General features: G+C 41.6%; 32 protein-coding genes and 6 pseudogenes. 17 read left to right on the forward strand and 21 right to left on the reverse strand.

Translation table 11 applies throughout. The annotated features are described in order from the left end of the window. Positions 1-374: 374 nt before the first annotated feature. Positions 375-572 carry a hypothetical protein gene (locus tag VE944_RS10670; RefSeq protein ID WP_324976372.1) on the forward strand — a complete coding sequence of 66 codons (198 nt, stop codon included), beginning with the start codon at positions 375-377 and terminating at the stop codon, positions 570-572. A gap of 578 nt (positions 573-1,150) precedes the next feature. Here VE944_RS10670 and VE944_RS10675 read toward each other — a convergent pair. Then, entirely contained in the window at positions 1,151-1,651 is a 501-nt protein-coding gene (locus tag VE944_RS10675; RefSeq protein ID WP_324976374.1) for an acyl-CoA thioesterase, read from the reverse strand. 121 nt (positions 1,652-1,772) lie between these two features. Between VE944_RS10675 and VE944_RS10680 the strand changes: the two genes are divergently transcribed. Together VE944_RS10680 and VE944_RS10685 are read left to right on the forward strand one after the other, a co-directional pair. Beyond that, positions 1,773-1,970, forward strand: coding sequence for a hypothetical protein (locus VE944_RS10680; RefSeq protein WP_324976377.1), 198 nt, complete (start codon positions 1,773-1,775; stop codon positions 1,968-1,970). Continuing rightward, a pseudogene (locus VE944_RS10685) lies at positions 1,916-2,360 on the forward strand (CHAT domain-containing protein); the annotation flags it as partial. The gene VE944_RS10680 and the pseudogene VE944_RS10685, both read left to right, overlap by 55 nt. 353 nt (positions 2,361-2,713) lie before the next feature. On the opposite strand, the gene VE944_RS10690 reads toward VE944_RS10685, so the two are convergent. Then, complete coding sequence (locus tag VE944_RS10690) at positions 2,714-3,058, reverse strand: DUF1815 family protein (protein WP_100898754.1); 345 nt, start codon at positions 3,056-3,058, stop codon at positions 2,714-2,716. A gap of 794 nt (positions 3,059-3,852) precedes the next feature. Here VE944_RS10690 and VE944_RS10695 point away from each other — a divergent pair. Beyond that, complete coding sequence (locus VE944_RS10695) at positions 3,853-4,125, forward strand: hypothetical protein (protein ID WP_324976383.1); 273 nt, start codon at positions 3,853-3,855, stop codon at positions 4,123-4,125. An 88-nt stretch (positions 4,126-4,213) separates the two neighbouring features. Here the strand turns inward: VE944_RS10695 and VE944_RS10700 are convergent, their stop codons facing one another. The 6 genes from VE944_RS10700 to VE944_RS10725 form a co-directional block, all read right to left on the reverse strand. Further along, a complete protein-coding gene (locus VE944_RS10700; RefSeq protein WP_324976386.1) occupies positions 4,214-4,765 on the reverse strand; it encodes a hypothetical protein in 552 nt (183 codons plus the stop codon). Between the two features lie 521 nt (positions 4,766-5,286). After that, positions 5,287-11,034: a hybrid sensor histidine kinase/response regulator gene (locus VE944_RS10705; RefSeq protein WP_324976391.1), complete on the reverse strand. Its 5,748-nt coding sequence runs from the start codon at positions 11,032-11,034 to the stop codon at positions 5,287-5,289. A 98-nt stretch (positions 11,035-11,132) separates the two neighbouring features. Then, on the reverse strand, positions 11,133-14,063 hold the full coding sequence (locus VE944_RS10710) for a methyl-accepting chemotaxis protein (RefSeq protein WP_324976394.1): 2,931 nt from the start codon (positions 14,061-14,063) through the stop codon (positions 11,133-11,135). Positions 14,064-14,077: 14 nt separating this feature from the next. After that, positions 14,078-14,608 (reverse strand): chemotaxis protein CheW, encoded by a 531-nt coding sequence (locus VE944_RS10715; protein WP_324976397.1) that lies wholly within the window; start codon positions 14,606-14,608, stop codon positions 14,078-14,080. A 13-nt stretch (positions 14,609-14,621) separates the two neighbouring features. Beyond that, positions 14,622-14,987 carry a response regulator transcription factor gene (locus VE944_RS10720; RefSeq protein ID WP_012412195.1) on the reverse strand — a complete coding sequence of 122 codons (366 nt, stop codon included), beginning with the start codon at positions 14,985-14,987 and terminating at the stop codon, positions 14,622-14,624. 320 nt (positions 14,988-15,307) lie between these two features. Beyond that, positions 15,308-16,486, reverse strand: a complete 1,179-nt coding sequence (locus VE944_RS10725; RefSeq protein ID WP_324976406.1) for a response regulator — start codon at positions 16,484-16,486, stop codon at positions 15,308-15,310. 361 nt (positions 16,487-16,847) lie between these two features. Between VE944_RS10725 and hmpF the strand changes: the two genes are divergently transcribed. After that, the gene (gene hmpF / locus VE944_RS10730; protein WP_324976409.1) at positions 16,848-18,605 is read left to right on the forward strand and encodes a pilus motility taxis protein HmpF; all 1,758 of its coding nucleotides are present in this window, start codon (positions 16,848-16,850) and stop codon (positions 18,603-18,605) included. Positions 18,606-18,740: 135 nt separating this feature from the next. Here the strand turns inward: hmpF and VE944_RS10735 are convergent, their stop codons facing one another. The 7 genes and pseudogenes from VE944_RS10735 to VE944_RS10765 form a co-directional block, all read right to left on the reverse strand. Continuing rightward, positions 18,741-19,349, reverse strand: a complete 609-nt coding sequence (locus VE944_RS10735; RefSeq protein ID WP_324976414.1) for an LGFP repeat-containing protein — start codon at positions 19,347-19,349, stop codon at positions 18,741-18,743. Positions 19,350-19,846: 497 nt separating this feature from the next. Continuing rightward, positions 19,847-20,248 (reverse strand): helix-turn-helix domain-containing protein, encoded by a 402-nt coding sequence (locus tag VE944_RS10740; RefSeq protein ID WP_324976417.1) that lies wholly within the window; start codon positions 20,246-20,248, stop codon positions 19,847-19,849. Continuing rightward, positions 20,232-20,531: pseudogene (locus tag VE944_RS10745) on the reverse strand (type II toxin-antitoxin system HigB family toxin). Before VE944_RS10745 ends, VE944_RS10740 begins: the two are co-directional and overlap by 17 nt. A gap of 30 nt (positions 20,532-20,561) precedes the next feature. Beyond that, complete coding sequence (gene tilS / locus VE944_RS10750) at positions 20,562-21,584, reverse strand: tRNA lysidine(34) synthetase TilS (protein WP_324976419.1); 1,023 nt, start codon at positions 21,582-21,584, stop codon at positions 20,562-20,564. 12 nt (positions 21,585-21,596) lie between these two features. Next, positions 21,597-21,815 (reverse strand): annotated as a pseudogene (locus VE944_RS10755) (Uma2 family endonuclease); the annotation flags it as partial. A 2-nt stretch (positions 21,816-21,817) separates the two neighbouring features. Further along, positions 21,818-22,036, reverse strand: a pseudogene (locus VE944_RS10760) (transposase); the annotation flags it as partial. Positions 22,037-22,055: 19 nt separating this feature from the next. Further along, complete coding sequence (locus VE944_RS10765; protein WP_324976422.1) at positions 22,056-22,334, reverse strand: Uma2 family endonuclease; 279 nt, start codon at positions 22,332-22,334, stop codon at positions 22,056-22,058. Positions 22,335-22,592: 258 nt separating this feature from the next. Here VE944_RS10765 and VE944_RS10770 point away from each other — a divergent pair, with 258 nt between their 5' ends. Continuing rightward, complete coding sequence (locus VE944_RS10770; protein ID WP_324976424.1) at positions 22,593-22,943, forward strand: hypothetical protein; 351 nt, start codon at positions 22,593-22,595, stop codon at positions 22,941-22,943. Between the two features lie 39 nt (positions 22,944-22,982). Further along, positions 22,983-23,521: pseudogene (locus VE944_RS10775) on the forward strand (hypothetical protein). 265 nt (positions 23,522-23,786) lie between these two features. Here the strand turns inward: VE944_RS10775 and lepA are convergent. Continuing rightward, complete coding sequence (gene lepA / locus VE944_RS10780; RefSeq protein ID WP_324976428.1) at positions 23,787-25,598, reverse strand: translation elongation factor 4; 1,812 nt, start codon at positions 25,596-25,598, stop codon at positions 23,787-23,789. Between the two features lie 533 nt (positions 25,599-26,131). Between lepA and VE944_RS10785 the strand changes: the two genes are divergently transcribed. The 8 genes from VE944_RS10785 (at position 26,132) to VE944_RS10820 (ending at position 36,669) form a co-directional block, all read left to right on the forward strand. Beyond that, the gene (locus tag VE944_RS10785; RefSeq protein WP_324976431.1) at positions 26,132-26,368 is read left to right on the forward strand and encodes a hypothetical protein; all 237 of its coding nucleotides are present in this window, start codon (positions 26,132-26,134) and stop codon (positions 26,366-26,368) included. Positions 26,369-26,539: 171 nt separating this feature from the next. Continuing rightward, complete coding sequence (locus VE944_RS10790) at positions 26,540-28,303, forward strand: sensor histidine kinase (protein ID WP_324976434.1); 1,764 nt, start codon at positions 26,540-26,542, stop codon at positions 28,301-28,303. A 546-nt stretch (positions 28,304-28,849) separates the two neighbouring features. After that, a complete protein-coding gene (locus tag VE944_RS10795; protein ID WP_324976437.1) occupies positions 28,850-29,080 on the forward strand; it encodes a NifU family protein in 231 nt (76 codons plus the stop codon). 79 nt (positions 29,081-29,159) lie between these two features. After that, positions 29,160-31,394, forward strand: coding sequence for a glycoside hydrolase family 57 protein (locus VE944_RS10800; RefSeq protein ID WP_324976440.1), 2,235 nt, complete (start codon positions 29,160-29,162; stop codon positions 31,392-31,394). A gap of 518 nt (positions 31,395-31,912) precedes the next feature. Further along, positions 31,913-32,965: a serine/threonine-protein kinase gene (locus tag VE944_RS10805; RefSeq protein WP_324976443.1), complete on the forward strand. Its 1,053-nt coding sequence runs from the start codon at positions 31,913-31,915 to the stop codon at positions 32,963-32,965. A 425-nt stretch (positions 32,966-33,390) separates the two neighbouring features. Further along, the gene (locus VE944_RS10810; protein ID WP_324976445.1) at positions 33,391-35,448 is read left to right on the forward strand and encodes a serine/threonine-protein kinase; all 2,058 of its coding nucleotides are present in this window, start codon (positions 33,391-33,393) and stop codon (positions 35,446-35,448) included. A gap of 457 nt (positions 35,449-35,905) precedes the next feature. Next, positions 35,906-36,205 (forward strand): WGxxGxxG family protein, encoded by a 300-nt coding sequence (locus tag VE944_RS10815; protein WP_324976447.1) that lies wholly within the window; start codon positions 35,906-35,908, stop codon positions 36,203-36,205. Between the two features lie 269 nt (positions 36,206-36,474). Continuing rightward, positions 36,475-36,669: a hypothetical protein gene (locus tag VE944_RS10820; protein WP_324976450.1), complete on the forward strand. Its 195-nt coding sequence runs from the start codon at positions 36,475-36,477 to the stop codon at positions 36,667-36,669. A gap of 4 nt (positions 36,670-36,673) precedes the next feature. Here the strand turns inward: VE944_RS10820 and VE944_RS10825 are convergent, their stop codons facing one another. The 4 genes and pseudogenes from VE944_RS10825 to VE944_RS10840 form a co-directional block, all read right to left on the reverse strand. Continuing rightward, positions 36,674-39,313 (reverse strand): chloride channel protein, encoded by a 2,640-nt coding sequence (locus VE944_RS10825; RefSeq protein WP_324976453.1) that lies wholly within the window; start codon positions 39,311-39,313, stop codon positions 36,674-36,676. Between the two features lie 156 nt (positions 39,314-39,469). Next, a pseudogene (locus tag VE944_RS10830) lies at positions 39,470-40,092 on the reverse strand (hypothetical protein). Positions 40,093-40,279: 187 nt separating this feature from the next. Then, positions 40,280-41,593 carry a TldD/PmbA family protein gene (locus tag VE944_RS10835; protein ID WP_324976456.1) on the reverse strand — a complete coding sequence of 438 codons (1,314 nt, stop codon included), beginning with the start codon at positions 41,591-41,593 and terminating at the stop codon, positions 40,280-40,282. Positions 41,594-41,917: 324 nt separating this feature from the next. Further along, positions 41,918-42,778, reverse strand: coding sequence for a Tab2/Atab2 family RNA-binding protein (locus tag VE944_RS10840; protein WP_324976458.1), 861 nt, complete (start codon positions 42,776-42,778; stop codon positions 41,918-41,920). 279 nt (positions 42,779-43,057) lie between these two features. Between VE944_RS10840 and VE944_RS10845 the strand changes: the two genes are divergently transcribed. Together VE944_RS10845 and VE944_RS10850 are read left to right on the forward strand one after the other, a co-directional pair. Continuing rightward, positions 43,058-43,390, forward strand: a complete 333-nt coding sequence (locus tag VE944_RS10845; protein WP_324976460.1) for a DUF433 domain-containing protein — start codon at positions 43,058-43,060, stop codon at positions 43,388-43,390. Then, positions 43,387-43,746 carry a DUF5615 family PIN-like protein gene (locus VE944_RS10850; protein WP_324976463.1) on the forward strand — a complete coding sequence of 120 codons (360 nt, stop codon included), beginning with the start codon at positions 43,387-43,389 and terminating at the stop codon, positions 43,744-43,746. The genes VE944_RS10845 and VE944_RS10850 overlap by 4 nt, the downstream gene beginning before the upstream one ends. Before the next feature lie 142 nt (positions 43,747-43,888). On the opposite strand, the gene VE944_RS10855 is transcribed toward VE944_RS10850, so the two are convergent. Continuing rightward, on the reverse strand, positions 43,889-44,039 hold a 151-nt coding region (locus tag VE944_RS10855; protein ID WP_324976466.1), incomplete at its 5' end, for an HAD-IA family hydrolase.

Genomic DNA, 44,039 nt, shown 5'->3' on the forward strand with positions numbered 1-44,039 from the left:
TTTCCAACTTTGGTATAAACTTTGTTACCATACATTCTACTCTGGGCCTTTTTATTCTTACAAATCAAATAGGATTACTATATATCCTTTCAAAAATATAACTTCTGTACTTTGTAAGTATTGATACTAAAACTTCAATAAAAGATATTTTTAGGAATTCTGCCAAATTGCCAAATAAATTACCTCTTATCTGAATCATTGTCTCATTTTCAGGTACTATAACATTAGTACAATTAAAAAAAGTTAGCTTTAGTATCTATTCCAAATTAGGTTTAATAGCTATAGTACTAATAATTTTTACTTCAGATAAAAACTTCCCCTTTCTGAATAAACGCCTTCTCAGATAAGGGCTATTCTTAAGGAATTTTTACATTATGATTGCTACGTTAATTGTAGCTTGGATTATCTTCATAATATTGTGGAAGTTGTTGAAAGCAACCTTGAGTAGTGCATTAACTATTGCCGCGATCCTGATTTTATTAAATATTAGTTTTGGCATTACCCCACAAGATATTTGGCATCACATAATGCAGTTTACGCAAACTTTATCACAGCTTCAAAACGGCAAGTAAAAAATTGAAGAAGAATTCAGAAGTCAGAATTCAGGAATCAGAATCAAGACGCTTTCTACGACACAATAAAAGCGAACGCTATCAGTCGGGGATTCAGACCCGCGACTGAATTGTTGCACAACTAAATCTTTTCTTTCAGAGACGCAGTTACGTTCGATTTAGTGTGGATATTTAACCCTTGATTCAGAGGTTGTTTGAAAAGTATTTCACTGTGACTTTAGATACTTTTAGATCCCCCCTAACCCACGCCAGTCGCTCCACTTGGGGAGACCCCAAGACCGCGCTGGCTCCCCTAAAAAAGGGGGGAACCGGAGTCAAAGTCCCCCTTTTTAAGGGGGATTTAGGAGGATCTAAAACTTTTGATACCAACAAGAGGACTTTTCAAACATCCTCTCAGACGCTCCTACGGACGCTCGTTCCTCTCTACGAGACGCTACGCGAACGCTATGCGCCAGTCGCCCAAAATTCATTTTGTTAGCGGATAGCTAAGGTTTAGCCCATTTTGGCTCCTGACTCCTGAATTCTGTTTTGATAAAATTTTCAACATTGAAGCAAATCGTGTCTGCAACTTTTGTTAATCAATTTTTATTTAATGCTGAAATTTTAGCAAATGCATCCTTAACACTCGGCGGTAGCTGACGCATAATTTTACCTCTTTCGCTATCTAAAGCTACTAAAGTCACCTTGGCAGTAACGTACAATTGCTGCCCATCAGTTGAGACAATGGCATAATCCCAATTGATTCGCACACCAGTCACCTCAGCCATGCGCGTTTTTACTAACACTGCCATACCCAATTTAATTGAGCTGTGATAGCGCACCGACAGTTCTACTACTGGTAAATCGCAACCTATAGCGGCTAAATCAGCAAATTCAATCCCTATAGATCGTAAGCATTCAATCCGTGCTTCTTCCATCCAAGCTATATAGGAACCGTGCCAGACAACACCTGCATAGTCAGTGTGGTGAGGTTGCACTCTGACAGGATATTCAAACCAATTTTCAAATTCCGGACTTGATGAATTGTCAAGGGCGCTGGTTGGTGGTAGTTTTGGTTGGCTAGGTTTTTCTTCTGACATCTTCAAATTCCTCAGCACCTATAAATAAATTTTCCAAATTATTGAATAGCATAAAAATTAATTGCACTGCCGGACTTATTGATTTAATATTTACCTTCCCGAGTATAGGGAGTGTTTTGTTATGCAGCCTAATCTCCGGTATGTGGGCGTTGTTACTTTGACTCTACTTAGTTTACTAGGTTTTGGGATGGCATACCCAGACAAGAATCAGGTAAGCACAAATGCAAAGTTAAGGTACGACTCTGGAGAAAAAGCTCGCTTGAATCCATCAGCGCTGAAAACCTCTATCAAACAATTGGTGCTTTCCGCCAAGCTTTAATCAATCCCAGTCGAAATATCAAAGCACCTGCACACCAATTGTATGACTGGCTAATTAAACCAATAAAAAAAGACCTAAAGCTATCAGGTAAACAAACTCTGATTTACGCTCCAGATGACCAGTTACGCTATATTCCTTTAACTGCTTTATATGATGGCAAACAATGGCTAGTGCAGCGCTTGGCTGTCAATCATATTACATCTGCCAGCCTGACTAACTTAACTTTTAGACGATGCCTTTAGCCCCAAAGCTACTGTACCCCAAATGGATGATTATACAATTGTCCATTTAGCTACTCATGCAGCCTTTGTCGTCGGTAAACCAGAAGATTCGTTTATTTTATTCGGGAATGGCGATCGCGTTAACTTTACAAATGTCGGCACTTGGTCAGCGAGAAAATTCATTAAAAATTCATAATTCATAATTGATAATTCATAATTGCGTTATACAAATAGATTTAGTTCCAATCACAATGGGGTTGATTGCTTGATAATTGCAAGTTCTTTTAACCTGGCTTTTAATTATGAATTATCAATTAGTAATTACTAATTATCCTGTGCGTTTTACTAATCTTCCAGCTAAAGGCTCAGAATCCGGCTCGTGACGTTTTGGCAGATACAAAAAAATATGCGATGGGCCAGCCGCCAATCACTTAATGGTAATGGAGAACAGGTAAGAGCGATCGCTAATTAAGCCACCATTACCAATAATCAATTTCTAATTTGCCATCGACCTTTGGAACCTTAATACTTCTTGGCAAGAGTTTTAGAGCCTGTATCGGTTTGCATAGATTGCTTGACAAGATCAGCCAGATCGTCTAACTGGCTAATCGCCTCTGCACCTTCTAGCTTCATTAATTCGCGGTCATCCCGCATTTCCGTCCAAGTAATCCCGTAATCGGACACCAAAAACCGAATCAGGTGGTTATCACCCAGGCTAACCATAAACGATGCACTATTCATTTGATCGCCACAGGTGTAGCAGGATGCAGGATATCCGCGCCGTTCTAATACAACCGCCAAGGCTTGCAGGTTCATTACCAAGTCTTGGACGAATTGTCGATGTTGATGTGCTAGTCTCAGAAACACTTTTGTCCTCCAGACACCACAGTAATTTGAGTTTCTTTTATATTTTCTTTAGATTTTCTCATCCACTGGTATTGTAGACTATTCAATACAATTAGCAGACAGATGATATTGAGTCGTTAATTGACTACCTTGTTTAGGGTAGTAGATTAAGTTTTTGAGCGCCGTATCAAACTATTCAGTTTGCAAATTAAAAATCTCGGACAGAATTTCTAAATTTAACTATATCTTTATACACTTCTGTCAGGGTAGATTCTTACAAGAAGCGATCCGCTTTAAGAGTAACTTAAATCTAGCACTAGTCAACTACAGAAAAGCTACATATTCCGCTTTTATTGGCAACGTGCAGCCTAAATGAGTGTTATTAGAGGTTATAACGTAGTTTTACATCGTTATAGTGTCTTTTTTAGATGTTTGCTCTGTCCTCTTTCTAACGTAGATTTTGGTATATGCAAAGGATTAAGTATACCAAATTTGCTCCTCCTGTATATATAAAGTTGAGCAGATAATAGTACAAATTTGATATTCAGTACTACAACCAGGTTAGTTATAGTTCTTTATACAAACTTTACGTAATTAATAAATAAGTCTGAGTAGAGAATCCACAATAGATAAACCCAACACTGACAATACCTAAAGTCAGCACAGCAATGTTGCCATTTAGGCAATATTTTCAAATATTTTGGGATTATCTTCAAAACAGTTCTACGAACCAAAGCACAGCAATTTGGAAAAGGCAAACTTCTGCCACAGTGTACGGGGGGAAAAGCTTTGCTGACAAGGATTTGAAGGTAATAATGCCAAACCTCGTTTTTGCTATTCCCCTTTTTCGAGGGGACGTAGAAAAAACCCCAGATATATTTGAAGTTTTCTATACCTGTGCAGTCAATGATTCCTTTGAACGGGAATATAGTTTTCAAGACAACCCGCGTCAAGTAGCATTAGAAACGATTACTGAACAGTATTTTAGCCATCCGCAAACTTTACCATTATTACGTGACAGAGATGCAAATGACCCAGATGAGCAAGTGCGTGAGTTTGCGAAAAAAAAGTTGGCAGAGTTAGGGTGATATTTATTTATTTCTTAAAGGAAATTGTGGCGATCGCTTCTGAGCAACCTAAGATTTAGTAAACCGAAAATGCTACGTCTAAAGCTAATTAGCCAAGATCGTGAGGGAGGACAAAGTTATATCCGGCACTTTCGTGACCACCACCGGACGGACAAATACCTTTAGCGACGTATCCGTCATAATACATAGCTTGACACTTGTAGCAATATCGCCAATTAATTTGTGCGGTGGGTGTTTCCTCTACATCGTGTGGTAAGACAAAGTTAAATCCAGCAGCTACGTGACCACCACCAGCCGGACAAATACCTTTAGTTATAAATCCGTCAAAGAACAGGGTTTCACACTTATAACAAAATCGCCAATTACCTTGATCTTTTCCTGTTTCTACAAAACCGTATGGTAAGAAAAAGTTATACCCAGCAGCTTCGTGATAACTACCAGCAGCACAGACACCTTTATTTGAGTAGCCATTAAAAAACATCACATTACATTTGAAACAGAATCTCCAATCTTTTTGTTTTCCAGAAGATTGAGCTAAAACAACGTCAGTAAAATTACTAAATAAAGCTGTAGTTGCTGCTGCGCCAATAAAGCCACAACTAGTCTTCAACAATTGACGGCGAAAAACTTTATGAGACATAATACCTCTTGAAAAATTATTTTTTTAATTCTTACTAAGATGTCATTTATCTTCGTACTGCTTGGATCATTTATGCTTTAGTTAAACTAAGAACTTAACTGAATTTTTTACAAAATCTCGATTTTAAGTAAATTGATTTGAATAAATCCAAATTTATAAGGATGTGTAAAGTTATATGTTGTTTATTTAACTTATGTTTTCCTATACTTGGCTTTAATCCCACCAACATCCTTCCTACTGAATAAATATATATAAATTCTTGAAAAAGCAAAAGTTATTGATATCTTTCTTTGAAAATCTTCAATTTTTGATAAGTAATTAGGAACAACACCCCTTAAATAAATTCAGCCATTTCAAAAAACGTAGTCGTGCTAGGCGACAGCCGAGAACATGGAAATTAGAACATTTAGTCTCTGTACTATTATCCTAAGCGCTATGGCGGTTGCTATATTTTAATTTTTATCTCGTTTAAGTAAAATACCTTGACAGATTTACTGCCAAGGTATTTTATCACTTACTTACTAAACATTACTTGTAGTGCTAACAAGTTTCTCCCCTTTCAACATCCGCGCCGCAGCTTCAAGTAGAGCTTCTTCGAGATAAGGCTTGGTAAAGTAGCCACTAGCACCGAGTTGCGCTGCAATTTGTCTGTGCTTGTCTGCACCTCGTGAGGTGAGCATGGCGATCGGTAAGTGGTTGAGGTTAGAGTCTTTCTGAATGCGAGAGAGTAACTCCAGACCATCGCAACGGGGCATTTCGATGTCGCAAAATACGATATCGCAAGGCAGACCAGAGCGGAGTTTATCCCAAGCTTCCTGTCCATCACGCGCCTGTTCTACACGATAACCTGCCTTATTAAAGGTTAAGGAGAGTAACTCTCGGACTGTAATCGAGTCATCGACGATTAGCACTGTCGGGTCAATCTTCGCAGGAGAGGTGTCTACAGGAATTCCTTTCTGTTGCCAAGAATTACCACCAATTTGTGTAGAAATCCGTCCTTGGAAGATGTCAATTATTTCTAGTACGTCAGCAATGGGCATAATCCGACCATCACCCAGGACTGTTGCACCTGCTACACCAATGGGTTTAGGCGCTGGGCCTTCAAACTGCTTAATTACAATTTCTTGTTCGCTCAATACTAGATCAATCTGTAGAGCAATTAGGGTATTTGCCGATCGCACCACGACCACAGAAACCATATCATCATCTCTAGTGCCGCCATAAACATTACCGCGACTAATTTGGCGATTGAAGGTTAAAAGTTCCTTCAGGGGTCGGAATGGCAGCACCGTATCGCGCCAGGAAATAAATGATTCCCCATTGGCATCGTGCTGGATATTTTTGACTGGTATATCCAGCGTATCTTCTACACCGTCCATTGGGAAAGCGATTCTGGCTCGATCAGAGACGCAGCAGAGAGCTTTACAAATACTTAAAGTCAGTGGCAGACGAATGGTGAAAGTGGTTCCCTTTCCGATCGCAGAATCGGTGTTCACTGTCCCCCGAATTTCGCTAATCTCCGAGCGTACTACGTCCATACCCACACCACGACCAGAAATTTCATCTGCTTGGTCTTTAATTGTAAAACCAGACTGGAACAGCAGATCGTAGACTTCTAGGCGAGACATGGCTTTAGCCTGCGCTTCTGTAATCATGCCAATCTTCACCGCCTTAGCCTTAACCCTTGCTGAATCGATGCCTGCGCCATCATCGCCTACAGAAATGATCGTTTGGTTGCCTTGATGGAAGGCGCGGATAGTAATGATTCCTATGGGTGGTTTTCCAGCAGCTTGCCTTTCTTCTGGCGTTTCAATGCCGTGAGCGATCGCATTATTCAGCATGTGAGTTAACGGATCGGTGAGATGATCTAAAATCATCTTGTCAATTAAGGTATCGCCACCTTCGATCACCAACTCTACTTGTTTGCCACACTTAATGGCGTTGTCGCGCACTCCTCGCCGCCAGCGATCAATAGTTTGGGCAAAAGGCACCATTCGCGCTCTTGTTAATCCCTCTTGTAGCTGGGTGGTAACTTGGCGGAACTGCCTTGCTACGCGCTCGGTTTCTTCGGTAACGAAATCAATGTCACTTGCCGACTCACGCACTCGCACAATGCGTTCAATCATCTGCTGGGACAGGGTATGGAAGGGAGTAAAACGATCCATTTCTAACTCGCTAAAACCCCTATCGGCATTGGAATCAGGCGCTTGGAAGCCGGAGTCTTTCTTTTTGCGTCCAGCTAATAGAGAAGCTTCTAGTAGCGATCGCTCGTACAACTCCTGCATTCTTGCGCCCACATCCGAGAGTTGTTGTACCTGAATCAGCAAGTTATCTAATGACTGCCTCAGCCGTTCATGATCCTGCTCTAAGGTATTGCGATTTACCACCAACTCCCCAACTAAATTACTCATATCGTCCAGTTGCTTAACTGGAACCTTCATCGTTTCTTCAAATCTCGCAGCCCGACGAGTAGAGGGACGGGTAGTTTTGTTAGCGTTAGATTTTACTGATGGTGAATGGGATATTGTTTGATCCGCTTCTGCCAGCAACTTCTCCAAGTCACCAAATTCATCTATAGATGGTAATGGAATGACATTTTTTGCTAGGACTGGTTGAGTGTTGAAGGGCTGGCGTTGGCGTAGTCCTTCGTTGGCATCGCTGGCGCTATCTGTACCTAGCAATTCTTCCAGCGCTGCAAAATCTACTTCTGGTATCTCCCTAGCTTTGAGGTTAAGTGGTACTTCCTCTCCTAGTAATGCTTCCAAGTCGGCAAAATCATCTTCTGGAACAACTACTTCAACGTTTTCTGTCGTTACCAATTCTTCACTTGAGGTAACAATAGCGTTTTCGCCCTCTGACACTGGTACAGATTCAGATGTATCTGCTAGATCCCACAAATCGGTTTCTACACCTTCCTGAATAACCGTTTGCGTATCAATTGTTGTCGCACTTTCTCCTAATTCCTGGTTTTCTGCTTCTAATAGAGCAGTTTCTGTAAACAAGAAATCATTTGCCAAACCCAGCTCTGTATCTTCATCTGTGTTTTCTGGGAATTCAAAGGCAGTTTGTAAGTTATTGTTCGGCTCAGAATCTGAAGTTTCACCAAAACTGTTATCTAGAGAATTTTCTATAGTCGATATATCCAGATTATCTGTAGTTTCCATCTGAATATAGGTAGATGTAGCGACATCCTCAAACAGCAGTTGCGGGTTTTCATCGAAACCGAACAAATCATCTGGCTGTGTTTGAAGTAATGCTAAATCTGAAGTTTCTCCAAAACTGTTATCTAGAGAATTTTCTATAGTCGATATATCCAGATTATCTGTGGTTTCCATCTGAATATAGGTGGATGTAGCGACATCCTCAAACAGCAGTTGCGGATCTTCATCGAAACCGAATAAATCATCTGGCTGTGCTGGAAGCGATCCTAAATCTGAAGTTTCTCCAAAACTGATATTTTCTATAGCCGATACATCCACAGTATTATCTGTGGTTTCTATCTGAATATAGGTGGAGTCGGGAGCAACATCTTCAAATAGCAGTTGTGGATTTTCATCGAAACCGAATAAATCATCTTGCTGTGCTGGAAGTGATGCTAAATCTGAAGTTTCTTCAAAACCGATATTTTCTATAGCCGATACATCCACAGTATTATCTGTGGTTTTCATCTGAATATAGGTGGAGTCGGGAGCAACATCTTCAAACAGCAGTTGCGGATTTTCATCAAAAGGGTTGAATGAATCAAGTTCCAGATAAACAGCAGATATCTCTGCTGGCTGATTAGTAAATTCTGGAACAAAATCTAAAGCTTCTGGTTGTTGCGATCGCTTGATAATTTCTTCCCCTAGATGCTGCGCCAACAAAGGCGTTTCAGGCGCGGAAGGCTGTATGCGATCGTTGATTGCAGGGGAAATAGTTGAGTTACTCGGTGCTAACTCATCAAAGAAATCATCTCCAGAATCTGATGATATCAAATCTAGGTGTTGCTCCTGGAAATTGATATCAAAATCTTCTTCTATGTCAAAAATGGCTATAGGAGAAGGTATTAGCTGCTGGCTGTCGGCAAAAATGTCATTAGTTGCAGCAAACAAACTCTCCTCTAAAGCCCTTTCCACATTTTGCTCAATTAAAGAATCGAATTCGTCCTGTTCCTCTGTGCTTTCTTGGTTCCAGAAGTTGCTCAGATCATTTTCTGATTGAGAAAACTCTGGTGCTGTTACAGGAGATATATCAAATAAATCACCGAGTTCTGATTCGCTTGTAGGTAGTAGTGACTGTTCTTCCGTTTCAGCAAATAAGCTGTCTAGAGACAAGCCTGTTTCCTGGGGTAATTCTATGTAGTCACTAGGAGTAATTTCTTCTACCCAATTTGCATTTCTAGTTTCTAAGAATAAGTTATCAAAACTGTTTTGTTCGTTGGTAGATAGTTCTACAGAGGCGTTTGCCTCAGTTTCTGGTTGAGTTACTTCGCCCGTAGGTAATAGTTCGACATCATCATCTAGTGCCAGTGTCAATAAATCTTCAACGACATCGTTTTTGTTGACATCAGGAGGCAGGTTTGTATCACTAGTATTAATAATTTCTTGTAAATCCTGGGAAGAAGAGTCTAAATTTATATTAAGTACGTTAATATCGCTTAACTCTAAAGTCGTAACAGATGCTTGTTGATTTTGCGATTCTGAATTCTCTTTTTCTAGGAAATTTTCGCCAAATAATAGGGATAAATCTTCTGTCGTGGTTGTAGTTGTTGGCTGCTGCTCGTTACTTGTCTCTTCATCAAAAGAGAGGAAATCGGATAAATCGCTATTAGCATCCTCAGTGTCTGTGCTGTTGAAATCAATCCCAAAATCATCGGTGGCAGCAATATCTAAGATTTCTTCTTGATGCCAGCTTTCATCTAGTTCGGGAGTATTTCCGTCAAATAAATCAGCAAGGGTATTTAACTCAGCTATTCCTACCTCTGGCCCATTGTGGTCAAGATTGCTACTGATTGGATGTACTTCGTCATGTGTGGTGAAACTAAGACTAGTGTGAGTAGTAGCGTTTAATAGTGCCCCTTGTTGAACATAAGCGCGATCGCCCTTGACGTTGGCGTAACCAGATTCTCGCGGACTCGCTAAGGCTGCGCGATCGCTAGTATCCTCTTCTAAATTAAGTTCTTCACTTGTCTGGGCTAGGTTAGTTATGACTAACGGCTCGGTGTTATCAGATAAAATTGCCTCTGACGCAGTTGATGATTCTGTCAAAGACACAGACTGTTCGTTAAACAAATCTGTGGTAACTTCTAGCAACTCAATTTCTGCAAAGTTCAAAAGCGCTTCTAGTTGCTGACTAATTGTAATTTCAGCTTCTCTACCTTGTAGGACTAATTCTTGAGCTTGCTTGATTTCGGTAATAACAATTTTAGCTAACGTCAGATAAGTATTTTCGGGATTACCGATCGCACTGGCTGCTGCTTGACACAAACCACACCACTTGGACAAGTTCCAAGTTTCACCAAGTCTGACTAACTGGTAACAGCATTGCTGAAGGTTTTGTCGAGTTGAGGGTGTTGTTGTTTGCTTAAACAGTTGCAACATTTCCCGCAGTCTTTGCAGCACCTGGGCTTGAAATTCGCCCCAATTATTATTTTCTTTGGCACTGAGAGGCGATAGCGCAGCGTTAGCGAGTCCGCGAGCGTCTCGCACCTCTTGGGGCGCTACCGACAAAGATATTTCTGGAGATTCCTGATGGGTGTCTTCTGCCAAACTGGAAATATCTGGTCGCAGGAAAATTTCTGTAAGTGTGGAGATATTCTCTACAGAGGTTGTCTTTAGTTGGCTTGTACTATCTGATCCACCTTTTGCTTGTTCTACAAGTAGTTCCAGATGCTGATATAGCCATTGAAAGACTGGCTCCGTTTCTGACATCAAAGTATTAGCTGCATCTTCAGAAAGACCATAAGGCCCGCTCAAATGCTCTAACAGTGATTTCAGGGTATCAGATACACCGAGAAATAAAGACTCTAACTTTTGGTCAATCTGAACCGGATTATCTTTGAGAACTTTAAAACAATCTTCCAGACGGTGAGAGGTATGCTGGATGCTAGTCAATCCAAGCATCGCCGCTCCTCCTTTGATGGAGTGAGCCGCCCGGAAGACTTCACTGATCATTTCCGGGTCGTTCAGGGTACCCTCTAAATTCAGCAAGCCCTGCTCAATAGTATTCAGGTGATCCCTGGCTTCTTCGATAAAGTAACCCAAAATCCGCTGTTGTTGTTCCGGCAGCATAGTTTTTTAGTCATTAGTCATTGGTCATTGGTCATTGGTCATTAGTCATTGGTCATTAGCAAATAAGAAAGGACAAAGGACAAATGACAAATGACAATTTATCTGGTTTCTGTAGTTTCCACTCGGAAACGTTCAACGGAGGCGATTAAGTCACGGGATACACCTACTAAGTGTTGTAGGGCGCCTGACACTCGCTGTGCTTCCTGGGAAGTTTCTTGGGCTGTGAGTTCTACTGATTGCATTACATGAGCGACAGCGCGGGAAGTTTCAGTTTGTTCCACAGTGTCGCTGGTAATCGAACGTACAAGAATATCGATGCGATTCGCTACTTGAATAATGTTTTCGAGCGATCGCTTGGCTTCTTCTGCCAATTTTGTACCTTTAATTACTTGTTGTGTGCCTTCTTCCATCGCGGTCATTACAGAGCCTGTTTCGCTTTGGATTTGCATCACAATTTGTTCAATTTCCTTCAAGGATTTAGCAGATTTGTCTGCTAACTGGCGCACTTCGTCTGCTACGATCGCAAACCCACGTCCAGCTTCTCCTGCCCTTGCCGCCTCAATACTAGCATTGAGTGCCAGTAAGTTTGTTCTGGAAGCAATTTGGGAAATCAACGCCACAATTTTAGAAATTTCTTGGGAAGATTCCGCTAACCGTTTCACTTTTCGAGTGGTTTCGGCAACGGTTTCTCGAATTTCCAAAATCCCCGCCACGGTATTTTCTACTGCTTCTCCACCTTTGAGAGCGATCGTACTAGCATCACGCGCAACCGTTTCAGCTTCCCGCGCCGCCTCTGCTACCCGTTGAATCGAGTCAGTCATTACCTGTACAGAATTTAGCGTCACCGCCAACTCTTCTGCTTGGCGCAAAGCATCACTAGATAAGGCTCTAGCAAAGGTTTCGGAATTGGTTGCACCTTTTGTCACATCCTTCGCCGCCACTTTTACCTGTTGCACAATATCCCGCAGGTTTTGAATTGTCAGGTTAAAAGCATCAGCTACCGCTCCCAATACGTCGGCTGTGACTTCAGCTTGGACTGTTAAATCACCTCTAGCAGCACCTTCCACATCATCTAAGAGGCGAATCACCTGGCGTTGCAGGTTTTCTTTGGCTTCCTCTTGTTCATCAGCTTTCCGTTGGGCTTCACTTGTAGTCGTGAAAATTACCCGCGCCATTTCATTAAAACCAGTGGATAAATGGCCCAATTCATCTTCGGAAAACACTGTGGCTTGAGCATTCAGATTTCCTTGACGTACAGCCTCAAACTGAGCTTGGAGATCATTAGTGGTGCGCCGAATTTGTTTGAGTGCAAGATTCCCCATGACACCTGCGGTAGCAAAACCTGCAATCCCAGCTGCAAGCGACATTGCCCAACCTGTGTTTCGTACTGATTCTCGTTGTTGGGCTGGCGAGAATGTGGTGGCGACAAAGCTAACTGTGGCTACAACCAGCGCCGAGACAATGCCCACACTTCCAGCAATTAACCATTGTTTCCTTTCTATGGAGGCATTTTCTAATGGTGCTAACCATCCTTGCTCGACACTGACGTTAGGTTCTAGTTTTGAGACATCTGTTTGGTTAAAGACTGGAACTTCTTCATGGGAACCAGTCATTGTGAATAGTTCCTCTTCGCGATCGCTGGCTGCACTACTCGCAGAAGCCTCTACAGATGGAGAACGTGTACTGCCACTAGTTTCTAATGGAGCAGAATTCATTGCTAGATCGCCGAAGTTAGAATCTCCTTCGAGCAGGTCAAACCCTGGAATATTACCTAAATCATCAAATTCCTCAAAGTCATCTAAAAATTCTATATTGCTCTTAGAATTTTCTCCATTCAGTATATTGTTTGAGTCTTCATAAGGGCTTAACCCCTCTGAGCCAAAGGCAGACTCAAATGCTTCCATATCAAAATTATCATCGTCATCAAAGCTATTTTTACCAATGATTTCGCCTGATTTAAACTGCTTGTCCTTTACAGGTAGATTGCTACTAAAAGATGAAGAATCATCAGATACATCCGGCACAAAGGCTTCTTCTGTAAATTTTTTCGGCTTCAAAGAATCATCGTGTGCTTCGGTTTTAGGCACATATTGACCCTTGTTATTTGTTGACGAACTATTTTTAAGTTCTTCTTGAACAAAAAGTAAAGTTTCGTCTCCCAAACTAGATTTTGTATATTCAAAGTTCCCATTACTAAGCTCTGGAGACTTTGGCTCACTCAACAAATCAGGAAAATTATTCTCGTTATTCCCAATTTTGGAATTAGAAGATGAAGAGTTATTATTGCCAATAGCTGAATTATTGTCATCAGAATTAATCTGATTATCTGAAAAGTGACTATTTACTAATAATTCTTCGTGGTTCTCTTCTGATACATCTTCCTGCCAGAAAGCAGGCAACTCTAATTCTGTTTTATCCTCAAAATTGCTGCTATTTAATTCTTGCTCCTGTAGTTCTTCATTGAACGCAAAAGGGTCGTCACCAAAAGCTGTAGAATAATCTGATATTTTTCCTGTTCCAATACTATCTTCTGTTGGTATATCAAATGGACTTTTTGAAGATAGCTCTTCAAGGCCATTTACAGCTTCTTGATGCTCTCCAAAAAAGTTCAAATCAAGGTTATCGCTGTCAAAATCCTCATTAGCGCCCAAATCTTCTAATTCTTGTTCGCTATCTGCCAGTGCATCAGACATCTCTGGGGAATTGATTTGCTCTTGACTATCTGATGTATTAATATCCCCACTGAATGACTGTAAATATTGATTGATATTCTCAATTCCATTATTGGCAAAACCAATAATTTCTTGATCGTCAGTCAAGTGTAATACCTTTTGATATTCTTCTTTTGCTACATCATACTGCTGTAAAACATAGTAGATGTGACCCCTTAACAAATGGGAGTTGGGGTCATTTGGTAAATTTTGCACCACTTGGTCAACTAAAGTGGCGGCAACCTCATAATTCCTTTGAACATAGGCGGTCATCGCCTGTTGATACGTTGGCTCGTAATTATCAATACTTGCTGCCATTTCCTCCTCCAATTTCATCCTGCCCACCTAGCACTCCGTAAAATTGCCATTTGATCGAGTAGTCGCAGACACTTATGGTTTTTAGCATCTAATAACCACTCTCCACGTAAAAAGGGAGCCATAGTATCTGGAACACTAGTTGTTGGCATGAGATTCTGGACATCCAACCAGTCCATGCCACCAATTTCTTCTACTGCTAAACCCACCATTGTGTCTTGCTCTTCAATGGCAATCACCGAAATTTCAGCTCTATCCGTGTTTAATGCACTTGTTTCCCCAAGAAATTGACCCAAATCAGCTACCCAAATAACTCGACCTCGTAAATTTAGAGTACCCAAAAGTAAAGGAGAAGCATTAGGAATCGGGGTGATTCTATCGGGACTTAGTTCAATTACCTCCCGAATGCCAGTTGCTTGTAGTGCAAACTCCTGATGCGAGGGAATGTAAAACCTCAAATGTAACTCACCTTCAGGACTTTCTACTTGTAATTCTGGTCGGAAATGGTCTTGACCACTGCCACTTAAAAAGTCCGGTTTGCTGACCATATTGCTTTTGTCCTTATCCTCGCAGCAGTTGTTTGACTGTTCCCACCAACTCGGTTGGTTGAAATGGTTTGGCTATGTAAGCGTCTGCACCCTGCTTCATGCCCCAATAGCGATCAAATTCTTCGCCTTTGGAAGAACACATAACCACAGGGACATTTTGGGTTTTTGGATCGGATTTTAAGCGCCTACAGACCTCGTAACCGTTCATTCGGGGCATGACAATATCCAATACCACTAAATCGGGAGGTGCTACTTGAATTGCCTCCAATGCTTCTAATCCGTCACTGGCATGGGTTACTGTTAGTCCAGTCGCTTTCAGGAGGTCTGTAATCATCTCCCTTTGCGCGATACTGTCTTCCACAATCAGAACTGTACTCATAAGTGTCTATTTACCCCCTGATGTAGACGTTCCTATTTGGAACATTCTTTGATTCCCCCACAAGTATTAACTGTATAAATTAATTGTATGTTCTCACTATTTTCCGGGATATTGACGTTTCACTAAGTAGCTGACTCTGTGATAACATCTTTTAACTGATCTTTTAGTAGATCAATAAATCTTGGATCACTTTATATACTCCATACCCCCTGAATTTGCGTTAGCGAATCATTGAGCGTCTTTTAGGTTTTAGATTGTTCAATCCAAAATCCAAAATCTATAATCTAAAATTATTCTGCCCAATTCCCAATGCCTTATTTTCATTGGTTGTTGATATATTTCTCGACGAGCATAAGTAACTCAGTGTCTGTAAATGGTTTTGTTAAATAATCTGTTGCCCCGACCATACTAGCTTTGACTCGATCAATAAATCCATCTTTACCAGTGAGCATGATAATCGGTGTGAGCCGAAATGCTCTTGAATGTCGCAGCATGGCGCAAACCTCGTACCCTTCCAATTCCAACATGGCAATGTCACATAAAATTAAATCCGGTTTGAGTTGAAAAACCAGACTCAGTGCCTCTAAAGGATTGGTGAGAGCGATCGCTTCATAACCTTGTGCTTGTAAGATGGAATTTATAGTCTCACCGATGGCGATCGCATCGTCAATACATACTATCCGCCCCCTGTGTTTTCCCTTCAATTCCCCGTCACCAGTGTCGGTATCTATTTTAGTAGTATATAAATATACTAATTGTAGCCAACTCTGTTGCACATAAGGATATATTGCCTTAGCCACTGTCAAAATGTCTCGGTTAAGATAGCGAGCCAATTGACGCAAGGATGTTTTCCCATCAGCCCAATGTTGTAGCTTATTTACGGTTGCTTCTGGTAGGGAGGATTGTAGGTGAACTTTGTCAGATAGCACTGGCAATTGTTCTGGAGACTGAATATGTGGATACAACTCCTTCCACTCTTGCACCTGCTTGGTAATTTTTGTAACAAATGGAGCAATCTCGAAAGTGTTTAATTGCGGGGCAAGTGCCGCACCCTGATGGAAAATGAAGTCCCCTTGGTGTAAACTCAGCAGGTCAAAGAGAGTTTCATGTACCAAGCCGTGAATGATACTACCAGCGATTTTGGGGTTGATAATATTCCGCTCTAAGAGCGCCCACAGATAGGCATACTCTGGCGCGTCGGTTGATGGTAAGGAGGCAATTTGTTTGTCGGTAAGTCGCATCTCGACTCGATAATGACGTAAATAATCACTAATTCTGGATAAACTACTCTCACCTTCTTGGCAATAGATAATTTGACCATTGAGGAAAAAGACGAACCAAGACTGTTGTTTGAGGCGATAAATGTTTGCTCCCTCTCCACCCAGTTTGTTGTTATGGTGAGAGCTAGTCGCTCTGACCCATAGTTGCCCAGTTCGTTGTCCCAACTTAATCAATTGCAGGATACTGCAAATATCAATTTCATTTAGATTTCCCTGCATTTATCTAAAAAATACTCCTTGTAATACCGTTAATATTATTTTTAAATGGGTTTGGGCTTAAATTGACTACGATCTGTTGCATCCAAAGGAGAACTGCTATAGATTCAGCTATAAAGTTTAATCTTTCGTAATACACTTTGACAAAGCTAGTGTTAACACGGAAGTCATCATCACTGTCATCAGTACAAAATATAAAGGCGCGACTGACTCACTTTTATAAATATCAAGACGTAATATCTCGCGTCTATAGTTTTGTCTGTCTTGTTTTCCTAAACTTCGGTTCAGTAAGACAAGTTAACAGAATTATTTAAGGTATATCCCAAAACATAAACTTTAAGTGCATCAATAAAGGACTAACGGTGTGCTGTATTTAGCAGAAGTACAAAAACAGAAGGGTGGTTTACTCAGTGGCAGTGGCAAAACTGAACTGAAACTACTGGCTTGTCAGCGAACTGACCAGAATTGGAATACTGTGTCGGAAGAAGTGATTGCAGCTGAGGAGGCAAGCAAATTAAATGATGGTGCTTTAGTACTGGTTGAACTGAATCCAAATCGTCAAGTGCAACGGATTCAAGAAGCAGGGCGGCCACTAGTCAACATTTTGCAGAATTTTTCCCGCCAATTGGAGAAATTTAAGCTCAAGGAAGATGAAATTGATCAGTGGAAGCAATCGCTGACATTTCAGGCGCAAGAGTTGAATCGCCGTGAAATGGACATGGAAGTACGCTCTGAACAGTTGCACAATATGGAGGATGAGTTGCAACAACTGGAGCAGCAAAAACAGGAAGTTGACACATCCCGCCAGGAAATTGAACGGTTACAAACAGAAGTTGAGCGCAACCGCCTAGAATTGGAAGGCGCTTGGGAGCATTTGCGGGGTGAGCAGCGCCGCCTGGAGGAACGTCTTGCAGATTTCCAACAGGGGACGGTTTTAGATGAGGATCAAAGTCGGGTAATGAGTGAATTACTCGATCGGTTATCTAGTCGTGTTGCTCCCACGGAAACAGTCAGAGAACACCTCCATCTGGCCTTTGAATTGGTCGAAAAGCAGCAAGCGACTCTTATCCCGCACTGGCAAAAATTGGAGGAGCAAAAAACTGCGATCGCACAACAGCAAGAAGAAGTCGAGCTATTGTCACAAACCTTTAGGGATCGCCAAAATGCATTGCAACAAGCACAAAATTCTCTAGTCCAGCACACAGCCCAATTGCAGATAAATACAGCAGACCTTAGCAGCAAGCAAGAGTATGCTCGGATAATCAAAGAGCAGCTACGAAACGCTGAAGAGTTATATCAACAAATTCACTCTTTGTCCGCGTCTGGTGGTGTAGTTATCGGCCAGCAAGCTGATGTGGAAGCTTTAGAGAAAATGCCTTTAGGAGAACTCCAAAAGATAGTCCAAGATTTGCAGTATAAGTTGGAAATAGACGCTACCTTTGTTCACGATCAAGAACAAGAATTGAAATATAAACAAGAAGCTATAGATGAACTGCAAAATAAATTAAATCACGCATCTGACCATGACCATATCAATTTGGAACTGGAACTAACAGATGAAAAAGACCTCTATCAGATGCTAAACTCCAGTTTGGTGGGACAACGCCGCAATATGTTACAGCATCAAAAGTTTCTCAAGCAACACCAAGCTGTATTGCTACGGCGACAAGGACATACTGTTGTTGATGAAGAAGAGGGTAATAAAGTTAATTTAGAACCGATTCTGTTACAACTTGAAACCCAGCGACAAGAATATTCACAGGAAGTGCAAAAGCTGGAACGTGAAATTGATCACATTCGTTCTGGTATTGAGCTAAATCAGGGAATGATTGAAAATCAAACTCACGATTTGGATGAAAAGCGCAAAGAACTGAAAGCGATGGAGGAAAACTTGCTATCCCTAAGAAGAACAACTGCTGAATGCTGTGGTCGAGTGAATCTTTATCAAGAAGCACTACAACCAATTCAAGATTCTTTAGATGGATTACGGCAGAAGCTACAAGGAATTGGAGAATCTTTAGAGCAATTCCAGCAAACTGGTGAGTATCAAGTCCAAGCGATCGCTCAGTTGCGCCATACTCTCCAAAGTTTAATGTCTCAGCCCGCATTACTAGCGTCTTAACAAGTTAGGAGTTAGGAGTTTGGAGTTATAGTGGTTCCCAGGTGCATAAAGTAGATGATATCAAAACCTCATCCCTAACTCCTATCCTTACTAACTATCCATTAGTTATAATTTTCGATTAAGCAGCTTATTAGGTTAGTTATAAGTAGCGGTAACCTGGCCCGTAAATGAATTCCAGTAAAGTGCGCCTCTTTGAAAAAAGCTAACTCGCTGTCCCGCAGTACCAACAGGTTGTTCGTCGGAAATTGGATAACCTAAGACGCTTCTTTCACGCCCCATACTTACCCATTTTAGCCGAATATCGCCATACACGGCATAAGCACCAATGCTCGGATGCCAATAGATTGATGCGTTATTCTCAAAATCATTGTATCGTCCTCCATTATCAGCAGGAAGCTCGTCGGTAATGGGATAGCCCAAGCCATTTTCCCGCCCAAGTTGATTCCACTTTACACCAATGTCTCCGTAGACAGCGTGTGCGCCCAAGTTGGGAAGCCAATAAATATAACCATTTTGGAACTCATTGTACCGTCCTCCTCTGGCAGCAGGCAGTTCATCGGTTGTAGGAGAACCAAGTGGGCTACTATAACCACCTAGGCTTACCCATTTATCATAAATAGCTCCGTAGATTGCTACTGCGTACACTGGCTGGTTTAGCACTAACGGAATCGTTACAACTGAAATCGGAACCACTGACAGGGCTGCAAGTGTTGATAATCCAAAACCAAGTTTTTTAAGTCTCATAAAATTTCCTTTGTATTTATGACCGTGATAGCAAACTGACCGTTATACTAAAAACCGGTTGGAGCTTTACTTTAAAATCGCTAAGAAATAAACAGGTAAAATTTGGTTTGCCCAGGCAAAAGTCCAACAATTAGCCGTTTTTAATATAGTTAAGATTATCTTATTTTATATTTTTGCTGTCTATACATAAAAAACCAGTGTTTTAACGGTTGTATCATTACCCAAAACTATGCATTCTCTGAAAACTATACTTATTAAGCCTTTCAGTCTTGTTTTAAGTATTTTGTCCTTTTATTAAGAAAGTTTTTAACTCAAATCTCAACACCCAAAACCGAAAAATCCAAACTTCAAACTCCTAACTCCTAACTATTTCAAACAGATCCAGTCGCCTTCTACTTGAGCGATCGCACCACCAGAAAATGGATCAGTTTGCGAGCAGGCATCAGCCCTAACTTATTTTTTTCGGGCTAAAGCCCAACTACGAACTACGAGCTTAGTTATTCGATAAATAAACTAGATTCTACATTAAAAAAATCTCCCAGCTTACGTGCTTGTTCTGTATTTATCTTCTCTTGCCCATTTAAAATATTATTAACCAAATCTTCTGTTCCTAAAACTGCTACTAAATCATTTCTACTTCTCTCAGATTCCTCTAAAACAAATAACAACATGGATACAGGATTATTCTGCTGGATTGGCTGATAATATTCCTGTTCAAACTTTTCAATTAAAGTAATTAATAACTGATAAAGTTCGTCTTGTTCTGGGGTGCGTTCCCGGTGCATTAAATCTTCTACTATCTTTAAAGCTTGCTCATTTTCAACTTCACTTTTTATCAGCTTGGGAAGATGAGCTGTTAATAATTCCTTGTATTTATCTGGATTAAAAGTAAGGGTCATCTTTCCAGTTCTCCTTATTATATTCCGCATGTGTGAGGATATATTTAATATAAATTAACTGTCCTTCATAATCTATACTAACAATCAAGCGATATTTATTTCCTTTAATATTGAATACTGTAAAGTTACCAACAGCTTCAGTTTTAATAAAAATTTACTGTACTTCAACTAAATTTGACCATTTCGCTTTAGTAGCAACGTTATACCAATTGCTTAATGCTTCCTGACAATCTGCATGGCTTGCTGCATATTCTCTTAAAATTCTAAAACTAATAATGTGCATCGTCCCTGATAACAAAAAGACTTTAAATAACTATTTCAAGCAGATCCAGTCGCCTTCTACTTGAGCGATCGCACCACCAGGAAATGGATCAGTTTGCGATCGGTTAGGCGCTATAATTAAGGCCGTTAATTTTTCAATGTGTTCAAAACTAGGAGCATCAGTCAGTATTTGCAGCAATACCTGACGCATCACGCGACGTTGCAATGCTAATGGTGCTTTCTGCAATACCCGACGATTTAAGCGTAAGGGGAGTGGGGAGTGGGGAGTGGGGAGTAGGGGAGAAAGAGAAAGAGGTAATTTTTCATCACCCATGCCCAATGCCTCTTCCCGCAACTGCTGGGCAGCTTTTTCTAAATATTCTACTTCTGCTTTGAGAAGTTCTGCTGTTTGGGCTAAGGCTGATTCTACTTGGGGATTGAAATTTTCGCGCAAATATGGTATCAACTCTTGGCGAATGCGGTTGCGGGCATATTGCAAATCTTGATTGGTGGAATCTTCCCAAATTGGCAATTTAAATTCTTGACAAAATTGCTCTGTTTGTGAACGAGTAATTTCTAACAGTGGACGCACTAGCATAATGCCTGTATTTAGGGGGCGTTGCCAAGTTAGGGCTTGTAAGCCATCAGCACCAGTACCGCGAATTAAGTTGTAGAGAAGAGTTTCGGCGCGATCGCTTGCGGTGTGTCCTGTAACTGTATATTGATAATTATTTGCTTTGGCGATCGCACTTAAAGCTTGATAGCGCCAATCGCGTGCAGCAGCTTCAGTATTTATAGGTTCGTTCGCTGTTTCTAAATAAAAGGATATATCCCAAGTTTTAGCTAAATTTTCGACGTGATGAGCATTAGCTTCGGAGTCAGAACGCCAACGATGATCGCAGTGGGCAATACCTAAATTCCATCCCCATTTCGATTGTAAATCTAAAAGTAATTTTATTAAACACAGGGAATCTTGTCCGCCGGAGACAGCGATTAATAGACGCTGGTTGCGCTCAAATAAGTGGCGCGATCGGATTGTGCGATGGATTTTCGCGTGTAGAGGAGTCCATACCATTCTTAGAACTTCTCATAGTTTTTGGATTTGACTTGCGGCTACAACTTGTTTAACAGTTAACGCCAGTTCGGGGAAAGTAGTAGAAATAATACGGTCATTGCCCGTAAACTTTTGAACTTGGTATTGACCCTCAACCAATTGGTAAACGAAAACCGTGGGGAGTTTGGGATTACCGAGATAAGCACGAGAAGCGATCGCTAGATAATCCACAATCCAATACTCAGGGATACCCCGCGCCAATTACGAAAATAGGTATATACCGTCTGCCACACGGGAAAGTCGCCGGGTAACGCTCGCCATCGGACTCCCTCAATTAGAACATAGAAGATGGCGTTGAGGACTTCCCACATATCGACTTCGCATTTGCGACCACCGGGTTTCGGTTCTGGAATCATGTCACTTAGAAATTCATATTGGGCGAGGGTAAAATTGCTGGGGTATGCTTTACTCATGTTGCTCTCTCGGTGCTGTCTACTTTCTATTCACAGCGTATACTGAGAGAGCTTTTTTACAACCTGTTAGACTTTTCAAACAACCTCTAATGATGATATCTTTGTCAGCAATATATTCAAGTCCCAAGCGTCTAATTTCATCATTGAAGGCAAGCATTAAAAATCTTGCGACATTCTTATGCGCTCTAGTTGGCCCCACTGGTATAATCTCTCCGTTGATCAGTTCGTAAATGCCACCATCAGGGTATTGCTCTAGAAACTCTTCAAAAGTTAGTTTTTTAACTGGAGTCCGAACCATATTGTTCACCTGCTAAAAAAGGACTTAAAGTAATTTGTAATTGATAATGACCCTCCTAAATTGCTAACGTAATTCGGAATTTTTGAAAGTCAGATTGATTCAATTTGGGCTTCCAGGTTGGAGTTTGTTGCTTTATTTTAGGCAATTCTTGCAACACAAAGTAAATAATTTTGCAATTCTCTCTGTTTCTGTGCGTGAACCTTATCCCCAATTCAACGCATAATATACAGAATCTTGTATAAATTCATAGGTGATTTAATGGCAGGAATTCAAGTCGGTATTGAGGGTGAAGGCGCACCAGCAGCAGCCGAGGCTTTGCTAGAAATTCCTGGAATATCGGGAAGCTATGAAGTTCCGACGCAAAGAGAGGGAACTTTGGCGGCTGTTGCTACTATTATTGGCATTGTGGGTGGTGCTGTGGCTTTAGCTGAACAAATCCGCAAATGGTATCAAGAATGGCATAAATCTCATCCAGGGAAGCAATTTGATGTGGTAATTCTTGACCCTGATACTGGAAACAGGATTTTACTCGAAGAAGCTACTATAGAGGAAATCACGGAAATCCTCAAATCTATCCCCCTTCTGTCACTTTCCGGGTATTCTGAATAAGAGAATAAAAAAAGAAAACCCTGAAAGGTAAGTAGGGCAATGGATGTAGAATTACAAATCCTCAAGCATTTGCCAAGAGATGCTCACGCAACAGTTGCCATCATAGATGAATATTGTGCAGAGTATAAAGACCTGTTTAAAGAAGTAAGAAATTATGAATGCTTCAAATATTTACATTTGGGAATAATGTCACCAATAAAAAGAAAATCGTTACCAGAGATAGCGAAAGCCATAAGTATAAACTCTGCACAGTCATTACATCATTTTTTTAGCGAATTCAGATTGGTCAGTAGAGGAATTAAAACAACGAAGATTAAATAAACTTAAATCTATCTCGTAAAATTGAACCTGAGTTACAAGAAAATAGTGATGCTGATTTTTCTAATCATCAACAATGGAATCATGAATCCGGATGGAAAAATACTTTAAATAATCTGCGTCTCATTGCCCAACCACTCTTACTATTTTGGTTGATTTATCCCTGGATACATATTTTCCCGAATTCTAATTTATTGCTGGGATTCAATCAATTAATTAGTGCAATGAACCAATTTAAACCCTCTTATGCTTCTGGATAATTTCATTTAGTTACTACTTGCTCACTCCGGAAAGTGACAGAAGAGGGATATTAATAAAGATATGGCTGCGGCAAGACTTGTGTGTACACCGTAGCCTTAAAGGAAGAGAGAAATAGAAGTGAGGTTTTTCAGATACCGTGAAAAGTCAGATCGAGGTAAGTCGAAACCAACGGCTATGGTAAATCCATTACTAGAATTTACATAAGCGAAAGACCGAATAAATTCGGTCTTTGAGATGTCGCCGCAAGCATTAAGCACTCTTAAATCAGGTTTGATCCAAGCGCAGTACTGCCATAAATGCTTCTTGCGGTACATCCACAGTACCCACAGATTTCATCCGCTTTTTACCTTTTGCTTGCTTCTGTAATAATTTCTTTTTCCGGCTGATGTCACCACCGTAGCACTTAGCTAACACATCTTTTCGCAAAGCGGGGATGTGTTCGCTGGCAATAACTTTACTGCCAATAGATGCCTGAATTGGCACTTTAAATTGATGGCGGGGAATTAGTTCCTTGAGTTTTTCCGCCATTGCTCGCCCGACGTTGTAAGCTTTATCTCGATGCACAATCATCGCCAAGGAATCCACAGGATCGCCGTTAATCATAATATCCAGCTTCACCAGAGGATTTTCACGGTAGCCAATAATGTGATATTCCATACTGGCATAACCGCGCGATCGCGATTTCATTTGATCAAAAAAGTCAGTCACAACTTCCGCCAAGGGAAGTTCGTAAGTAAGTGTCGTTCGTCCTTGAGCGAGATATTTCATATCTTTGAAGATGCCACGGCGATTTTGTGACAACTCCATCAAAGCGCCGACATAAGTTTCCGGCGTAATCATCTCGACTTGGACGTAAGGTTCTTCAATTCTTTCGCGATCGTTGGGAGAAGGTAAGCGGCTGGGATTATCAATGTACAGTTCCTCACCTTTGAGGGTAATCACCTTATAAACCACCGAGGGGGCTGTAATGATTAAATCTAAGTTATACTCCCGCTCTAGACGTTCCTGAACAATTTCCATGTGCAGCAAGCCCAAAAACCCGCAACGGAAGCCAAACCCCATCGCGCTCGAAGTTTCTGGTTCGTAATGCAGCGCTGCGTCGTTGAGTTCGAGTTTTTCTAAAGCTTCCCGCAAATCTTCAAATTGGTCAGCATCAATGGGGAACATCCCGCAAAAAACCATTGGGTTCGCTTCTGCATAACCTGGTAAGGGTGATTCTGCTTTCGCCTTACTGAGGGTAATTGTGTCTCCTACCCTTGCATCAGCTACAGCTTTAATTGCCGCTCCCAAATAGCCAACTTCCCCAGCGTGGAGTTCATCAACTTGCTTTTGAGTGGGGGAAAGAACGCCTAACTCATCAATTTCAAATTCTTTACCGGATGCCATTAAATGGATGCGATCGCCTTTTTTCACTGTGCCATCCATCACCCGGAAATACACAATTACTCCCCGGTAACTGTCGTAATAGCTATCAAAAATTAACGCCCGTAAGCGCTCATTTATGGTATTCGGCGGTGGCGGTATCCGTTCGACAACTGCTTCTAAAATCTCATCAATACCAATTCCTTCTTTAGCAGAGGCAAGAATCGCACCACTGCAATCTAGACCGATAATTTCTTCAATTTCGCCAATTACTCGTTCTGGTTCTGCCCCAGGCAAATCGATTTTATTCAAAACCGGGATAATTTCCAGATTACTCTCTAACGCTAAATATACATTCGCCAAAGTTTGCGCCTCCACACCTTGGGACGCATCTACTACCAATAGCGCTCCTTCACAAGCAACAAGAGAGCGAGAGACTTCATAGGAGAAATCCACATGCCCAGGAGTATCAATTAAGTTCAGCACATACTGCTGACCATCCTTAGCTGTGTAGTTCATCCGGGCAGCTTGCAGCTTAATTGTAATGCCGCGCTCCCGTTCCAAATCCATATTGTCGAGAAACTGTTCCTTCATTTGTCGGTCTTCAACAGTGCCAGTAGCTTGTAGCAAGCGATCGGCGAGGGTTGATTTCCCGTGGTCGATGTGAGCAATAATACAAAAATTGCGAATGCGAACTGCGGGAACGTCAGTCATATACTATCTTTGCCTTAGCAGCAACCAAAGTTAAAAGAGCAATTTACTTAATGTATTTTAATGCTTTCTTAGCCAAGACGCTGCTTTTAGTGGGGACTAGGGATTGGGGACTAGGGAAGAATTACCCTAACCTAATACCCAGTCCCCAATCCCCTCTTCACCCCATCTTTAACTTTTGATCTAAATAGGTGGACTTTTAAGAATATTATGAAAGTCTATTTGTCGCTGCTAGTATTCAACAGCTAGGAGCGTACAATAAATGTAAATAAGTACATGTAGGGATCATGTAGGGATCGTGGGCAATTACCACCCGTAATTACCTATAATCACTGATTTCTCGGCAAAACTTCTAAAGCCATTGTCTAGTAAGTTATATGAAAAATGCGATTTAAAACTTAAAGCTGTTACTTTGGTGCTATCTCAGGGAACTATGTAAATGTCCCGTTGAAGATTTTTCAGTGAATTAGCCCAAATTATGAATATAACTACTTTACAAAGCTTTAGACAAAACCAATTCAGAGTATATCAAATCTATGAATATGCAAGAGAAAACTACCGAAGCGGAAAATATACCAATCGATAAGGTAGAAATTGCTGTCCGCTTGGACTCCGAGCTACTAGAGCAAATTCAGCATCTCACCAATGACCCAAGTAAAGTGATTGAGGTGGCGATTCGTCAGTGGTTGCGGGGTGAAATCCTTAGAGATGACGAACTGACACGTACTCCTGTGCGTACCCCCGTTCCTCCTCGGGGTGAATGGAATGATTGACGCTATTAATCAGCTGTTAATGCAAGTTAAAAAGTGAAGTTTGCCAATTTGAATTTCAGATCACCAAGAAATACTCAATAAAAAACGAAAAAGCTGTAAGAATTTATGCAAAAATTTGAGCAGCTTTAGTAAAATTACGGTCGGATACCCTTTGTCTATCCAACTCAATTAATGACTATTACTGCCAATTCCCAATTGTCAAATGTATTTTCCCAAAATCTGGAATCTATTCCCAGTAAGACTGATGGCTCATTAGCAACTCTAGGAGCCGAGTTGGTGTATACGCAAGATGGGGCAGGGCGCTATCTGACCTTTTGTTGGCAGCACAGCGAACTCCTGGGGTTAAATACCGAAAAAATAGTTGATGAACTGAACCAGACCCAAACCTTTGCCCCGGTGGATAAGGTTATTTATTTGGAACGATTGCACCGAATTTTGACAAGTTTGGTGCCAGAAAGGTTTCAGTGTTGGTTTAGCTACCAGCAGGAATTATTTGAGTTGGAATTGGTAATTAGTCCGATTATGCCGAGTTTGGGGACTACTGCTACTACAGTTTTAGTGATGGGACGCTTAGTGCAAGCGACACTCAACAAAAAACAAGTGCCTGTGGCATCAAAAACGCCCACACAAATAGAGGTGGCAATAAGAGCGCAGCAACACCAAAAAGTGGTAAATCGCATTACCAGAAATATCCGCCGAACGTTGGATTTAGATATTATTTGGCAGCAAACAGTTGATAGTTTAGGGAAAGCACTGCGGCTAGAGCGTTGTATTATTTGTCCTTATCAGTCCTCTAGCTCAAAAGTGGAGGTTAAAGCTGAGTATCACCAGGCAGTACTCAAATCAATGCTTGGCTTAGAAATAGATATAGTTTCAGAGCCTGCTTTTGCTCAAGCTTTGACAACCCTAGAACCGGTTGTAATGCAAGTGCCTGGATATGCACAGTCTGGGCAGCAGAAAACTTTGGTGATTGCAACTTGCTATCAAGACCAGGCCAATGGATTGGTTGCCTTGAGTTGGCAGGATGAATGCTACACATTAACAGAATCAGAATTAGAACTGGCAAAAGAAGCAGCAGATCAATTGGGAACTGCGATCGCTCATGCTACTTTATATGAAGAATTAGAAGTAGCGCGTCAAAAAGCCGAAGAAGCTTCCCGTCTCAAAAGCGAGTTTCTGGCTAATGTATCCCATGAAATTCGGACTCCCCTCAACGGCATGATTGGCTTCTTAAAGCTAATCTTGGAAGGGATGGCAGATGATCCAGAAGAACAAAACCAGTTTTTGTCAGAAGCTCACCAATTATCGATACATCTGCTGAATATTATCAACGACATTTTGGACATCGCTAAAATCGAAGCTGGCAAAATGGAGCTAACTTACGCTCCAGTCAAGCTAGATGAGCTATTTCATGATGTAGAAGGTTTCATGCGTCCCCAAGCAGAAATGAGAAACCTCGGCTTCCAGATGCAAATGCCTCCTACCTCGGATGAAATCATTGTCCAAAGCAACTACCAACGGTTGCTACAAGTGATGCTCAATTTGGTAGGTAATGCCATCAAATTTACCCATGAAGGTGGTGTCACCGTTAGCGCCGATTTAGTACTCAAAAAAGCGAACTTTCAAGACCAGCAGTTTCCAGGCATGGTGAAAGTACGTGTAGCAGACACTGGGATTGGTGTTTCTTTAGACAAACAAGATAAACTGTTTCAATTATTCTCTCAGGTGGATGGTTCCCGCACTCGCCACTACGGCGGTACAGGTTTAGGATTGGCAATATCCCAAAAGCTAGTGGAGGCAATGGGCGGCGAGGTACATTTTTATAGTCTGGGCGAAGGACTTGGTTCAACAGTCACATTCACTGTGCCACTATATCAACAACCAGTCATGGTTTCATCCAATGATGGCGACTCAACAAGTAGTGCTGAATGTTAGTCATTGGTCATTGGTCATTGGTCATTAGTGATTTGGAAGATTACCAGTACTGGGTTTTGAGTTTTAAACTTTAAAGTTTTTTAGCATTAGCAATTATTATTTAATAAGCATATTGGGGGCTTGTACTGAGCCTTGCTATAAAGCCTGCGACATAGCTACGCTTAGGGCACAGCGTCTCATAGAAAAGTATGGGGTATTGGGAAAAAACCCTCCTTGTCCTCACCTCCTGGCGTTCTCTTCAGGACTTTAACCGCTAAAGTAGAGTAGGAGGGCTTGCACGACAAATTGTTCAGCTAATCTAATATCAAAATTGCTAAAACCAGCAGTGGTTTAGTCAAAAGTCATTCAAAACTGACACCTGACAATCTAGCGGCAATTAGATTTAGGATCGATTTAACAAAGCTGGAAAATAAAATTTTGGATAATGGTTAATGACTAACCGCGTATCTGGCACAGAGATCATTATTATTCAATGCCTAATGCTCCATGCCCCATGCCCAATCCCCAATCCCCAATCCCCATCATTAACTTAGCAGGTCTAAAACTATGGAACTCACAATCGACAACGTTGAAACAGTCTTAGATGAAATGCGCCCTTATCTCATTTCTGATGGCGGCAATGTGGAACTCGTAGAACTCGATGGGCCTGTTGTAAAACTGCGCCTGCAAGGTGCGTGTGGTTCTTGTCCCAGTTCTGCAATGACCTTGAGAATGGGTATTGAGCGCCGCTTAAAGGAAATGATTCCCGAAATTGCAGAAATTGAACAAGTGGTGTAAAAGTTAGGAGTTAGGAGTTAGGAGTTATTGAGTTTTGAATCAACTCCTAACTCCTCATTCTTAACTCCTAACTATTCCTATGTCCCATCCTCTCTACATCGCTTTTATCTGGCATCAACATCAGCCACTGTACAAATCTCCTGGCAGTGGCGCTTCGCTATCTTCTAGTCAGCAGTATCGACTTCCTTGGGTACGTTTGCATGGGACTAAAGATTATTTGGATTTGGTATTGCTCTTAGAGCGGTATCCTAAGTTACACCAAACGGTGAATTTAGTTCCATCGCTGATATTGCAACTCGAAGATTATATTGCTGGCACTGCTTTTGATCCTTACCTCACTGCCAGTTTGACACCGGATGAACAACTCACCCAGCAACAGCGCGAATTTATTATCCAACACTTTTTCGATGCCAATCACCATACTTTGATTGACCCTCATCCCCGCTATGCCGAGTTGTACCAACAAAGGCAGGAAAAAGGGCAAGCTTGGTGTTTAGCAAATTGGGAATTGCCAGATTATGGTGATTTGCTAGCTTGGCATAATTTAGCTTGGATCGATCCTCTGTTTTGGGATGACCCGGAAATTGCTACTTGGTTAAAACAGGGACGGAATTTTACTTTAAGCGATCGCCAGCGCATTTATTCCAAACAGCGAGAAATCCTCAGCCGTATTATCCCTCAACATCGAAAAATGCAGGAGGCGGGGCAGTTAGAAGTTACCACCACGCCTTACACTCACCCGATTTTGCCCTTACTCGCTGATACTAACTCTGGTCGGGTAGCTGTGCCCAATATGACATTACCTAAGCAACGTTTTCAGTGGGCAGAAGATATTCCCCGCCACTTGCGGAAATCTTGGAACTTTTATAAAGACCGCTTTGGACAGATACCTCGTGGTTTGTGGCCTTCGGAACAATCAGTAAGCCCGGCAATACTTCCAGATATTATTAACCAAGGATTTAAGTGGATATGCTCAGATGAAGCCGTCTTAGGGTGGACGCTGAAACACTTTTTTCATCGGGATGGGGCGGGGAATGTGCAGCAACCAGAATTGTTGTATCGCCCCTATCGCCTGCAAACCGCTGAGGGTGACTTGTCAATTGTGTTTCGTGACCACAGATTATCAGATTTGATTGGCTTTACTTATAGCGCCATGCCAGCAAAAAAGGCAGCTGCGGATTTAGTGGGACATTTGCAAGCGATCGCTAAAATGCAAAGAGAAAGTCAAAGTGAAGAACCTTGGCTAGTTACCATCGCTTTGGATGGGGAGAATTGCTGGGAATTTTATCCCCAAGACGGCAAACCCTTCCTAGAAGCTTTATATCAAACCTTAAGCGATGAACCCCGCCTCAAACTCGTCACAGTTTCCGAATTTCTCGAAGAATTTCCAGCCACAGCCACCATTCCCGGAGGACAACTACATAGTGGTTCTTGGGTAGATGGCAATTTCACCACTTGGATCGGCGATCCTGCCAAAAATCGTGCTTGGGATTACTTGACAGAAGCAAGGGAAATGCTTGCAAGTCATCCTGAAGCAACGGAAGAAAACAACCCAGAAGCATGGGAAGCGTTGTATGCCGCAGAGGGTTCAGACTGGTTTTGGTGGTTTGGTGCAGGACACTCCTCAAATCAGGATGCCATCTTTGATCAGTTGTTTCGAGAACATTTGTTTGGCATTTACAAGGCATTAAATGAACCTGTACCGCCCTACCTCAAGCAACCAGTGGAAATCCACCAAGCACAGGGAAGCCACACACCACAAGGATTTATTCATCCCGTCATCGATGGTAAGGGTGATGAACAAGATTGGGATAAAGCTGGACGCATAGAAATCGGCGGGGCGCGAGGGACGATGCACAATAGCAGTGTCATCCAGCGACTTTGGTATGGGGTGGATCACCTGAATTTCTATGTGCGGCTGGACTTTAAAAGTGGCGCTGCACCAGGGCGGGATTTTCCAGCAGAGTTGAATTTGCTGTGGTTCTATCCAGAAAAAACAATGGTCAATAGCCCAGTTCCCTTGGCAGATGTACCAGATGCAGCCCCACTTAATTACCATTTCCACCATCTTTTAGAAGTTAACTTGCTGACGCAATCGATTCAGTTTCGGGAAGCTGGAGACAATTATCAATGGCATCCCCGTTTCAGTCGCGCTCAAGTAGCTTTAAATAATTGTTTAGAGTTGGCAGTACCGTGGGCAGATTTGCAAGTTCCGCCAGATTATCCTTTGCGCTTGATTTTGGTGCTTGCAGATGAAGGGCGTTTTTGCAACTATTTACCAGAAAATGCTTTGATTCCTATTGAGGTGCCTTAGAACTCAATAGGTTTGGTGTTTAACCCTTTCAAAATGACTTGTAATATCATGTCCGCTAAATTACCCATAATAAAAGAACCCCACCCCGCCAAAGCTATGCTTTGTCTCCCCTCCCCGCTTGCGGGGAGGGGTTGGGGGTGGGGTTCTTCGAGTTTAATAAGCAATCAAGCGGACATGATATAAAGTCTCTTTTTTCTCTCTGCGCTCTTTGCGTCTGGGCGGTTAAAAAGTCTTTTATTTAACCACAGAGGCATAGAGGACACAGAGAGAAAGAGACAATCCTAAAAGCTTTTACTTAAGTTTACACAAATGACAGATGTACGCCCCTACAGTCGATTAATTTGCTACAAATGAATTTATACATGTTTTATCTTATTTGTCAACCTGTAATTTCTACAAACATTTAGTTTTGTTTTTTGAAAAAGTTTAATGATTTGGCAAAGTTACAGTAGTTTTACTGTAACCAAGGAATATTTGTCATAAGATTAGAAACATTTCAGAACAGATATTCTACGCTAATGGATCGCTTTTCTCAGAAAATAACAAATTCTCAAGAGAGCATTTTACAGCACACTCAACTTGGCCAGATGTGTGGTTCCAAGAAGCTGTTTCGCGATCGCTATGAAATATTGCAAATTTTGGGTCGAGGTGGATTTGGGATCACGTTTTTAGCCAAAAATGCCGTATTACCTGGGAATCCTCTCTGTGTTATTAAACAGCTTTGTCCGAAAGTGACTAATCCTCAAAGTTGGCAAAGGGCATGTAGGCGCTTTGAAAAAGAAGCAAGAACTTTGGGTCAACTCGGTAGTCATTCGCAAATCCCCATGCTATTAGACTACTTTCAGGCAAATGGGGAGTTTTTTTTAATTCAAGAATATGTACCGGGTTTGACTTTGGCACGAGAAGTGCGGCAAACTGGCCCCAAAAGTGAAGCTTCAGTTAAACAGTTTTTGCAAGAATTATTACCTGTATTAAAGTATCTTCATAAACATAATGTGATTCATCGGGATATTAAGCCCCAGAATTTATTGCGGTGTGAGTATGACAGACGAATAGTGCTGATTGATTTTGGGGCGGTGAAAGAGCAATTAGCTGATGTTTGTGAAAATTCTCGTAATCAAGTTGCAAACACCAACTTTATCGGAACCAGGGGATTTGCACCACCAGAACAGTTTTCTCTACGTCCAGTTTATGCCAGTGATATTTATGCACTGGGTATAACTTGTATTTTTATGTTGACTGCTAAAAGTCCTTTAGAATTTGACTACGATGAAAATACTGGTGAAATATGCTGGCGAAAAGAGGTAAATATTAGCAATAGTTTCGCCCAGATTTTAGGGAAAATGGTAAAAATTTCGTTAACTGATCGGTTTAAAACTGCCGATGAGGTGATGAAAGCTTTAGGTAATGACAGCTATTCGCCTACTTTGGCTGACTGTCTAAGTACCCAAAAATTAAATAATAAAAGTATTGCACAATACGGAAATTCTTACGAAACTCCTGATGGATATTTACCACCTGTTAATAGAACTGCTAACGCTATTCGGAGATGGAGAGCAAAGCTAAAGTAAACAAGGTCGCATTCCCTAAAGTATAAAATTAACAATTAATGATGGGTGATTTAAAATATCAAAAATAAATTTAGTAAGCATTTTAACCACATTTAATAGTTATGATGGTTAATTAATAAGGGTTTATCTTTAATACTTAGTACGTTATTGCTTGCCAATATACAAGCAAAATTACTAGGTTTAAAAGTTCTGAAAAATTTTTATTCAAATTATTATATAATCGAGAGAATAATTAATCTTATGGCTCTCGTAGTTTTCCACAGATGAGGAAGACTGACACTATTTACAAACGCTAACTATATTAAGTAATTCCCCAATCCCCAGAACAGGGTTTTTCTACCACGAGTAAGCGAGAGTCAATTTTCTTAAGGGAAAGTTCGGGGCAAACTTAGCCTAAGTTGTCATGCAGTCGCGCCTGTCAGATCATGATCTGCTGCTTAAATCCCGATTGCTCAAATCCCCTGAATCCCAATGGAAAGAAGTTTTGCCAAAGTTGTAGCACCCCGTTGGTGTCACTTTTAAGAAATCGCTTCCGTGTCATCCGAGTTCTTTCAGATGAGGGGGGATTTGGCAGAACCTATCTATCAGAAGATGTCGATAAACTCAATGAACGTTGTGTTATCAAGCAATTAGCTCCAAAATTTCAAGGAACTTGGTCGCAAAAAAAGGCAATGGAGTTGTTTGCTGAAGAAGCACAACGATTACAAGACCTTGGGGAACATCCCCAAATTCCGACTTTGCTAGCTTACTTTGAGCAAGACGGCTGCCTATATTTAGTGCAGCAGTTTATTAATGGAGAAAATTTATTAAAGGAGTTGCAACAGCATAAGGCTTATAACGCTAGGGAAATTCAATCTATTTTGCTAGATTTACTGCCCATCCTGAAATTTATCCACGATCGCAAAGTCATTCATCGAGATATCAAGCCAGAAAATATTATCCGCAATAAAACTGATGGGCGATTAAGTCTAATTGATTTTGGTTCTTCAAAGCAATTCACCGCCAAAGTTCAACAGAAATCTGGCACATCCATTGGTTCACATGGTTATTCACCCCTGGAACAAATAAGAGATGGTAAAGCTTTCCCCGCCAGCGACTTGTTCGGTTTGGGCGCTACCTGCTTTCATCTGCTAACGGGAAATTCCCCTTTTCAGTTGTGGATGGAATCTGGGTATGCATGGGTGAGTAATTGGCGGGAATATTTGCGGAGTCCATTAAATCCTGAGTTGGATTTTGTCATCGACAAGCTTTTGAAAAAAGATATCCATGAACGTTACCAGTCAGCTGATGAAGTTCTTAGAGATTTGAGTCCAAAACAACTCCTCGCGCTACCACCAGCCGGGAAATCCTCTGGAAAAATACCACCAACTAAAGCACCGGATTTACCAAAAAGTTATCCCTTAGTGAGAATTGTAATCTTGGTAAGTGCTTTTATTCTGTTGTTTGGATTTCAAGAATCTTGGTATAGAAATTTTCGGCGGATTCAGACTAGTTTAGTTTCTCGGCTGACTCAGCATAATAATTCTGGCAAAGATGAAGCGTTTTTAGGTCAACCACTAAAGATTACTTTGGGTAAGGTTTCCTTAGTTAATACCCTGCAAGGGCATGGAAACTCGGTTTTATCTGTTGCCATCAGCCCCGATGGCAAAACCATTGTCAGCAGTGGGGGCGACCGGAAAATCAAACTTTGGAATCTCGCAACCGGAAAACAAATCTCTTCACTCGACGGGCATTCTCAGCAGGTGAATGTAGTAGCGATCAGCCCAGATGGCAAAACTCTGGTTAGTGGAAGTGATGACAACACCATCAAAATCTGGAATTTAGCAACGCGAAAGCAAATTCGCACTCTTACGGGGCATTCTGATTCAGTTCATGCCTTAGCCATCAGTGCTGATAGCGAAACTCTGGTTAGTGGAAGTGATGACAACACCATCAAAATCTGGGATTTAGCAACAGGAGAGCAAATTCGGACACTGACAGGGCATACATTCTGGGTGCGATCGCTAGCTATTAGCCCTAATGGTGTGATTCTTGCTAGTGGCAGTTTTGACAAGACTATCAAAATCTGGAATCTGACAAAAGGGTACTCAATCCGCACACTGGAGGGAAATTATCAAACAGTAACAGCCGTGACTATCAGCCCAGATGGTAAAACTTTAGCCAGTGCTAGCCGCAATCGCACCATTAAACTTTGGAATCTAACTACGGGAAAAGAAATTCGCACACTTACGGGACATGCCAACACAGTTACATCCGTAGCCTTTAGCCCCGATGGTAAAATTATTGCTAGTGGTAGCCGCGATGTCTACGACGGGCTACGCCTACGCACCATCAAATTGTGGAATTCAGCCACAGGAGAAGAAATTCTGACATTGACGGGTCATAGCAACACTGTGACATCTGTAACCTTCAGCCCTGATGGCAAAACCCTTGTTAGTGGTAGCGAAGATAATACTATTAAAATTTGGCAATTGTCTCAGTGAAGAGGAATTTTGATATTTCCCAATAGTTTGGAGCAGAAAAATACAAGTTCATATCATGTCCGGCAGATTAATTATAATTTTTGCATCTGTGCAAAAACTTGAAAACTCTTTTCCCCCTGCCCCCTTGCGCTCTTAATGATAATCACAATTTTATGCGATTGCTGCGGAAATATTGCCTTCAATTATCGCCATCTATCATACCTGAAGACGTAATTTTTGATTTTATAAAGAAAAATTCTACCTTTTGCAATCGAGGTTGTTTTAATGCGATCGCTGACTTCAATATTGCATAATTTGCCATGCTCTGTAATATAACCTATGCCAAAATGCTTATTTACTCAATCACTAATGCATCTTTAAGCGGATTCATATTTGTAGCTAAAGATTGATGCTGTCCGTGTCAAAACTTAATATGCTTTAACTATAACTTGCAGCAATTCAATTGAGGAATGTGATCGTGAAACGCTTTAATGTCTCTAAAATTATCGGAAGTACTGCTCTTGCTCTAAGTTTGGCTACCTTGCCTACAGTTCTGCCTGCTTCTGCTCAGACAACAAGCACTACCGATGGAACTGTTACAAATACTACCACAGATACCTCTACCACCGACAGAAATTATCAGGATGGCGATTGGGGTTTATTGGGTTTACTCGGTTTATTTGGTTTATTGGGTCGTAAGAGCCGCAAAGCCGATGATAATGTAGCTTATCGTGACCCTAATGCGGTAGGTTCCACCGGTTCTCGTTCTAACTATTAATAATTAGTTGCGTTCTAATTTCGCGTAAGTCCTAATGATAATTACGGAAAAAGCCTACCAATGCAGGCTTTTTTCGTGTGTATACATGATTGTAAGGCTTGGGGAGTCAAGGCGTGCCAAGTTTGCCGAATTGAATTGTTAATTGAGACTTCTCAAAAATAAAATTGCCGAACCAAACTGCTTTCCTAGTTTAGCTTTCAGAGCTTCACCGATGGTTATTTAGTTACAATTTAAAGAAATGTTTTTTGTATAAATTTAATTGGTGAAAAATGGAAGATTCAGTGTTTGTTATATTCCTTAGCTTTGGGTTTATCTGGCTTTTGATGGGAGTTGTAGGTTGGATTGCGTTTTTAAAATCTGAGGGTGAGGAAATTAAGTTTGGTAAGTGGGGACTTATAGTTGCTATTCCAATCTTAATACCAATAATTGTTTCTCTTATTATTGGTGTATTGTATAAAAAATGAACAATTACTTGTTAATTGCACCCCTAACCAAAATCACTGTACTTTCTACACCAGAGGCGATCGCTTCTGGAATATTACCTTGAATCGCCTGCTGCAACAATCCCTCTTGCGATGCTCCCAAAACTACAACATCGTAACCTTCGGTTTTAACTAAGTTAATCACACCTTCCGCGACTGAATTAGCTTGCACTGGGAGAGCAACAACACTACTGGACAACTTTCGCCGCCGCATCAAATGGCGGATGGCTTGTTCTGAAACTGACATATCTGGCTTGAGTTCAGATGACTTAAACACCTGTGTCAGATGAATTTGCGGATCATTTCCCAATGTAATTAAAGCCGGTAGCAATTTAATCGCCAGTGGGGAATTGGGGCCACCAGCCATCGGGACTAGCCAACGGTTGAAGAGGGGACTGGGGACTGGGGATTGAGGAGTTTTGCCTAATTTTACTAATACTACTTCGCAGGTGGCTTGGCGAATTACGGTGTCTACAACGTTGCCAAAAATCCGACCAGGGGTAGATGTGTTTCCTTTCCATCCCATTAAAATTAGGTCGATGTGTTGTTCTTTGATTGTCTCCAAAAGTGCGTGCGCTACATCATGGGTAACTCGTATCTGCGTGTGCAAGGGAATTTTCCACTTTTTAGCTAAGACTTCCGCCTGTCGTAGCAAGCGGCGACTTTTTGCCGTCCTTACTTGTGTTTCTGATGGGGAACTGTGGCGGGGTATCAGCATTACTTGCACACAATCTATTTCATAATGGCGATCGCGGGCAATAGCTGCTGCCATTTGTAATAAAATACCTGCTGTTTCTGGATTAGCTACTGGCACTAATAATCTACCATTGCCGGTACTGGGCGATCGCGTTTGGTAAACTATATAAGAAGGTTCTGGTCGCAGTTTAAGAGTCCGGTTATCAGCATTGAGATGATCTGCTTCCGCCCGAATAATATCTGCACGAGTAATAATCCCAATCAGTCTCCGTCCATCCACTACAGGTAAGCGACTGATTTGATAGCGATCGAGTAAATACAGTACATTGCTCAGGGTATGGATTGGTGATACTGTCATTGGGACAGGGGTCATTATTTCTTTTAAGAAAATATCGGCTAGGTTGCGTTCGCGGAGCGTGTGCTTTGCACTCTCGCGTATTTTTAGTAAATCTGATTGCGTCACAATTCCTACTAACTTGTTATCTTGTACCACAGGGAAACCACGATGATGAGAACGAGCAAAAGACTGCATTGCTTCTTCCAAGCTCATCTGTGCATCCAGAGTTTCTACTCGTTCTTGCATCACATCTTTGGCAGTTAACTTGGTTAATGCTCCTTCCATAGGAGCTTCTTTGGTGAGAGTGATGCCTTTTAATTCCAAAAGTTTTTCATAAAGCGAACCAGGCACTACTTTATCCGCAACCAGGTAAGCTGCTACAGAAACAATCATCAAAGGTAGTACCAGATTGAAATCTGTAGTCATCTCAAACACAATCACAATTGCTGTGATTGGCACTTTAGAAACAGCACTAAAAAATCCCCCCATACCTGCTAGTGCGTAAGTAGTAGGAGAACCCGCTCCGGTGATGTATAACTCAGATACACCGATGATGTGTCCTAAACAAGAACCCAAAATCAGACTGGGAGCGAATAATCCCCCTGGCGCTCCTGAGCCAAATGCTATGAGTGTGAGGATGAACTGAGCGGCAAAGGCGATCGCTGCTACAGTAGGTTGGGAACCTCCAGTAATTAAGGACTCCCGTAATCCCGTATTATCACGAAAGGGTGCGGGGAGCATGGACACGACAACACCAGAGAGGAATCCAGCCAAAGCTACCCGCAACGGTAAGCTGATATGTAATTTTCTATAAAATTTAATACTAAATATTAAGCCGCGATTAAACAATGCACCCAACAACCCTGCCAAAATACCCAAAAGCACGAAAAAGGGAATTTCTGGGATGGAGAATTGGCTGGAAGATTGTACCAATTGCAGGTTAAGGTCAAGAGAGCCACCACCTAAAAGTCGGGATATCACCCCACCAATAAAGGAGGCGATAATCGCAGTACCCAGAGTCAATCCTGATAAATCTTGGAGTAACTCTTCAACGATAAATAATACACCTGCGATCGGGGCATTAAAAGCAGCTGCTAAACCTGCACCCGCACCTGCTGCAATCATTTGCCGCCGATGATCTGGGGAAGTAGGAACCCAACGACTCATCCCTGCTGCCAAACCTGCCCCTACGTGAACAGTGGGGCCTTGTCGTCCCAGAGTCATGCCCGAACCGATGGCAATGATGGCACTGAGTAACTTCACACCTGCCACGCGCCAGGATAATTTCATCGGCACATTGGCTAGAGTTGCTTTGACTTGCGGAATACCGCTACCATAAGCCTCTGGTGCCAACCTATCCACCAACCATCCAGCCACAAATCCCAGTATAAGACCAATTATCGGTAGTGCTAGCCATACCGGGAAAATCTGGGTACTATGGACTCGCCATGTTCCCAGCCATCCCGATCCTACTTTCAAAAATACCGCAGATAGGGCAGCAACCAGACCGATAACACAAGCTTCGGCGATCGCTAAACCTCTTCTAGGCTGCCACCAGGTGCGAAAGCGCTGATTCAGAACGGGAAGAGACATGATTTTTGGGGATTAGGGGATTGGGGATGTTGCAGGGGGCGAGGGGAAGCGGGAAGGGGGAATAGCGTATGAGGCTTTGAACTCTGTTAATAAACCTCTGAACTCCGTTAATGAGTCTAGGAGTTACGCATTGACAAAAAATCTCATTCATGTGTATTAAGCAACACAATTATTGGTAAGATTTTCTACAATGTAATCACGCAAAACTAAAGTGAATAAGTTCCTTTGCAGTTCATACCAATTAGAAATTATGTTTTCAGAGCGCATTTTTTCTAAACGAACAAATGCTTGAAGTGAACAGAATATGTGTGTTTTAATCGCTTGGGTATCTCTAACCATGAATCGACAAATCCCGCATACTTGTTTGATAGCTCTGTGAAAACTTTCAATTCCCCAATGGGTATCATGAATTGCCACAAATTCGCTTCTAGTTATTTCCTGTAGAGATTCTTCATCTGGTAGATGCTTTTATGATGTTTCCCAGACCAAAAATAACCGATTAATTCTGCATTCTTTGGGTCACTATACAATTTTTCTAATACTGTGTCATCAACACTTAAAATCCCGCCTATTATATTTATGATTTCCTTAACTGTATCAAATAAATCTTTCGGTTCATATCTTTCTCTCAGTAAGAATCTGTTTACACTGTCGTGTGACACGTTTTCTAATATCTCTGCTAATCTACAACATCCCCCATGTTTTGGTTCTGATAACAAAAACAGTGTGTAATGTTCCAGATTGCATTGTGCTGTGGACGGTTTGCTGATTTCTCTGATTGTCCGATACCTAGTCATTGGATGATACTTTTTATCAATCCACTCTTTTGCCACTTTGTCAATGCGTAAGTCCTAGAGTCTTTGAACTCCGTTAATGAACCTCTTAACTCCATTAATGAGTCTTTGAACTCCATTAATGAAGCTCTGAACTCCATTCTTTTACCTCAATGCCAAATGAATGCCCAATTCAATTACTTCTCGCTGTCGTGGATAGTCCCTCTATTATTAAAGATGGAGTATAACAAGAACCATTCCAATCAGCATCATTACCTAGTTTAACCAATTGCTTAAGGGCAGTGTAGACATTACCTGCAACCATCGTATCTTTAACGCGCCCAATTACCTGACCATTTTTGACGCGGTAGCCTAAATCAACGTTGATTGAAAAATCTCCAGAAATACTGCCGCCATCACCCAGCATTTGATCCACAATTATGCCATCATCCAGTTCTTGAATTAAATCTGGTAGTGATCCTGAACCTGGCTGGATCAGAAAATTAAATAAACCAGGGGTAGGATAGCTACCTAAACCAGGGCGAAAACCATTTGCAGTCGTGTCAGTACCCAGTTGGCGTCCGGTGGTGCGATCGCCATAAAAATGCTGTAAAATTCCGTTTTGGATAAATACTAAAAATTGAGTAGGAGTGCCTTCATCATCAAAAGGGCAACTATAAGGGCCGGCTTCTGGATCTTGGTAGACGGTGAGAGTGGGTGCAACTACTGGCTTACCCAAACGTTCTCCCCAAGGGGAAGCTACTTCTAAAACTCGCTTGCCATTCAAAGCTTCTTGCACAGTGCCCCAAAGCATATCAGCAGCTTTAGAAGTGAACAAAACCGGGACGCGACCAGTAGGAGATAAGACATTTTCTCTGGCCCAAATTAACCGTTGTAAAATTTGGTTAGCTAATATTTCCGGGTGGAGTTCGCCCCGCTTAGTTTGACCATCGGCAACACTTAAAAAATCATCACCGCGCACCCATTCAGCTGATATATAGCAATTGAGGGTAGTATCAGTGTAGTAACAATCTAAACCTTTAGTATTGACTATTCTGGTAGTTTCAGCATCACATTCCCAGTCACCATTGCAAACAACATCAGGATAGGCATCGCGGATGAGTGCGATCGCTTCTTTGCCCCAGTCTACCAAAACTTCTATCGGCACACTTTCGCCTAAATCTGGGTAAGAGGGCCCAGAGTTAGAGCCTAATTCCACTGTTTCAGGTAGATTCAGTTGACTTAGAGCCAGAGCTTTTTCCACCATTACTTCGGCTAGGACAGAACCGTAAGCCACCGTGAGTCCCGGACGTCCGTTTCGCCAAAGTCGTAGTGCTGTGCCTTCAGATTGGTTAGTTTCTAGCTGTTTGAGTCGGTTTGCCTCAAAAAACACTGGACGAGAAAGCGATCGCGACTGATACACCTCAGCAGCTTCTGCTCCAGATTTTAAAGCTAGTTCCAGCAGCTGTTCTGCTAGTGTATCTTGTGACAAATTTTCAGAACCCATGACCCTTAGTGCAATTGTGGATTTTGAACCGCATATCAACGCCCTCTCTTGAAAAGTGCGATCGTCAAAAACCGACGATTAAACTTTCTCCGTGATGAACGCAGATAACCATCCAAAAATCATCAGCATGTTTCGGCAGTTGCGATTTTGAACCACAGATCAACACTGATGGACGCAGTTAATTATCCCAAATCATTGCCATGTCTCAACTAGTCATTCGTCATTTGTCATTAGTCATTAGTTTTATTCTCCCCTTGCTCCCCCTGCTTCCTCTGCTCCCCCTGCCTCCCCTACTCCCTACTCTCCACTCCCCACTCTCCATTTTCAAAGATTCACCTCTTGCAACAGCCAAAAACCAGCAAAAGCTTCTGCTTTAGGATCAGACTGTACACCGATAAAATGCACTCCGTTAGCTTTTTGCTTGGCTTCTTCAAAACCTTTGGCTTCTGCTAAAAGTTCAGGTTTTTTAATATTTGCCACAATCCAGCTTTCGGTTACACCAGTTTCTAAAAGCAATTTCGCCTCAACGCTAGTATCAAATCTTAAAAAAGCCAAATCCAAACCAGACATCCAGCCTGCCAACGGCAATGCTCTAGGTGAGAAAATTAAAATCCCAGGAATACGGGTTTCGGGTGAAACTTTCGCCAACTCTAGGGGGAAAGCTTCACCAAAGCCAATTTCCCACTCTGGCATTTCTGCCAAATCCGCAGCATCTAAGGTAACAAATACCCACTGCTGTCCTTCCAAAGCATCTGGTAAACGTTGCGGCAAAGGTTTCTCCAAGCGGACTGAGGGATTAGCTCCTGCTTGATACCCTGCCTCTTGAGGATACACTTCCTCCATGCGCTGTTCTAGCCAATGGTTGAGAACCAAAGTACGGCGGCTAGGCTGGGCGGGAATACCCAAGTCTTGGCAGGCTTTAGTAATCATGTTGTTCATTTGGCGGCGGAAAAAGCGGATTTTAATTGGTGCTTTTCCAGCTTGGTTAATAGCTTCTTGTAATGCTGTCCGCAACCAGCCCGAATTTACCTGGGTACTGGGACAATACTGAGCATAGCGAAACAAAGAATCTACTTTTGTACTGATATCCAAGGCGCTTTCGCAGACTAAGACTTCCCAAACTTTTTTCTGATTATCGTCCAAAATCGGACGGGAGTAAAAATCGATTTCCCAAATACTGCCCATGTTTTGCGGTAAAAATCTGGCTGTTATGTTTTCCTGATATGTTGATCATACGAGTCTTAGGGCAGCAGGGGAATAAGGGAGTGGGGAGTTGGGAGTGGGGAGTGGGGAGTTTTTTGGAGTAATAGGTTTGTCGATCGCTCTTAAAGGGGTTTATCGTCTCCATAACATAAATACAAAATATGTCAAAATAATTCCTAATTGATAATGACGCTAACGTAATTCGTAATTTATAGAATTCAATTACGAATTGATCCTAAAAGATCCTAGAGAGGTAGATGAATGCAACTAGAAGATTATTTTGAGTTTATAGACCCAGATGACATCCGTATCAAAGGGCATCGGATTGGTATTGATAATGTGATTCAATATTACTTGCAAGGATATTCACCAGAACAAATTATAGAGGAATTACCTTCCCTCAATTTGGAGAAAATTTACGCAACGCTTACCTACTACCTGCATAATCGTGTTGAAATAGATGCTTATATGTTGCGGCTAGCAAAGTGGCAAGAACAGCGTTATCAAGAATCATTAGCTAATCCTTCACCTTTGATGCAACGTTTAAGAGCATTAAAGGTACAACGTGAGCAGGAGTTGCTAAACTCTTGGTGAAGGTACGTTTTCTCCTTGATGAAAATTTGTCGCCCAAGCTGAAGACATCTGTTTTGCGCCTCAATCCAGCAATAGATATTCTGCGCGTAGGCGATCCCGAAGCACCGCCATTAGGTACGCTTGACCCAGATATTTTGCGCTACCTAGAATTATCCCAACGAATATTGGTTACAGACAACCGCAAAAGTATGCCCGAACATCTAGAAGAACACTGGAGAGATGCAGGACATATTTGGGGACTAGTTTGGTTGCGTTCCAGTGGGAACCTCAGTATTTGGGCAGAAACAATTTATTTGATTTGGGAAGCGACTGAGGCAGAAGAGTGGATTGATAGATTGGATTGGATTCCATTTTAAAATTTGGCGTTGCTGAATTGAAGTATGAATTTAGAAACCCACTTTTGCTAAGTAGACTCATTCAGCCAATAATTCCACAACTTGAAGTAAAAACGAGTAACAGAGAAGTTTTTATAGCCGTGGGAGTGTCAAAAAATCTTCCTCATTTTCCCCGGTTGATCCAAACGCCTCTGAGTCCAGCTGCTTTAGCTCCGTGGTAATCTTCTACAACGCTATCGCCAATATGCCATGCTGCCTCTGGGGAACATTTATGTTTATCTAAAGCAATGGCAAAAATTTGAGGATTGGGTTTA

It is taken from the genome of Nostoc sp. (genome assembly GCF_035638895.1).
Taxonomy (GTDB): domain Bacteria; phylum Cyanobacteriota; class Cyanobacteriia; order Cyanobacteriales; family Nostocaceae; genus Nostoc.

Excerpts from the sequence above, each read along its gene's own strand:
- VE944_RS10670 (WP_324976372.1), top strand. The coding sequence starts at position 375 with ATGATTGCTACGTTAATTGTAGCTTGGATTATCTTCATAATATTGTGG.
- VE944_RS10675 (WP_324976374.1), bottom strand. The coding sequence starts at position 1,651 with ATGTCAGAAGAAAAACCTAGCCAACCAAAACTACCACCAACCAGCGCC.
- VE944_RS10680 (WP_324976377.1), top strand. The coding sequence starts at position 1,773 with ATGCAGCCTAATCTCCGGTATGTGGGCGTTGTTACTTTGACTCTACTT.
- VE944_RS10695 (WP_324976383.1), top strand. The coding sequence starts at position 3,853 with ATGCCAAACCTCGTTTTTGCTATTCCCCTTTTTCGAGGGGACGTAGAA.
- VE944_RS10700 (WP_324976386.1), bottom strand. The coding sequence starts at position 4,765 with ATGTCTCATAAAGTTTTTCGCCGTCAATTGTTGAAGACTAGTTGTGGC.
- VE944_RS10705 (WP_324976391.1), bottom strand. The coding sequence starts at position 11,034 with ATGCTGCCGGAACAACAACAGCGGATTTTGGGTTACTTTATCGAAGAA.
- VE944_RS10710 (WP_324976394.1), bottom strand. The coding sequence starts at position 14,063 with ATGGCAGCAAGTATTGATAATTACGAGCCAACGTATCAACAGGCGATG.
- VE944_RS10715 (WP_324976397.1), bottom strand. The coding sequence starts at position 14,608 with ATGGTCAGCAAACCGGACTTTTTAAGTGGCAGTGGTCAAGACCATTTC.
- VE944_RS10720 (WP_012412195.1), bottom strand. The coding sequence starts at position 14,987 with ATGAGTACAGTTCTGATTGTGGAAGACAGTATCGCGCAAAGGGAGATG.
- VE944_RS10725 (WP_324976406.1), bottom strand. The coding sequence starts at position 16,486 with ATGCAGGGAAATCTAAATGAAATTGATATTTGCAGTATCCTGCAATTG.
- VE944_RS10735 (WP_324976414.1), bottom strand. The coding sequence starts at position 19,349 with ATGAGACTTAAAAAACTTGGTTTTGGATTATCAACACTTGCAGCCCTG.
- VE944_RS10740 (WP_324976417.1), bottom strand. The coding sequence starts at position 20,248 with ATGACCCTTACTTTTAATCCAGATAAATACAAGGAATTATTAACAGCT.
- tilS (WP_324976419.1), bottom strand. The coding sequence starts at position 21,584 with ATGGTATGGACTCCTCTACACGCGAAAATCCATCGCACAATCCGATCG.
- VE944_RS10765 (WP_324976422.1), bottom strand. The coding sequence starts at position 22,334 with ATGGTTCGGACTCCAGTTAAAAAACTAACTTTTGAAGAGTTTCTAGAG.
- VE944_RS10770 (WP_324976424.1), top strand. The coding sequence starts at position 22,593 with ATGGCAGGAATTCAAGTCGGTATTGAGGGTGAAGGCGCACCAGCAGCA.
- lepA (WP_324976428.1), bottom strand. The coding sequence starts at position 25,598 with ATGACTGACGTTCCCGCAGTTCGCATTCGCAATTTTTGTATTATTGCT.
- VE944_RS10785 (WP_324976431.1), top strand. The coding sequence starts at position 26,132 with ATGAATATGCAAGAGAAAACTACCGAAGCGGAAAATATACCAATCGAT.
- VE944_RS10790 (WP_324976434.1), top strand. The coding sequence starts at position 26,540 with ATGACTATTACTGCCAATTCCCAATTGTCAAATGTATTTTCCCAAAAT.
- VE944_RS10795 (WP_324976437.1), top strand. The coding sequence starts at position 28,850 with ATGGAACTCACAATCGACAACGTTGAAACAGTCTTAGATGAAATGCGC.
- VE944_RS10800 (WP_324976440.1), top strand. The coding sequence starts at position 29,160 with ATGTCCCATCCTCTCTACATCGCTTTTATCTGGCATCAACATCAGCCA.
- VE944_RS10805 (WP_324976443.1), top strand. The coding sequence starts at position 31,913 with ATGGATCGCTTTTCTCAGAAAATAACAAATTCTCAAGAGAGCATTTTA.
- VE944_RS10810 (WP_324976445.1), top strand. The coding sequence starts at position 33,391 with ATGATCTGCTGCTTAAATCCCGATTGCTCAAATCCCCTGAATCCCAAT.
- VE944_RS10820 (WP_324976450.1), top strand. The coding sequence starts at position 36,475 with ATGGAAGATTCAGTGTTTGTTATATTCCTTAGCTTTGGGTTTATCTGG.
- VE944_RS10825 (WP_324976453.1), bottom strand. The coding sequence starts at position 39,313 with ATGTCTCTTCCCGTTCTGAATCAGCGCTTTCGCACCTGGTGGCAGCCT.
- VE944_RS10835 (WP_324976456.1), bottom strand. The coding sequence starts at position 41,593 with ATGGGTTCTGAAAATTTGTCACAAGATACACTAGCAGAACAGCTGCTG.
- VE944_RS10840 (WP_324976458.1), bottom strand. The coding sequence starts at position 42,778 with ATGGGCAGTATTTGGGAAATCGATTTTTACTCCCGTCCGATTTTGGAC.
- VE944_RS10845 (WP_324976460.1), top strand. The coding sequence starts at position 43,058 with ATGCAACTAGAAGATTATTTTGAGTTTATAGACCCAGATGACATCCGT.